This is a genomic window from Actinoplanes sp. NPDC048988, from assembly GCF_043197815.1.
Classification (GTDB): Bacteria; Actinomycetota; Actinomycetes; order Mycobacteriales; family Micromonosporaceae; genus Actinoplanes.
The window spans coordinates 55307-111802 of sequence record NZ_JBICTW010000007.1; the positions used below are offsets into that span (position 1 = coordinate 55307).

Below are 56496 nucleotides of genomic sequence, written 5' to 3' on the forward strand. Positions count from 1 at the left end.
TCAAACATGAACCTACTTTTCGGGAGGAACCCCACCATGGCGCCAGCGCTGTCGCTGCTCGACCTCGCGCCCATCTCCGCCGGTCAGACCGCGCGGGACAGCTTCGAGGCGAGCGTCGAGCTCGCCCGCGCCGCGGAGCGCAGCGGGTACCGCCGGGTCTGGTACGCCGAGCACCACAACATGCCGACGATCGCGTCGTCGGCCACCAGCGTGGTGATCGGCTACGTCGCCGCGCACACCTCGACGATCCGGCTCGGCGCCGGTGGGATCATGCTGCCCAATCATTCGCCGCTGGTCATCGCCGAGCAGTTCGGCACCCTGGCGACGCTGTTCCCGAGCCGGATCGACCTCGGCCTGGGACGCGCGCCGGGCAGCGACCAGAACACGATGCTGGCGCTGCGCCGCGACAACAGCTCGGCCGACTCGTTCCCGGCGGACGTGCAGGAACTTCAGGGATACCTGAACGGCCGCTCGCGGGTCCCGGGCGTGCAGGCGGTGCCGCGCGCCGACGAGGTCGTGCCGCTCTACATCCTCGGCTCGTCGCTGTTCGGCGCCAACCTGGCCGCGCAGCTGGGCCTGCCGTACGCGTTCGCCTCGCACTTCGCCCCGGACGCCCTGCACACCGCGGTGACCGTCTACCGCGAGAAGTTCCGCCCGTCCGACCAGCTCGACCAGCCGTACGTGATCGCCGGCATGAACGTCTTCGCGGCCGACGACCGGGCGACGGCCGAGGAGCAGAGGACGACCGCCTACCGGGCGCGGACGCGCTCGATGCTGACCCGGGGCGCGCGCGGCGCGAACTTCACCGACGCCGAGATCGACGCCTTCCTGGCCTCGCCGAACGGCGCGTCGCTGGCCGCGATGACCCGCTACACCGCCACCGGCACCGCCGACGAGGTGGCCGACCAGCTGAATGCCTTCGCCGCCTCGGTCGGCGCGGACGAGCTGATCGTGGCCCACCACGCCTCCGATCTGGCCGACCGTATCCATTCGATCGAGCTCACCGGCAAAAGCCGATAGCAGTGGCGATTGTCACTGTTGACTCTTTGTTTCGGTTGTTGAAACCCTGCGCTACGAACGCTCCGTCATTGTGATGCGGGCCTCTCGCAAATCGGGCCAAGACGCGCTTTAACGACAGTGTTCCCGGCCACTGAGCTGCGCACACTCAGGTAATTCAAAATCGAACGTCCTAAGATCGGTGGGTAACCGACGGGGCGAGGGGTGAAGCGAAGCTATGGTCGACCGACCGATCCGCGAATGGAACGGCCTGACCATTCCCGACCCGGGCGTCTATGTGCTCGACGAGGCCCACAAACGGCTCGGCTTCCTCGCCCAGCACATGATGGTCAGCCCGATCCGGGGTGAGTTCGCGCGGGGCACCGCCACGATTGTCATCGGTGAGGACCCGGCCCGCTCGTCGGTGACCGCGTCCATCGAGGCGGCCAGCATCACCACGCACAACCCGGACCGCGACACGCACCTGTCCAGCCCCGACTTCCTCGACGTCGAGAATTACCCGACGCTGGAGTACCGCAGCACCGGGGTGCAGTGGCCGGAGACCAACGACGCGATCTTCCAGTGGGCCCGGCTGCGCAACAACCCGCTGACCCGGCGGGCCGGCGCGTCCGAGATCCCGGCGGCGGCCAAGTCCAACGGCAAGTTCGTGGTCAACGGCCTGCTGACCATCCGCGACGTGACCCGCCCGGTCGACCTTCAGGTCGAGTACGGCGGGGCGCGCCGCGACCCGTACGGCCGCGACATCTTCGGCTTCAGCGCGACGGCGCAGTTCGAGCGCGAGGACTTCGGCCTGGTCTGGAACGTGGCCCTGGAGACCGGCGGTTTCCTGGTCGGCAAGACCGTGAAGATCGAGATCGCCGGCGAGGCGTTCGCCGAGGCTAACGCGTCCTGAACGCCCTCCGGTAGCTCTGCGGAGTAGTTCCGACGATCCGCTTGAAGCGGTCCCGGAACGCGGTCGGCGAGCCGAAGCCGACCTCGGCACCGATCCGGTCCACCGGCCGGACGGTCGTCTCCAGCAGGTGCTGCGCCCGGCGGATCCGGGCCCGGTGCAGCCACTGCAGCGGTGTCGTGCCGGTGTGCTCGCGGAAACGGCGGTTCAGCGTACGGGCGCTCAGGCCGGCCTTGGCCGCGATGTCGTCGAGCGTCAGATCGGCCGGCGCGTCCCGCTCCAGCCACAGCAGCAGCGGTTCCAGCGCCGAGCCGCGCGGGGCGGGCGGCCGCTCGGGCACGATGAACTGGGCCTGGCCGCCCTCGCGTTCCAGCGGCATCACCGACAGCCGGGCGGCGTCGGCCGCCACCGCCGAGCCATGGTCGCGGCGTACCAGATGCAGGCAGAGGTCGAGGCCGGCGGCGGCGCCGGCCGAGGTCAGGAACTGGCCCTCGTCGACGTAGAGGACGCCCGGGTCGAGGTCGACGGCGGGGAACATCGCCCGGAAGGTCTCGGTACCGGCCCAGTGGGTGGTCGCCCGCCGCCCGTCCAGCAGGCCGGTCGCGGCCAGGACGAAGGCTCCGGCGCAGATGGAGGCGATCCGGGTGCCGCGACTCGCGGCCGTCCGCAGCGCGGTCACCACTTGCGGGGGTACGGGGTGGGCGGGCTCGCTGACGCCCGGAACGATGATCGTGTCGGCGGTGTCCAGCGCGTCCAGGCCGTACGGGGCCGAGACCGTGAAGTAGCCCGCGCTGACCCGCGGCGAGGGCGCGCACACGCGTACGGCATAAGGGGTCGACCCATCGCCCAGCCGCACCCGGGCGAAGACCTCGAGCGGCGTCGCCAGGTCGAAGGGGATGACGTCGTCGAGGGCGAGAACCGCGATCCGGTGCATGGTTGGCGATTATCCGTTGAGGTGTGGCATTCCTGCCACTGTCACCGGCCCGGTCCCGCCCATACGGTCGATGATCGTGACAAAGCTCCTGCTCTCGCTCCACGTCCTGGCCGCCATCGTGGCCATCGGCCCGGTCACCGTGGCCGCCAGCATGTTCCCGGCGGCGCTGCGCCGCGACGACCACGCGCAACTGGCCACCCTGCACCGGATCTGCCGCGTCTACGCCGTACTCGGGCTGGCCGTCCCGGTCTTCGGTTTCGCGACGGCCAGCGCCCTGGGCGTGCTCGGCGACGCGTGGCTCCTGGTGTCGATCGCGCTGACCGCCGTCGCCGCCGCCGTGCTCGGCTTCGCGATCCTGCCCGCCCAGGCGGCCGCGGTCGCCGGCCGGCCCACCGTGCCGGCCCGCCTCGGCATGACCTCGGGCGTCTTCAACCTGCTGTGGGCGACGGTCGTGGTCCTGATGATCGTCCGCCCCGGCTCCACGACGGGAGCGTGACCCGTGCTGCTGCGCGCCGCCGCCCGCATCGAACTGATCACCCTGCTGCTGATGCTGCTCAACCTGGCCACCATCCACGCCCGGCCGGTCACGCAACTGCTGGGACCCCTCCACGGCTGCTCGTACCTGCTGGTCATCGGCGCGACGCTGGCCGCCACCCGCCGAGCGCGGCCCCGGCTGCTGGCCCTCGTCCCGGGAGTCGGCGGGCTGCTGGCCGCCCGGTTCTCCTCAACCGGCCCTCCGGCGGACCGATCGGAATCCCTGGGGCGGTGAGTGGCCGCCCGCGAGGGGAGGGCACGTGCTGCGTCGCGATCCCCTGCTGCGGGCCTACGCCGGGTGGACCGCGCTCGCTCTCGTGCTGTTCCTCCTGCTCGAGGGCCGGACCGGTTGGCAGGTGCGCGTCTTCTGGGCGTTCCAGCCGCCGTTGGATCTGGCGCTGGTCCTCTGCTCGTGGCGGGTGGCGCAGTTGGCCACCGGCCCGATCCGCCGTTTCTGGCGGGTCATGGTGGTCGTGGGCGCGCTGTTCGTCGTCGGCGACACGTGGCAGGCGGTCTCCACCTGGCGGCCCGGCGCGTGGTCGACCACGGGCGGCACCGTGCAGACGGTCTGCTTCGGCGTCGGCCTGACCGCGGTGGTGACGGCGATGCTCCGGCACCCGCAGCCCGGCCGCACCGGCCGCGAACGTCTGACATTCTGGCTCGACGCGGCCACGGTGCTGGTCGCCGGCGGCGTGGTCGGCTGGTGCGTGCTGGCCGTGCCCGGCCAGTACAGCCGCCCCGACGTGCTGGCGGTGCTGGCGGCGACCGGCGTGTGCGTCACGGCGGCGTTCTCGGCGGTCAAGATGATCCTCAGCGGCAACGCCCCCATGCACCGGCTCGCGGCGATCCCGATGGTCGGCTCGGCGGTGGTGATGAGCGCCGGCGCCTTCCTGGCGTCCGACTTCTACATCGTCCGTTTCCTGCCGACACTGCTCATCGCCATGGGCCCCCGCATCCAGCAGATCCTGGCCGGCGCCGACCGCACGGCCTTCGGCGAGAGACGGAAAAAGCCTTACAGCTTCTTGCCGTACGGCGCGATGGTCGTGGCCTTCGGCGCGCTGGTCTTCGCGTTGACGGACGGTGTGGGCCCCCGGTCGTGGGGTGTGGTGGCCGGCCTGGCCCTGATCTGCGGCCTGGTGGCGGTGCGGCAGCTGGCCGCCTTCCACGACAACGTGGAACTGATCGACCAGCTGCGCGAACACCAGGTGCGCCTGCACCGTCAGGCCCACTTCGACGGCTTGACCGGCTTGGCCAACCGCACCCACTTCCACGAGCGGCTGGCCGAGGCGCTGCCCGCGGACCAGTTGTCGGTGCTGCTGGTCGACCTGGACGGCTTCAAATCCGTGAACGACACCATGGGCCACGCCGCGGGCGACACCATGCTGCTGGCCGTGGCGGAGAAGCTTCAGGCCCAGATCCGCCGGTCCGACCTGGCCGCCCGCCTGGGCGGCGACGAGTTCGCGCTCCTCCTGCCCGACTGCACGGAAGCCGAGGCGGAGGCCACCGCGTCGCGAATCCTGGCCGCCTTGAAGACGCCGGTCCTGATCGACGGCACCCCGGTGACAGCGGCCGCCAGCATCGGCGTGGCAGGCGCTTCCCCCACCTCGACGGTGACGTCACTGCTCCACGACGCCGACCTGGCGATGTACGCGGCCAAGCGCCAGGGCAAGGGCACGTGGCAGCGCCACCCGGATAGCCCGCCGGTCAGAAGGTGACGACGATGGCGACGGCGGGCGGCCGCTTGATGCGGAAGAGCCGGCTGAACGCGGCGCCGATGCGCGCCGTGATGTAGCGGCCGGCCAGGAGCCGCCGCGCGCGCTCGGTTTCGGAGGGCGGCAGAACCACAGCGGTGGCCGCGACGGCCCGCGCGCCGGCCGGCACCTTGCCGCGAATGTCACAAGGCGTCACCTCGACGCGCGGATTGTTCCGAATGCGCTTGACTTTCCAGGCGTCCGCCAGCGACACCGTGGTCAGTGTGTCGCCCTCGGACACCTGCCACACCGCGGTGGCCACCGGAGTGCCATCCTTGCGGAAGGTGACCAGGCTGACCTGCTTGCTACGGGCGATCTCCGCCGGAACCTTCATGTCGCGCCTCCCCGCCATCCAACTCGGACGTCCCAGTCGCCGCCATCCTAGACGCCCGCCCCGCCCGCACGTGGTGGCCCGCCGCCACACCCACGGCAGCCGACCACTGCACCCCGCACGCACGCGCTTGGCGGCTGTCCCCCGCTGCGCCCGCGCGCTTGGCGGCTGGCCCACTAGCGCATGGCGGCTGGCCCGCCACGGCCCCACGAGCGCCTGCCGGCTGGCCACGCCGCGCATGGTGGCCAGCCCAATGCGCCCAGCGTTTGGTGGCTGGACCCCTCACGGGCATGGCGGCTGACCCGCCGCGGCTCCACGAGCGCCTGGTGGCTGGCCACGCCGCGCATGGTGGCTGGCCCGCTGCGCCCAGCGTTTGGCGGCTGGCCCTCTCTCGGGCGTGGCGGCTGACCCGTCACGGCTCCACGAGCGCGTGCTGGCTGGCCACTCCGCGCATGGTGGTCGGCCCGCTGCGCCCAGCGTTTGGCGGCTGGCCCTCTCTTAGGCATGGCGGCTGGGCCGCCGCGCCTCCACGAGCGCCTGGTGGCTAGCCCATCCACGCATGGCGGCTGGCCCGCAGCACCCCGCCCCGCATGATGGCTGGTCCGTTACGGCCCGCGCGTGTGGCGACCGGACCGCGCGTGTGGTGTCAGCGGCGGCTGAAAATAGCTCCCGGACGACGCGCGAGTTCCAGGTCGCCCGGGGGTCAGTTTTCACGCGTCGCCAACGTGTGGAGACGGGGCTGGGCGTGTGGCGATCAGCCCGCGCGCTCAGAGTGGTTGGCCGTTGCGCTCGTCCGACGGATGCCGACGGATCCGTTGCGCCCCGCGGGCCCGGCCGCTGGCCCGCTGCGCCTGCTGTGCGCGCTGCCCGTTGCGGTCCGCGCTTGGCGGCTCAGTCTCGTGCTCATGGCGGCTGGGAGCGGTGCGCGCGGAGGGCTGGAGCGATGCCGCGTGGATGACGGCTGTTCCGTTGCGGCCCGGGCGTAGGGCCGACTGGACCGCGGCGCCCCGCCCTCGATGTGGCGGGCGGGGCGACTGTTGCGCCGGTCGGGGCGTGACGGCAAGCCGCTGGCGCAGGTAATGCTGCGCGATCGAGCGGTGTGATGCCGCTAAGCGGTGTGACTTGGTGGAGCGGGCGGTGGGGCCGGACATGCCGCTGTGGTTGGTGGGGCTTGGGGCGGTAGGGCTTAAAGCGCCGGCGCTTGGGGCGGTGAGGCTGAGGCGGAGGGCTTCGGGCGGTGGGGCTTGAGGCGCCGGCGCTTGGGGCGGTGGGGCTTGGGGCGGTGGGGCTTGGGGCCGTGGGGCTTGAGGCGCCGGCGCCTGGGGCGGTGGGGCTTCGGGCGCCGGCGCTTGGAACGGTGGGGCTTGGGGCGGTGGGGCTTGGGGCGGTGGGGCTTGGGGCGGTGGGGTTTGGGGAGTGGAACGTCGTTGTGGCTCGGGGGAGTGGGGCGGTGTGTGGCCTGGGGAGGCGGTGGGTTGGGGTTACGCGTTGGCAGCGGCTGCTAGGGATTCGACGGTTTCGGGGGTGAAAGGGCTGCCGGGGAACATGCCCAGGCGGTTCAGGGGGAGGCCGCCCAGCAACTGGAGCATGGCGGGGTCGGCGGTCTGGGCGGCCAAGCCTGAAGTGGCGTTGGCGAAAGCCTTGCGGAGCAGGTCGGCGCCCTTGGGGTTGGCGAACCACTCGGCGATGGTGGAGTCGGCGGTCAAGGGCCACTGGGAGTCGGGGTCGGCGTCGATGGTGGCCAGGACGGCGCCGCGCAGGTCGCGGGAAGAGGCGCCGACGGCGAAGTGGTATTCGCCGCCCTCTACCACCCAGCGGGACAGGCGCTCGTCCCAGTAGGCCAGGTCGTCGCGGGGGACGGTCAGGGTCACCGTTTCCGTGGCGCCGGCGGCGATCGGGACGTTGGCGAAGGCCTTCAGCTCGCGCGGGGCGCGTCGCACCCGGGAGTGGGTGACCTCCATGTAGACCTGCACCACCTCGCGGCCGTCGCGGTCGCCGGTGTTCGTGACGTCGACGGTGATCTCGACGCGGTCGGCGGTCACGGTGGCGGACGGCATGCCGTACTCGAAAGTGGTGTAGGACAGGCCGAAGCCGAAGGGGTAGGCCACCTCCTGCTCGCGGGCGTCGAAGCCGCGGTAACCGACATGCAGGCCTTCGCCGTAGCGGACGTGGCCGGCCTCGCCCGGGAAGTCCAGGAAGGACGGGTGGTCGGCCAGTTTGAGCGGGATCGTCTCGGTGAGCCGGCCCGACGGGTTGACCCGGCCGAACAGCACGTCGGCGATGGCGCTGCCGCCGGCCTGGCCGAGCAGCCACGCCTCGATGATGCCGGGAACCGCTGTGTCCCACGGGGTGGTGCGGACGACCGCGCCGTTCGACAGGATGACGATCGTGCGCGGGTTGGCCGCGGCGACCTTCTCGACCAGCGCGCGGTGCGGGGCCGGCAGGTCGAGGCTGTCACGGTCGGAGCCCTCGGTCTCCTGCTTCGAACCGACGAAGACCAGCGCCACGTCGGCGCTCGCGGCGGCGGCGACGGCCTCGTCGAGCAGGGCCTCGTCGATCTGGTTCTCGTCGGCGCCGTAGCCGGGCGCGAACGTCACGGTGGCCGACGACGACGCGGTGATCTCGGTGAGGGCGTCGTCGAGGCGGGTCGGGGTGATCTGGGAGCTGCCGCCGCCCTGGAAGCGCGGGGTGCGGGCGTACTCACCCAGGACCGCGATGGACTGCCCCTCGGCGCGCAGCGGCAGCACGTCGCCGTCGTTCTTCAGCAGCACTATGCCCCGCGCGGCGATCTCGCGGGCCAGGGCGTGGTGGGCGTCGGCGTCGTACGGCCCAGTGGTGTCGAGCTTCGATTTCGCGACCAGGGCGGCCACCCGGTCGGCCGAGAGCTGGAGGTCGCCGGCCGCCAGCGTGCCGTCCTGGACCGCGGCGACCAGCGCGGCGTCGCCGGCCTCGTCGGGGCCGGGCATGGTCAGGTCGAGGCCGGCGTGCACGGCGGCCACCCGGTCGACCACGGCGCCCCAGTCGGAGACGACAAGGCCCTCGAAGCCCCACTCGCCGCGCAGCACGTCGGTGAGCAGCCAGCGGTTCTGCGAGGCGTGCACACCGTTGATCCGGTTGTACGAGCACATGACCGTCCACGGCTGCGATCGCGTCACCACCCGCTGGAAGGCGCGCAGGTAGATCTCGCGCAGCGTGCGCTCGTCGACGTCGGCGCTGATCGTCATGCGGTCGGTCTCCTGGCTGTTCACCGCGAAGTGCTTCAGCGACGCGCCGACACCGCGGCTCTGCAGGCCCAGCACCCACTCGGTGGCCATCACACCGCTGATCAGCGGGTCCTCGGAGAAGTACTCGAAGTTGCGGCCGCCCAGGGGAGTGCGCTTGATGTTGATGCCGGGGCCGAGCAGCACCTGCACGCCCATCGCCCGGCACTCGTCGCCCAGGGCCTCGCCCATCCGGCGCAGCAGCGACGGATCCCAGGTCGAGCCGGAGGTCACCGCCGGCGGGAAGGCCGTGGCCGGGCGGCCGGTGAGCATGTCCTCGGCGGAGCTCTGCATGCGTACGCCGTGCGGCCCGTCGGTGAGCGTGATCTGGGGGATCCCGCCGGCCTCGGCCGAGGTCCAGAAGGCGCTGCCGCTCGTCAGAGCGGCCTGGTCGGTGAGTTCCACGAGGATCCCCTTCGGTGGCCGATTTCCTGGTCAAGTCTCGCAAGGACCGGGCGGAGGCGCGGCTTACTGAGTACTTACTAGGTACAAGGTAGTCGTATGATCTTCGAAAGGAAAGAGGGAGACATGAGTCAGCCTTTTCGGCGCGACCGGGCGCGCCTGCCCGCCGCCGAGCGCCGCAAGCAGATCGTCGAGGTCACCAGCCGGCTGATCGCCGAGTACGGCTTCTGGGGCCTGTCGATGCAGGACGTGGCCGACGGCTGCGGCCTGACCGTCCCGGGCCTGCTGCATCACGTCGGCTCGAAGGAGGGGCTGCTGATAGCCGTCCTCGAGGAGCGCGACCGATCCGACATGACGGAGATGACGGGCCAGGATCTCAAGACCCTGTGTGCTTCCCTCGTGCGCCGTAACGCCCGCCAGCCTGAGATCGTCCGGCTCTTCGCCGTGCTCGACGCCGAATCGCTCGCGCCCGACCATCCGGCGCACGACTATTTCCGTACGAGGGAAAGAAGGGCGATCGCGTCGTTCACCGAGCTGGCCGGCGGCGACGAGGCGCTCGCGCGGCAGGTGGTCGCGATGATGGACGGCCTGCAGATCCAATGGCTGCGCGACCCGGCGGAAGCCGATCTCGTCAAGGCCTGGGACGACGCCGCCGAACGGCTGTTCAGCGAATAGGGCTCTTGACATCACGTCGTGAATAACGGCATCTAGGCGTAAGCCCCAGCGACATCGACGACGTGATCAAGGGGAGACGACCATGCGTATCAGCGACATTCTCCGAGTCAAAGGCGACCGTGTGGTGACGGTCGCTCCCGAGGCCGACGTGACCGAGCTGCTCACCGTCCTGGCCGAACACAAGATCGGCGCCGCGATCGTGTCGCCCGACGGGCGGGCCGTCCAGGGCATCGTCAGCGAGCGCGACGTGGTCCGGGCGCTCGCCGCGCGCGGCGCCGCGGTGCTCAGCGAGCCGGTGGCGGCGATCGCCACCACACAGGTACGCTCGGTCACCCGAACGGCCCTGCTGGAGGACGTCGAGCGGTTGATGACCGAGCGGCGGTTCCGGCACGTGCCGGTGATCGAGGACGGCGCGCTGCACGGCGTCGTCAGCATCGGCGACGTCGTGAAGCACCGGATCGACGAGCTCGAGACGGAGCGCAGCAGCCTCGCCGAGTACATCACCGGTGAACGCACCTGATCAGATTCGAAGAAGCGCGGAGCCCCCGGCCGCCACTACCGTGACGCCCATGGAGACGGAGATCCGATGAGCCCCGCGCGGCACGAAGCCGACAGCCACGACCTGATCCGGGTGACCGGAGCCCGCGTCAACAACCTCAAGGACGTCAGCACCGAGCTGCCCAAACGGCGGCTCACGGTGTTCACCGGCGTCTCCGGCTCCGGCAAGAGCTCGCTGGTGTTCGGCACGATCGCCGCCGAGTCCCGGCGGCTGATCAACGAGACGTACAGCTCCTTCATCCAGGGGTTCATGCCGTCGCAGGCGCGTCCCGACGTCGACGTGCTCGACGGCCTGACCACCGCGATCATCGTCGACCAGGAGCGGCTGGGCGCCGACCCCCGCTCCACGGTCGGCACGGCCACCGACGCCAACGCCATGCTGCGCATCCTGTTCAGCCGGCTCGGGAAACCGTACGTCGGCTCGCCTCAAGCCTTTTCCTTCAATGTCGCCTCGATCTCCGGCGGGGGCGCGGTCACCTTCGAAAAGGGTGGCCAGACGGTCAAGGAACGGCGCACGTTCAGCGTCACCGGCGGCATGTGCCCGCGCTGCGAAGGCCGCGGCGCGGTCAACGACATCGATCTCACCGCGCTGTACGACGAGGACAAGTCGATCAACGAGGGCGCCATCACGATCCCCGGCTACAGCTTGGAGGGCTGGTACGGCCGTATCTTCCGCGGCGTCGGCTATTTCGACCCCGACAAGCCGATCAAGAAATACACCAAGAAGGAACTGGCCGACCTCCTCCACAAAGAGCCGACAAAGGTCAAGATCGAGGGCATCAATCTGACGTACGCCGGTCTGATCCCCTCGATTCAGAAATCGTTCCTGTCCAAGGATGTCGACGCCCTCCAGCCGCACATCCGCGCCTTCGTCGAGCGGGCGGTCACATTCACCACCTGTCCCGAGTGCGGCGGCACGCGGCTCAGCGAGGCGGCCCGTTCCTCGAAAATCAAGGGGGTGAGCATCGCCGACGCCTGCGCCATGCAGATCAGCGACCTCGCCGAGTGGGTGCGCGGCCTCGACGAGCCGTCGGTCGCCCCGCTGCTCGACAAGCTCGGCCACACGCTCGACTCGTTCGTCGGCATCGGCCTGGGCTACCTGTCGCTCGAGCGCCCCTCGGGCACGCTGTCCGGCGGCGAGGCCCAGCGGACGAAGATGATCCGCCACCTCGGTTCGAGCCTCACCGACGTCACGTACGTCTTCGACGAGCCCACGATCGGCCTGCATCCGCACGACATCCAGCGCATGAACGAGCTGCTGATCCAGCTGCGCGACAAGGGCAACACCGTGCTGGTGGTCGAGCACAAACCCGAGACGATCGCCATCGCCGACCACGTCGTCGACCTCGGGCCCGGCGCCGGCTCGGCCGGTGGCGAGATCGTTTTCGAGGGTACGGTGGCCGGGCTGCGCAAGTCGGGCACGCTGACCGGCCGCCACCTGGACGACCGCTCGTCGCTCAAGGAAACGGTGCGCGTCTCCGAGGAATCCCTGCCGGTGCGCGGCGCTCGTCTGCACAACCTTCAGGACGTGGACGTCGACATCCCGCTCGGGGTGCTGGTCGTCGTGACCGGGGTGGCCGGCTCGGGCAAGAGCTCACTCATCCACGGCTCGGTGTCGCCGCGGGAGGGTGTCGTCTCGATCGACCAGGGCGCGATCCGCGGCTCCCGGCGGAGCAACCCGGCCACGTACACCGGTCTGCTGGAACCGATCCGCAAGGCCTTCGCCAAAGCCAACGGCGTCAAGCCGGCCCTGTTCAGCGCCAACTCCGAGGGTGCCTGCCCGAACTGCAAGGGCAACGGCGTCATCTACACCGATCTCGGCGTGATGGACACCGTGGCCACCCCGTGCGAGGTGTGCGAGGGCAAGCGGTTCGAGGCGTCGGTGCTCGACTACAAGCTCGGCGGCCGCGACATCAGCGAGGTGCTGACCATGTCGGTCGGCGAGGCCGAGCGGTTCTTCGCCGAGGGCGAGGCGCGGATCCCGGCCGCCCACAAGATCCTGGAACGGCTCGTGGACGTCGGCCTCGGCTATCTCAGCGTCGGCCAGCCGCTCACGACCCTGTCGGGCGGCGAGCGGCAGCGGCTGAAACTCGCCACCCACATGGGGGAGAAGGGCGACGTCTACATCCTCGACGAGCCGACCACGGGCCTGCACCTGGCCGACGTCGAACAGCTGCTGGGCCTGCTCGACCGCCTGGTCGACAGCGGCAAGTCGGTGATCGTGGTCGAGCACCACCAGGCCGTCATGGCCCACGCCGACTGGATCATCGACCTGGGTCCCGGCGCCGGTCACGACGGCGGCCGGATCGTCTTCGAGGGCACCCCCGCCGAGCTGGTGAAGGCGCGCTCGACGCTGACCGGCCGGCACCTAGCCGATTACGTGGGCGCCTAGCACGTCGTCGGCCGGGCAGCGGCCGCGCATCACGTAGCGTTCGGTGAACTCCGCGACGGCGTCGCGAAGGTCACGGTCAACACCATGACGGGCCAGGGCGCCGTACGCCTCGACGAAGCACGCCCGAGCGGCGGCGGCCAGAACGGGATCGGTGAGCGCGTCGCGCGCGGCGCGCTCCCACAGCCCCGGCTCGACGGCCAGGGTGGCGGTGGCCATCTCGGCGGCCGCGGCCGCCCGCGGGTCGTCGAGAAGCACACTGGTCACGGCGACGACCACCCGCCAGCCCGCACCGGGCTGCCGGTCGAAGACGTCGATCTCGAGGTGCCCCCGCGCGGCGACGGGCGGCCGCAACGAGTCGACATGCTCGACCAGATCGGCCAGGCGGGGCCGCTCGCCGGACCGCGCCCGCTCCCGGAACGTCCGGCCGTCCCGCCCCGGCGCGTCCAGAACAAAGCCGGCCCACCCCCGCCGGGCGTCGGCCTCGGTCGGCAGGACGGGAAGATCCCGGTTCCGGGCCTGCCGAACGCTGCGCCACCCGCTGGGCTCCCCGCCGAGCAGAGGAGAGTTGGCGAAGGCGGCGGCCAACACGGGAGCCAGCGTGTGGGCAAGCGCCCAGCGCCGCTCCAGCCCGAGCGGCCCACCCGCGTCCAGCCCGGCCTCCAGCGCGACCCGCACCCCACCGGCCCCGGCCGGCGCCTCGTCCGGCCGCAACCGGCTCTTGCCGGGCGGCCGCGGCTCGCCGCTGTAGGCGGGGTGCTCGCTGATCCGCCGGTCAGGCTGGACGGGGTCTCCGGCGCGTGGTGGCGTCTGAGCCGGGCCGGCGTGCGCTCGGGTTTTCTCAGCGCGTTCGCCGGACCCATCCGCGTAGCCCCGGGATTCGCCGGCGCGCGCTCGGGCGGCCCGGTGCGGCCGGAATTGGCCGTCGGCGTGGTGGGATTCGTCGGTGCGCGTTCGGGCGGGCGGGTGCGGCCGGGATTGGCCGTCGGGGTGGTGGGATTCGTCGGCGTGCCCTCGGTGCGGCCGGGATCGGTCGTCGAGGGGGCGCAGGTCGTCGGCACGCGGCCGGGTGGATCCGCCGGGGGTCTGACGTGCGATCGGGGTTGCGGGGGTGGGCCGGGCGAAGCCGGCGGCGGAGGCCGCGGCCAGGTCGTCGGACATCCGCGCCAGGCAGGCGGCCAGGCCCGGCGACGGTGGTCCGCTGACCACGGCGACCCGCGCCGAGCGGGCGTCGAGGAAGCCGTGCCGTAGCGGCACCCGGTGAGACGGCGCCGCCGCGACGGGCAACTCGAGTGACGCGCCCACGAACCCGGGCGTCGCCGGGTCGAAAGCGTGGGAGGCGAGGAGCAGCTCGGCCGCCCGCTCGGTCAGGGTCGTCACGTGGCCTCACTCCGTCGGGGACCGAGCGAGCATAGCATTCCTATCTGCGCGATAGGTATTGGGAGATGGGACACATTCGGGGGTCGAGGCGCGCCTGGGCATAAGCGAAGCGCGGTCGCAAAAGGACGTGCAGCGCGCGGATCGGGGAAGGGCTGAAAAGAAAGAGGAGGGTCGGGAGCGGCGGGAAGCGGCGGGCTGCGCGAAGCGCGGGAAGTCGGGAAGGTTCGGGAGCAGCCGGAATGGGCCGGACAGGGTCGGGCTGGGAAGGCCGGGCGGCGTGGGCCACGGGAAGGCCGCGCCGGAGGGCCACGGGAGGGCCGCAGGAAGGTCGGGCGGGAGGGCCACGGGAAGGTCGCGCGGGAGGGCCACGGGAAGGTCAAGGGGCCACAAGAAGGTCGGGGGGCCAGGAGAAGGTCGGGGCGGGAGGGGCCACAGGAGGGTCCGGAGGGTCCGGGAACGGCCGGAAGGAACGGGTGCGGCGGGCGGCAGAAGGGCAGGGTGGGCCGCGGAAAGGCCGGGTGACGTGTGCCGTCAAAGGGGCCAGGGCGTCGAAGCCGAGGCATGAAAAAGGGAGAGGCGAACCCCGCCCACTTCTAAGCTATAGCGGATGTGGGGGCTTGCCGCAAGGCCCGGTGGAACGCGCAGAATGCGTGCCGTGCCGGTGAAAGGGCGGGTTGCGGTGGGTGGCTTTGTGGTGGATCTGGCGGACGTCGACCGGGGGCGGGTCGGCGACGTAGGCGGCAAGGGGGCGCATCTCGGGGAGCTGCTGCGCGTCGACGGCGTACGGGTTCCCGAGGGTTTCTGTGTGACCACAGCGGCCTTCGAGTCCGTCGTCCGGGAGCGGCTGGACGCGGGGGACGAACTGAGGCGGGCGGTGCAGACGGCGGCGATGCCGGACGAGCTGGTCGCGGCGATCGCCGGGCGGGTCGAGGCCGGGCGGGCGTACGCGGTGCGGTCCAGTGCCACCTCCGAGGACTCGGCCGCTGCTTCCTTCGCGGGGCAGCACGACACGTACCTCAATGTTGTGGGTCTGGACGGGATTCTGGATCGGGTGAGGCGATGCTGGGGGTCGCTGTTCACCGAGCGGGCCGTCGCCTATCGGCTTCGGGCGGGGGCCGATCGTGACGTGCGGATGGCCGTCGTGGTGCAGCGGATGGTCGTTCCCCGGGCGGCGGGGATCATGTTCACCGCCGATCCGGTCAACGGGAACCGGCGGGTCGTGTCCATCGACGCCGGGTTCGGGCTGGGGGAGGCGCTTGTCTCGGGACTCGTGCACGCGGACGTCTACAAGGTGCGTGACGGGGTCGTCCTCAGCAAGACCATCGGGGCCAAGCGGCTCGCGATCCGGCCGCGGACCGGGGGCGGGACCGTCGAGGAGGAGATCTCGCCGGAACGGCGGAAGCTGCCTGCTCTGAGTGACGCCGAGATCGTGCGGCTGGCCGAGCTGGGGCGGCGGATCGAGGCGCACTTCGGGCGGCCGCAGGACATCGAGTGGTGCCTCGACGACGACGGGTTCGCGATCGTGCAGAGCCGGCCGATCACCACGCTCTTCCCGGTTCCGGTCGCTCCCGACGACGAGAACCGGGTGTACGTCTCGGTGGGGCACCAGCAGATGATGACCGAGGCGATGCGGCCGCTCGGGCTCTCGGTGTGGAAGCTGACCTCGCCGGGGAACATGGTCGACGCCGGCGGCCGGCTGTTCGTCGACGCCACCGCGCGGCTGGGCCCCGCTTTCGTCGCCGCCTTCGAGCGCTCCGACCCGTTGACGGGCGGGGCGCTGCGGGCCGTCGCCGAGCGGGACTTCGTCACCGTGGCGCCGGACGACAGCCCGCACGTCATCACCACCGCGCCGGAGCCGATCGACGCCGACCCGGCCATCGTGGCCGAGCTGATCGCGCAGCGGGAGGCGTCGCTGGCCACCTTGAAGGACGCCATCCGGGGCCGGACCGGGGCGGAGCTTCTCGATTTCGTCATCGCCGACGTGAAGGGGATCCGGCAGATCCTGTTCGACCCGCGGAACATGCCAGCGATCATGGCGGGCATGCGGGCCACCTGGTGGCTCGACGAGCGTTTCGAGAAGGGTGTGGCCGACACGCTGACGCTGGCCGCGCCGAACAACGTCACCTCGGAGATGGGCTTGGCGCTGCTGGACGTGGCCGACGTCGTCCGCGCCGACCCGCGGGCGGTGGCGTTGCTGGAGGAATCGCCGGACGACCTCGACCGGCTGCCCGAGGCGGCCCGCGAGGCGATCCGGGGCTATCTCGACGCGTACGGCATGCGGTGTGTGGGGGAGATCGACATCACCCGGCCGCGCTGGAGTGAGGACCCGGGCGCGATCGTGCCGATGATCCTGAGCAACGTCCGCAACGCCGCGCCCGGCGAGCACGCACGGCGCGTCGAGGAGGGCCGGCGCAAGGCTCGTGAGAAGGAGCGGGAGGTGCTGAGCGGCCTGCCCGAGGCCGAGGCCGCGGAGACCAAGCGGATGATCGACCAGCTCCGCACCTTCGCCGGCTATCGCGAATACCCGAAATATCACCTGGTCAGCCGCTACTTCGTCTACAAGAAGGCGCTGCTCGCCGAGGCCGCGCGCCTGGTCGCGGCCGGTGTGATCACGCGCTCGGACGACATCTACTACCTGAGTCTCGAGGAGCTTTCCGAGGTCGTACGGACGCAGCGGGCCGATCACGACCTCATCGGGCAGCGCCGGGCGGCGTTCGCCTCCTACCGGTCGCTCGTGGCGCCGCGCGTGCTCACCTCGGAGGGCGAGGCCGTCACCGGCTCCTACCGGACGGAGGGCCTGCCGCCGGGTGCGCTGGCCGGGCTACCGGTCTCGGCCGGCACGGTCGAGGGCCGGGCCCGGGTGGTGGCCGACATGGCCGGCGCCGACTTCGAGCCGGGCGACATCCTGGTCACCGCGTACACCGATCCCAGCTGGACGCCCGCCTTCGTGCAGATCGCCGGGCTGGTGACCGAGGTCGGCGGGCAGATGACACACGGCGCGGTGATCGCCCGGGAGTACGGCCTGCCCGCCGTGGTCGGCGTCGAGAACGCTACCCGGCTGATCGAAGACGGTCAGCGAATCCGGGTGCACGGCACCGACGGCTACGTCGAGATCGTCACACCGTGAAGCGGTCGACCGCCGACCGGAGCCGCTCGGCCAGGGTGTTCACCGCGCCGGCGGCCGAGGTCGCCTCGGCCACCGCGTCGCGGGAGGTGGCCGTGCTCTGGGCGACGCCGGAGATGCCGCGGGCGATGTCGTTGGCCCCGTCGGCGGCCTCGCTGACCCCGCGGTTCATCTCGGCCGTGGTGGCGCTCTGCTCCTCCACCGCCGAGGCGATCGTGGTCTGGTAGTCGCTGATCTGCTGGATGATCTGGCTGATGCCGTCGATGGCGGCCACCGCCTCGCCGGTGTCGGCCTGGATCGCGGTGATCCGCTGGGAGATCTCCTCGGTGGCCCGGGCGGTCTCCTGGGCCAGGTCCTTGACCTCCGAGGCGACCACGGCGAAGCCCTTGCCGAGCTCGCCGGCCCGGGCCGCCTCGATGGTCGCGTTCAGGGCGAGCAGGTTGGTCTGGGCGGCGATGGCCTGGATGGTGCCGATGACGCTGCCGATCTCGGCCGACGAGTCGCCCAGGCGGTTGATGGTGGCGCTGGTGTCGCGGGCCGCGCTCACCGCCGAGGAGGCCACCCCGGCCGCGTCGGCCGCGTTGCGGGAGATCTCCGAGATGGAGGCGCCCATCTGCTCGGCGCCCGCGGCCACCGTCTGCACGTTGCCGCTGACCCCGCCGGCCGTGCCGGCGACCACGTCGGCCTGCTCGTAGGCGGTGCGTACCGAGCTGTCGATCTGGTTGCTGACCCGGTACAGGGTGTCGGCCGCGGCCGCCAGTTCCCGGGCGTCGCCGCTGATGCTGGTGACGGTGTCGCGCAGCCCCTCGGCGGCGGCGTCGGCCGCGCGGGCCATGTCGCCCGCCTCGTCGCCGGCCGGGTCGGCCACCCGTACCGAGAGATCGCCCTTGGCCAGCGCGTGCAGCGCCTCCACGACGCGGCCCAGCGGGCCGGTCACGCTGCGGGTGACCATCAGGACCAGCAGCACCGCGGCGATCGCGGCCAGGACAAAGCCGATGATCATCACGGTACGGGCGTCGGCCGCCGAGTTCTGCGCGTCGGTGGCCGTCGTCTCGGCCCGCGCGGTCACCGCCGCGACCAGGCTGTCGGTGAGCTGGACGATCTTGAAGTAGATGTCGTAGCCGGCGCCCAGGATGATGGCGTTGCCGCCGGCCACGTCGTTCTTGGCGAACGCGGCCACGATCTTGTCGTCGGCCGCCCAGTAGGCGGTCCACTGGTCGGTGATCTGGTCGTAGATCGCCTTCTCGCCGCTGGACATCAGGCCGGTCGGCATCTGGTCCAGCGCCGTCTCGATCTTCTCCTTGTCGGCCAGGAAGCCCGCCCGGTTGTCGGACGTCGGCTTGACCGCCGTGGCGTAGCCGAGCCGGTAGACGTCCCACGCGTACGCGATCTGCCACCCGGAGATGTCGCCGTTGTAGAACTTCTGCTCGTCGACCTTGTGCACGAGGCCCTGCAGCTCACGCATCTTGTCGGCCGATTCGGACTGGCGGTGCAGCGCGACCACACCGATACCGACGACCACCCCGAGCAGCAGCAGCACCACGGTGAAACCCGCGGCGAGCCTGCTGCGCAACCGCAACCGGCGAACGAATGTCACGATCGTCCCTTCGGCAGGAAACGCAATCGCCTGAGCGCGCCGTTTTCGTCAAGTCGCGCCGAGTAGGGCCGATGGGTACTTGGTGATGACCAGCGCCGTCGAGCTCACCGGCCTCGAGGTCCGCGACGAGCTCGGCCGGGGCGCTTTCACCACGGTCCACCGGGCGGTGCGCGACGGCCGGGAGTACGCCGTGAAACGCCCGGCCCGGACGGCGCCCGACATGCTCGCCGGCTTCCGGCGCGAGGCGGCGCTGCTGGGCTGCGTCGACGACCCCTCGGTGACCCGGGTGCACGCCGTCGGACTGCTCGACGGCGACCCGGCCCTGGTGCTCGAGTACCTCCCGGGCCGTCCGCTGGCCGACGTGATCGCCACCGGGGCGCTGCCGGCCGCCCGCGCGGTCGGCATCGCGGCCGAGCTCGCCCGCGGCCTGGCCGCCGCCCACCGGGTCGGACTGGTGCACCGCGACGTCAAACCCGGCAACATCATCATGGCCCCCGGCCGCCCGGCCCGTCTGATCGATTTCGGCCTGGCCCAGCTCGGCCCGGAGGACGACCCGGGCGACCGCGCGGTCGGCACCTTCCTCTACGCCGCGCCGGAGCAGTCCGGGATGCTCAAGCGCCCGGTGGACGGCCGCTCCGACCTCTACTCGCTCGGCGTCGTGCTCTTCGAGTGCCTCACCGGCCGCCTGCCGTTCGAGGCGGCCGACGTCGGTGACCTGCTGCGCCTGCACCTGGTCGCCCCGGTACCCGACCTGGCCGCCACCGACGGCGTCCCCGCCGTGCTCGCGGCCGTGGTGTCCCGGCTGCTGGCCAAGGACCCCGACGACCGTTACCCGGACGCGGCGGCGCTCCTGGCCGACCTGCGGGCCTGCCCCGGCGGGGAGGCGGCCGGCAAACCCGCGGCCGGCCGCTGGCCGCTCTGCGGCCGCGAGGCCGAGCGGCAGGCCCTGGTCACCCGCTGGCAGCGGGCGCGGGACGGGCGCGGCGGCGTGGCGCTGATCCGCGGCGCCGCCGGCTCGGGCCGAAGCCGCCTGGCCGACGAGGCGGCCGTCGCCGCGGCCGGCTTCCCGGTGCTGCGGGCGGCCGGGCAGCGGGACGCGGCGACGCCGCTGTCCGCCCTGCGCGCGGCCGTCGACGGCTATCTCCAGGCGCTTCGGCGGCTGCCCGCGCCGGACCGGGCCACGGCCGAGGAGCACGTCCGGGCGGCCGCGGCCGCTTCCGGGGCGGCCCTGCTGTCCCGGCTCTCGCCGCGCCTGGCCGAGCTGATCGGCGGCGGCGCCGGCGGCGAGGAGGCCGGCATCGCGGCCGTGGTCGCGTTCCTGGCCGACCTGTCGCGCCGCTGCGGCGGGCTGATGGTCGTGCTCGACGACGCCCAGTGGCTCGACCCGGGCTCCCGTGAGGTGCTGGCCCGGCTCACCCCCGAACTGGCGGCGCTGCCGCTGCTGGTCGTGCTCACCGAGGTCGACCGCCGGTTCACCGAGGCCGATCTGGTGCTGACCTGCTCGCCGCTGGGGCCGGCGGCGGTTGACGAGCTGGTCGCGTCCCGCCTGCCCGGCGCGGCGGTCACGGCCGAACTGACCCGGCACGTGGCCGACCGGACGGGCGGCTCGCCGATGGCCGTCGTCGCGTACCTCTGGCAATTGATCGACGCCGGCCTGCTCAGCCCGCTGTGGGGCGCCTGGCGCCTGGACGAGGCCGGCGCGGCGGCGCTGCCGGCCGCCGACGACGTGCGCGCGCTGCTCGCGGCCCGGCTCGACGGCCTGCCCGAACCGGACCGCGAGGTACTGGTGGCGGCGGCGCTGGCCGGGCCCCGCTTCCGCACCGAGGCGATGCCGGGCGACGCCGACCGGGTGGTGGCGGCGGTCGCGGGCGCGGTCGAACGGCGCATCCTGCAGGTGGAGACCGGCGGCTGGTACAGCTTCATGCATCCGCTGCTGCGTGACGAGCTGCTGGGCGACGATGTGCTGGGCGACCGGCCCCGGGAAGAGCTGCACGCGGCCCTGGCCGAGAAGCTGGAGGAGCTGCCGGAGTCCCTGCGGGACAGCGATTACGTGTACGCGCTGGCGCGGCACCGCCGGGGCGCCGGCGACCTGGTGCCGGTCGAGAAGCGCCGGGCCTGCGCGCTGGCCGCCGGGCTGCGCGCGCTCGACGACCACGCGGCGGGCGACGCGATCGGCTATCTGGAGTACGCGGCCGACGGCACCCCGGCGGTGCTGCACCCCCTGGCCGTGGCCTATCTGCGGGCGGGCCGGTTCGCCGACGCGGGCGCCACCATCGACCGCGCCCTCGCGGTGGAGAAGGACCGGAACGCCCGGGTCCGGCTGCTCATCACCGAGGTCGAGCTGCACCACACGGTCTGGAACGACGACAAGGCCCTCGACGCCGCCGGGCGGGCCCTGGCCGAACTGGGCCGGCCGATGCCGCGCGTGGCGCGGGCGCTCGGCGTCGCGTTCGCGGGCGGGCTCGTCCGCCGTACCCGATGGGGATTCGGCACCGCCGAAGGACGACGGCGGGACGAACTCGCCCTGCTGGCCGCCACCCTCGACGCGGGCGGCTTCGCGGCGGCGGTCGGACTCCGGCTGCGCGAGGCCGGAATGCTGGGGATGCGGGCCCTGTACGCGGTCAACCGGCTCGGCGTCGGCGCGGAATACGTCCGTGTCTACGCGCTGCTGGGCTACGTCGCGTACGTGCTGCGGCTGTCCGGCCCGGCCGCGCGCTGCCTGGAGCGGGCGGCCCGGATGGCGGCCTCGCTCAACGACCCGGCGCTGATGGCCTACGTGGAATGGCTGCGCGGATGCGGGCTGCTCTTCGGCGCCCGCGACGACGGCAGCGCGTGGATGGCGACGATCGCGGCCAACCGGCGGTGGTACGGCCCGGCCCAGCTGCTGCCCGGGCACGCCACGCTCGGGCTGCGGCTGCTGCTGCGCGGGTACGTGCGGGAGGCGCGCGCCGAGTACGAGCGCGGGCTGGCGGTGCTGGCCGACCCGGCGACCGCCCGCGGCACGTCGTTCAGCATGCTCGGCGTGATGGTCCCGGCGATGGAGGGAAGGCCCGGAGAGGCGGCGACGGCGTTGGCGGATCTGCGGTCGGTTTCGGAGTACGCGCCGGTACAGCGGGCCAACATCCTGGTCGCGGCCGCCTGCGCGGCGGTCGAGGAGGGCGAGTTCGGCCCCGGCTTCGACGCCGTCATCGACGAGTTCAAGTCGCTCGGCCTGCGCGACCGCGACCTGATGACCCAGCACAAACTGATCTACGCCTTCCAGTCGCACGGCCGGATGGCCCAGCTGCGCCTCGACCCCGGGCCGGCGCGCCTCGAGGCGGCCCGGGCCGCGGTCGCCGACCTGCGCCGGGTCCGCAAGTTCTCGCCCATCCTCGAGTCCGGCTACCTGATCGGCGAGTCGGCCCTCGCGTTCTTCCAGGGCGAGCACACCCGGTCCATCGAGTGGAGCGACAAAGCGGAGAGAGTCGCCCGTACGGCCGACGCCCCGCTCGTGCACTTCGAGGTCGCCCGCTTCCGGGCGCGCGCCCTCCGCGCCCTGGGCCAGGCGAACGAGGCCGAACGGCAGGCGCGGCTCGCGCTCAGCCTGGCCACCCAGTACGGCTGGGAGCAGCGCCGCCGCCAGGCCCGCGCCGAGTTCGGCGTGGAGCGGGGAGGAACGGCCCGGGTGACGGTGGTCGACCATCGCGCCGGCGGCCGCCGCCTCGAGGTGCTCCAGCAGGTCGCGGCGGCCGCGGCGAACATCCTCGACCCGGTCCAACTGGCCCGCGTCACCCTCGACGAGCTGCTGCGCATCCTCGGCGCCGAACGGGCGCTGTTCTTCCTGCTCGACGAGCGGGGGGAACCGGTGCCGTACGCCGGGGAGGTCTCCTCGCCGTACGCCCGTTCGCTGGTCCACCGGGTCGCGGCCGACGGCGAGGCGATCGTGCTGACCGGCACCGAGGAGGGCGCGGCGCTGGGCTCACGCAGCGCGGTCCAGCATGGACTGCGCAGCGTGCTGGTGGTGCCGGTCCGCTTCAAGGGAACAACGCTCGGCGTGATCTACATGGACAGCCGGATGGCCCGCGGAGTGTTCACCGCCGACGACATCGAGGTGCTGACCGCGGTGAGCAGCCACCTGGCGGTGTCGCTGGAGACGGCCCGCTCGGCCCAACTGCACCTGGCCGTCCAGACGGCCCGCCGCCAGCAGGCGTTCGCCGAGACGTTGCGGGCGTCCCTGGCCGAACTGAGCGGCCTGCACGACCCGTCCCAGCTGCTCCGCCGCCTGTTCACCACCTTGCACACCCAGACCGGCGCCACGTCTTCCCGCCTGTACGTAGCCGGCGAGCTCATCGACATAGCCGGTACCGCCGACTGGCCCCCGCCCAGCGCCGCCCCGCCCACCGCGGCCTCGCCCTCTTCGGACATTTCCGGAATTTCGGTTCTGGCCAGCGGGGAGCTGGCGGTGCCGCTCGAATGCCGTACGGGGCGGGCCGCCGTGGTTCTGCTTGGTGGGGCCTCGTTCGACGAGTCGGCGGTTCAGCTGGTGTCGGCGCTGGCGACGCAGGGGATGACCGCGTACGACAATGCCTGGCTCTTCAGCCGCGTGCAGGAGCTGGCCACCACCGATGAGCTGACCGGGCAGCACAACCGGCGGCACTTCTACGCGCTGGCCGGCGCCCTCGTCGATGTCGCCTCTCGCGGGGATCGTCCGCTGGCCGCCGCGATGATTGACATCGACAAGTTCAAGAACGTCAACGACACGTACGGGCATGGGGTCGGCGACGAGGTGATCCGTACCGTGGCGGCGCGGGTCCGCGAGAGCATCCGTGTCTCCGATGTCCTCGGCCGGTACGGCGGTGAGGAGTTCGCCGTCGTGCTGCCCGACCACGCCGACGCGCCCGGGCTGGCCGAGCGCATGCGCCGCGCCGTGGCCGACACACCGGTGCCGACCTCCGCCGGTGCGCTGCCCGTCACCATCAGCGTCGGACTCACCCAGCTCGCCGCCGGTGAATCGCTCGACCAGCTTCTGGCCCGGGCCGACCATGCCCTCTACCGGGCCAAGGACACCGGCCGCAACCGGGTCGTGGTTTCCTGAACGAGTGACGCCGCCCAACGAGCGACGGAACGGCGACTCCGCGCGGCGACGGCGGGCCTCGCGGGAGCGGCCCGCCGCCGTACGGGAAAGCTCTCGCCGGGCGGCAGCCGCCGGTGATGTTCTCCGCCGATCCGGCGGCGGCTCAACGAGGTCTTCGCGCTTCCGCTGCGCGTCCTGGGTGTGCCGGCGGATGCGTGCGAACGCCCCGACGGCGTCTGGATGTCGGCGGCCTACCTGGTGACGGCCTCCTGATCGTGAGCGCGGGTGGGGCGCCAAGGGGCCAGGCACTGCTCGATCAGGGCGAGCTGCCGGGCCGGGTCCATCAACGGGGTGGCCATGACGGCGTGCACCTGCTGGCCGACGGCGATCGACAGCAGAAGGTCGACGATGCCGTCCACCGGCGTGCCGGCGGTCAGCTCGCCGTCGTCGACGGCCTCGCGCAGGTGGTGGCCGAGGCGGCCGCCCCAGTGGTCGCTCACGTCGGCCTCGGCCGCGGACAGCGTCTCGTTGGCGGCCAGGCGGCCCCAGAAACCGACGACCACCTGGGCCTCGTCCAGCGTCTCCTTCGCCAGCGGCAGTATCTCGCGCATCATCGCGTCCACCGCGGCCAGGCCCCGCAGTCCGGTGGAGGCGCCGGCTATCCGCTCGTTCGTGCGCTCGAAGACCCGCTGGTACGCCGCGGCGGTGACGGCGTCGAAGCCGTCGAAGTAGTGCCAGAGCGCGCCGGTGCCCACGCCGAGCTCGGTGGCGATGGCGCGGCTGGTCGCGGCGGGCAGGCCTTTGCGGGCGACCACGGACAGGAACGCCTCGACGATCTCGCTGCGGCGCTGGTCGTGGTCGACGATCTTGGGCAACGAACTTTCTCCTCATGTAGCGGCCGTTCGGGCCCGCATTCCCGAATCGGGTCAGGTTACACAGACGGCGTCGTGGTCGAGCGGGCGCTCAAAATAGCGCTCGCGTGTGGCACACTCAGCGCTCGACCCCTTCCCGCCCGGAGGACAGCCCGTGACGCGAGGCGCCGTGTGCACCGCCGGCCGGCTGGCGGCGGCGATCGGAGTGCTGGGCGCCGGGTGGCATGTCGCGCTGGCGGGGGAGCACGCCCGTCACGGGCTGGTCCTCACGGCCGGGCTGCTGTTGCTGTCGCTGGTTTGCGTACGGTGCGGCGTCCACTTGTGGCGGCGACCGGACGACGGGGCGGCGTGGCGCGATCTGATCGTGCTGGCCGCGGTGATGACGGCGATGCACGCGGCGGCGGGCGGCCTGACGACGGCGGCGCTGGTCGTACCGGCGGCGCAGGCCGGGCTCGCGGTGGCCGTGCTGGCCGGGCGCCGCCGCTCACCGGCCGACGGCTGAGGCCCCGCCCGGGAACAGGCGGTGCCGAATGACCAGCGGGACGACCCGTGGGGTCGAACGGCCGAACACCGGTGAACTGGAGGAGCGCATGGATCAGGGACGCGCCGAAACGGTTACGAAGGCCGATCAAGGGCGGGAGCGCAGGGCGGGGGCGATGAGGACGGTGGCGGCGCCGGCCAGGGCGATGGCCAAGGTGGGAGTGGTGGCCTCGGCGACCACTCCCAGCAGGAGCGGGCCCACGCCTTGCAGGGCCATCAAGCCGGTGGAGAACAGGGCGAAGAGCTGGCCACGGCGGTCGGCGGGCGCGGCGTCCAGAAAGGCCCGTTGGACACCGAGGCCGTACGCGTATCCGGTGCCGGCCACGGTCAGCAGCGCCACGACGATCGGGAAGGGCGGGGCGAGCAGCAGGGCGATCAGCGGGGCGCCCAGGACGACGACGAAGGCGCCGGCGAAACGCTCCCGGAGGCTGGGGCGCAGGAAGCGGCCCACGGCGAAGTTGCCCAGCAGCATGCCGACGGCCGGTGCGGCCATCAGGACGGCGCCGGCTCCGGGCGGGAAACCACGCTTGCCGCCGTACGAGACGAGCAGCGCCTCGGCGCCGGCGATCAGGGCCGAGGGCAGCCACTGCACCAGGAGCAACCGGCGGATCGTACGGTCGGAAAGCATCGCCTTGGCACCCACCCAGCTGTCGCGGACCGCTCCGCTCCGGCCGGAGGAGGGCGGGCGGGGTGGAGTCGCGGTGTCGGCGGGGAGGCCGAGGCGGGCGGCGGCCGCGGCGACGGCGAAGCACAGGGCGGCCACCAGCAGGGCCGGGCGGGCGCCGACGGCGGCGACCGCCACGCCGCCGCCGGCCAGGCCCAGGAGCTGGGCGGCCGAGGAGGACATGTTCGACACCGAACGGCCCAGGACGTACGCGTCGCCGGTCAGACGTTCGGCTATGACGCGGGCGGCGGCGCCGGCGAAGACAGGTGTACCGGTGGCGACCAGGGCCACCAGCAGCAGGCTCGCGGGCACCGGCAGGTGGGCCAGGCCGAGCAGGGCGGCCAGTGCCGCCTCGACCGCGTAGCCGATGGTGATCAGGCGGCGGGCCGGGAGGCGGTCGGTGAGGGAGCCGAGCAGCAGTCCGCCGGCGAACTGGGGCAGGAAGCCGGCGGCGAAGGCCAGCGCGCTCAGCAGCGGCGAACCCGTGCCCGCGTAGACCAGGACGGAGAGCGCGAAGATCTGCAGCGAGTTGGCGCCGATGGCGAGCGTCCGCGCGGCGAACAGGGCGCGGAACGTGGGCTCGGCGAACACCTCGCGGTAGGTGGCCGGTCGGTCGGCGACAGTCATGCGCTGAGCCTCGGCGGTCCGAACGGAGCGGGCGAATGTTTCGCCACCAGGCGTAAGGTCGTGGGGTGCAGCGGTTCGTCGTCGGGGCTGAAGACCTTTTGCGTACGCGGTTCGCACTGTCGCCGGTCTTCGAACTGCACCACCTGATCCACGCGGTGGCCAGCCCGGAACGGCAAGGGGTGCCGGAGGTGTGGCTGAAGCGGCTGCGGCCCCGGTTCGAGCCGATGCGGTCGCGGCCGGCCATGCAGGCGATCCTGGCGTTGCGGCTGCCGCGGTCGGGGGCGACGTTCCTGACCCCGCCGCCGCAGAGACACGGGCAGACGATCGAGGACGACCTGCGCGAGCTTCGGGGTGGGCCGCCTGACGCCGTACAGAAGGAAATCGACTTTTATCTGCGGCGGCAGCCGAACACGACGGCGGCCGCGCGGAGAGTCCTGGCGGCCCGCGACGTGCTGGACCGGCTGGCCGATCAGCTCGAGGAGGCGTGGCAGGCCCTGCTCGCCGACGACTGGCCCCGGCTGCGGCTGCTCTGCGAACGCGACGTCGTGCACCGCGGCGGAGAGCTGAGCCGCTCGGGATGGGAGGCGGCGCTGACCGGCCTGCACCCGAAGGTGCGCTGGCGCGACGGCGGAATCGACCTGATCGGACGGCACGGCGGAACCACCCACCTGAACGGCGAAGGCCTCCTGCTCGTCCCGTCGGTGTTCATCTGGCCCGAGATCGCGGTGTACGCGGACGCGCCCTGGCCCAAGGCGATCGTCTATCCGGCGCGCGGCGTGGCGACGTTGCTCGAACACGGCCCGCCGCGGGCACCGGACCACCTTGCGGCGCTGATCGGGCGTTCGCGCGCCCTGCTGCTGGTCACGCTGGCCGAGCCGGCCAGCACAAGCCAATTGGCGAGGGCGTACGGCATGACAATCGGCGCCGTCGGCGACCACCTGAAGGTGCTGCACCAGGCGGGCCTGGTGGAACGGGCCCGAGACGGCCGTTCGGTGCTGTACACCCGCACCGCCCTGGGCGACGCGCTGGCTCACTCTCCGGTGACGTATGGCGCGGCTTCAATATGGTGATCGCATGGACATGGAGTTCGCGGGGGAGATCTGGTTCTGGCGGGGGCCGGCGCCGTGGCACTTCGTCACCGTGCCCGAGGACGAGTGCCGGGAGATCGAGGCCGCGTCGTCGCTGGTGAGTTACGGGTGGGGGATGATCCCGGTGACGGCGCGGATCGGGGAGACCGGGTGGACGACCTCGCTGTGGCCCAAGGACGGGCGCTACATCGTGCCGATCAAGACCGATGTGCGGCGCAAGGAAGGGCTCGACGTGGGGGAGACCGTCACGGTGCGGTTGCGGATCGGGGCTTGACCGCCGGCACGCAGTCGCTGAGCAGGGCGATCACCTCGTCGCGGGTGAGCGGGTCGCCCAGCGGGGTGTTGCCTGAGCAGACGCGCAGGCCGTCGATGACCAGGCGCAGATAGCGTTCGTACGCCTGTGGGCCCGCCCCGCCGATGTCGCTGACCATCGTGAAGATGATGGGGACGTCGGTGGCCTCGAAGTCGGGGCGCAGCGTGCCCTCGGCCTTGGCCCGGGCGACCAGTTCGATGATGACGATCTCCATGCGGTCGCCGGCCTCGGGGAACCGCTTCTTCATGCCCAGGCTGAGCATGACGTCACGCAGGCCCCGGTCCTCGCTGTGCGTACGGCAGGCGGCCGTCATGAAGCGGGTCAGGCCGTCCCAGGCGCTCGGGTCGGCCAGGCACTCCTCGGCCAGGGCCACCATGGCCGCGATGCGCTCGCTGAAGATCGCCTCGACCAGCGCTTCCTTGGTGGGGAAGCGGCGGTAGACGGTGCCCACGCCGACACCCGCGTGATGGGCCACGTCGTCGAGCGTGGCGGCGAAGCCGCGCGTGGCGAACACCTCGCGCGCGGCCTCGATGATGCGCTCCCGGTTGCGCTGGGCGTCGCGGCGCAGCGGTCGGGAGGCGGTGGCTGGCATGTGGCCAAGCGTACATCTAAACGGAGGGAACTACTCAACTTCCGTTGCTACGCTGCGTTATGTGGAGGGGCAACCTCAACTTACGTTTCTGGAAGGCACTCGATGACCACCACTGTTGATCAACTCGAAACACGCGGGACGGGGACCACGGGGCGCTGGTGGGCGCTCGTGGTCCTCGCCCTCGCGCAGCTCATGGTGGTGCTCGACGCCACGATCGTGAACATCGCCCTGCCGACCGCCCAGGCCGACCTCGGCTTCAGCGACGCCGACCGGCAGTGGGTCGTCACCGCGTACGCCCTCGCCTTCGGCAGTCTCCTCCTGCTCGGCGGCCGGCTGGCCGACTTCGTCGGCCGCAAGCGCATGTTCCTCATCGGCCTGATCGGCTTCGCGCTGGCCTCCGCCCTCGGCGGCGCCGCGCAGAACCTCGAGCTGCTGATCGTCGCCCGCGCGCTGCAGGGCGCCTTCGGCGCCGCCCTCGCCCCGGCCGCGCTGTCGCTGCTCTCCACCACGTTCACCGAGCCCACCGAGCGGGGCAAGGCCTTCGGCATCTTCGGCGCCATCTCCGGCGCCGGCGGCGGCATCGGCCTGCTGCTGGGCGGGGTGCTGACCGAGTACGCGTCGTGGCGCTGGTGCCTCTACGTCAACCTCGTGATCGCCGCGCTGGCGGTCGTGGGCGCCTCGCTCAAGCTCAAGGACGAGCCCGTCGCCCGCCACGGGCGGATCGACGTCATCGGCTCGATCACGGCCGTGGTCGGCCTCGTCGCCCTGGTGTACGGCCTGGCCAACGCCGAGACGGACGGCTGGACAGGCGGCTGGACGCTCGGCCCGATCATCGTCGGCGTCATCGTCCTGATCGCCTTCGTGCTCGTGGAGCGCCGGGTCGCCAACCCGCTGCTGCCCCTGCGCGTGGTCCTCGACCGCAACCGCGGCGGCTCGTACGCGTCGATCGCCATCGCGGGCGCCGGCATGTTCGGCATTTTCCTGTTCCTGACGTACTACCTGGTCGCCGTGCTCGGCTTCACCCCGGTGAAGACCGGCCTGGCGTTCCTGCCGATGCTCGGCGCGATCATGCTGACCGCGACCACGGCCGGCTCGATCCTCACCCCGAAGATCGGCCCGCGCCCGCTGGTTCCGCTCGGCGCTTTCGTCGCGGCGGCCGGCATGGTCCTGCTGACCAGGCTCGACCTCGATTCGACGTACGCCTCGGGCGTGCTCCCCGGCCTGATCATCATCGGCCTGGGCCTGGGCCTGGTCTTCGCCCCCACGCAGAACGCCGCCACCAGCGGCGTCGAGCACCGCGACGCCGGCGTCGCCTCAGCAATGATCAACACCGTCCAGCAGATCGGCGGCTCGATCGGCACGGCCCTGCTGAGCTCCTTCGCCGCCACGGCCGCCACGAACTACGCGTCCTCGCACACCCCGTCCCCGACGCTGGCCGCCGAGGCCGCACTGCAGAGCTACACCACGGTCTTCTGGTGGTCGGCCGGCTTCTTCGTCCTGGCCGGCATCGTCGCCGCCCTCCTGTTCCGCACCGGCCCCCTGGACGTCGACCCCGACGCCCCGCCGGCGATGGCCCACTGACCCACGCACAAAAGATCCCCGGTCGCGGTTCGCGGCCGGGGATCTGTCATCGCGTCAGACAAAACTTAGGAACGTAGCTCCGCCAGGGTGGCGCCGGCGACGATGCGCGCGATGTTCCCCTCGTGGTCGCGGCCGGCCAGCCGCTGGGCGAGGTCGTCCAGGTCGGCGATGTCGCCATACCGCGCCCGCAGAAGCGCGCGCATCCCGTCGACGTGGCCCTGCTCCACGCCCTGCTCCCGGCCTTGCTCTCGGCCCTTTTCCAGGCCATGCTCGAGGTTTCGGCGAGCGATCTCGCGGCCGGACTCCGTCTGTTCGAGAACGTCGTTCATGCCCTTCCTCCGCAATGCTTCGAGAACCGCAACCGCCAGGGAACCTCCCACGAGCATACCCAGCTCGATGAGCACCAACTTCTCCTCGAGCGCCGCAGTCGCGGCGATCCGATCGACAACCTGCTCGACGACATCGTCCGGCGGTTGCTGTGACCACAACGCCAACGGCGCCAGAGGGCTGGCGAGAAGCAAGCCCGGATCCACGTCGCCGGGAATGTTCACCGATCGGTAGTTCAGCCGGGCCTGATCGCGCTCGAACCGGCCCGGATAACCCCCGCCGAGCGGCCAGAGCACCACCTGATGGATCCGGTGGGTCGACCGCCGATACTTCAGCGCCAGGCCCGCCCAGTAGTCCACCATTCGCTCCTCGAAGTCCTCGGTGCGTTGCACCTGGACCTCGACATGATAGATGTCGGTCGGGATTCCCTCGCCGTACTGAACCACATATGTCTTGTCACGCTGACTGCTGCGCTGCCGGGGCAATTCGGTCGGGCCATCGAGAATCACCGCCCTGTCGTCAAGGCGCGCACCGCACAAAACCTGCAGCGCCTCACGAGGGTGCGCGTCCAGCAACGCCTTGTACAGACCATCGAAGTCGCGGGCGGGCGCCGCCCGTGGCGACGCGACATCGGAGGCCACGCTTTTAGCCATTTGTCTCCCCCATTCCGCGCCTGGCGGCGGCGCGGAGGACAGCTTCCCGCACCTCGTGACTACTAGTCAAGAAGCATGTTGCGCTGCGCCTAGTTACCCGTCTCCGGCCTCAGCGGTGACCCGCGCCTCGCGTGACGGATCACCTCCGCAGACGCGGATCCCGGCCCGCAGCCGCGGCGATTCCAGGGGTTGCCCAGTGGGCGTATTGTCCGGTGCGGAGGGGAGTATCCCTGCGCATCGGTGTCGTCAACACGGAGGCCTTTACGGGCAGCCCGGCATCGGTGGCGTTTCACCTCACTCGAGCGCGGGAGAGACCTCCACCGGCCGACCTGACGCCTGAGGGAGCAGGCACATAGGCGAGAACAGTTGGCGGTGGCGCGTCGACACGCCCCTATAAGCCCCATTGCAGAAGGGCAGCCCGCACCATGAACAGTTACCGCTAGCGGGACGCAACCGTGGGAGACGCCGCTCGTCTGATCGCAGCGGTCGTTTCCCTCGTGATCTCGTTGGGTCTCCTCCTGGTGACGTTCGACCTTGTGAGGAAGGCGAGCAAGACCGGCGGAGCGTTCGAGATCTCCTGGCAGCCGTTTGCGTTCTTCATCAAATTCTGGGCGAAGGCTCCGAAGGAGCCCGTCGTCGAAGCGGCCGGCACGGAAGAAAAGCCGGCTGGTGCACTAACGAGTGAAAAAGCGCCGACATCAGCTGGTGAAGTCGACCCGCCGATGCCCCGACGCCCGGAGGGATCCGGCGCGAGCGGGGGTGATGGCGTCTGACATAGATCAGTCTTGTCGGCTTGGCGGGCTCGGTACACGTGGGCCTGCCAAGCTGAGTTCGGTGTGCGAGCCGGGCGGGGATCTGTCAGCGCGTCCAACTCGGCCTAGGAACGGAGCTCCGCCAAGGTGGCGCCGGCGACGATGCGCACGATGTTACTCCCGTGTCCGCGGCCAGTCAGCCGCCGGGCGAGGTTGTCCAGGTCGGCGACATCGCCGTATCGCGCTCGCAGAAGCGCGCGCATCCCGTCGACGTAGCCCTGCTCGAAGCCCTGCCTGAAGCCCTGCTCGAAGCCCTGCTCGAAGTTTCGGCGAGCGATCTCGCGGCCGGACTCCGTCTGTTCGAGAACGTCGTTCATGCCCTTCCTCCGCAATGCTTCGAGAACCGCAACGGCCAGGAAACCCCTCTCGGGCTGTCGACCACGCCGGCGGCGGCGAGGAGGACAGCTTCCCGCACTGATGACTACTGGTCAAGAGACATCTCGCCTCGCGCCTAGGCTTTTCGCGCCCCGCATGACGGCCTTCCAGTCGGTTCCGGGGGAGCGGGCGAGATTCAAGCCCAGCCATTTCGTACGGTCCTCGTGCTCCCGCTCCAAGGTGGCGAGGTCGAGTTCGATACCGGGGAGACCGCCCCGCTGCCGCAGCTCGTCGATCCGTTGCCGCATCGCGGTCATCAGCTCGCGGTCGAGCGTGCGCACGGCCTCGAGATAGTTGGCGGCCGGGACGCTGACCCGTACGGTCGGGCCGGCGGTGAAGCCGATCTCCCCGTCGTCCTCATGCCGCCAGTCGAGCGTCACCTCGTCGCGATCGCCGTCGACGGTTCGCCAGAGGCGCACACTCGGCGGGTTCCGTATGTAGCCGAAGTCCAGGTAGTGCTCGCTGTACCACTCGGCCGCCAGTTCCTCGTCGATGGACCACGGCAGATTCCCGCCTTTCCACTCCGAGGCGATGAACGGCTGCAACGTGCCGGGCACCACCTCCAGCACCGCCGGGGTCAGCACGTTCACGTCTTCCCAGAGCCGAGCCACGTAGTAGTCGACATACGGCGGGGACCCATCGGCGCGCGTGCGGCGCAGCAGTTCATGCCCGTTCACCTCGATCCAGTACCAGCCCTCGGTGAGCCCGAACCAGTGCAGCGCCGGCCGCTCCCCGCCCCAGGGCGACACCTCACCCAGCGGGTACAGCTCGAAGCGAAACTCGATCACCGTGAGATGGTCACATCCGCCAGGAGTCGACACGCCATCCGGTCTACCGCCGGGGCCGATGGTGATGGGGGTGACGCCGGTGCCGGTGAGGCTCCACGACTCGTAGTCGGGGTGGGGGGCGACGGACAGCTGGAAGCCTTCGCCGAAGGTGAGGTGGAGGGCTCCGTCGGCGCGGATGTCGACGGCGGTGACGGTTCGCTGGAAGAGGTCGAGGGCCGGGGCCAGGGCTGCTCCGGAGCCGGGATCCAGTTTGTGCCGGCGGCCGGCGCGGTCGCTGAGCAGGAACGGTGTCTCGATGACCAGTTCGGCGTCGACCCGGTGGTTCTGGGCCGGGCCGAGCGCCGACAGGCTCAGGCGGACCTGGTAGTCGAAGGTGGTCCGGTCCACCCGAATCTCCATAGTGTCCTGTCGGCTGTCAGGGGCGCCAGCCGGCCGGGGGGTCCTCGCCGACGCGGCCGTCGACGGACTCGCGCAGGAGGTCGGCGTGGCCTACGTGGCGGGCGTACTCCTCCAGGAGGTCGTAGGCGAAGCGGCGCAGGCTCGGGGTTCGCCCGTCGGGCCACGGGCGGGGGCAGAGGCGGTCCAGGCCGCCGTCGGCCAGGGCCTCGGTCAGGCGGGCTCGTCCTCGGGCCACGGCGGCGTCGTACAGGGCGTACAGGTCCTCGGGTTTGTCGTCGGCGGCCGAGGTGAAGTCCCAGTCGGGGGTGCTGTCCCAGTCGACCGTCGCCCACGGCGCGGGTAGGGGCTCGCCGAAGAACTTGCCGGTGATCTGATGGTCCTCGACCAGCGCCAGGTGTTTGAGCAGGCCGCCGAGGGTGAGCGTGGACGAGGGCAGCCGCTGGTTGAGGCCGTCCGACGTGAGGTCGCCGGCCTTCCAGCGGAACGTCCAGCGCATCCGGTCGAGCGCGCCGACCAGGTGTTCGGTTTCGGTGCCGGCGACGGGGGGCTCCCAGGGAATATCGCTCATGGGAGGCACCGTAGACCGGGTGCCGGACGATCGGCGTCCGGAATAGGGGACGGAGTCGCATCCAGCCGTGTTCGCGGCGTGACGCCGTTACAAGGTGGAGTGTGCCCTCGGCGGTTCCGCTGAGAGGGCCAGCAGCGGCCTCACCAGGCGGGCGAAGTCGTCGGGGCGTTCGAGCTGGGGCATGTGGCCGGTGTCGGCGAACAGGTGGGACTGGGCGTGGGGGAGGGCCGCGCGGGCGGCGGTCAGGTGCATGGCCGGGAGGATGAGGTCGCGGTCGCCCCACAGGATCAGGGTGGGCTTGGGGTTACGGACCACGCGGTTGAGCAGTTCGGCGCGCCAGCGGGGGGCGATGCCGCGGAAGCCGCCCAGGGCCCGCGCGATCTCCAGGTAGACGGCGGCGAAGTCGGGTTGCCGTCCGATGCGTACGGCCATCGCGATCCGCTCCCGGGTGACCAGGGCGCGGTCGGCGAACAGGGAGCGTTCCACCCGCTTGGCCACGCGCGGGTCGATGCGGCCGAGCAGGGGGCGGCCGAGGAACGGCACGGCCAGCATGCGCAGAGCGAATGTGACCTCCTTGCCGAAGCCGGCGCTGTTGACCAGGGTCAGGGTGGTGACGCGGGCGGGATCGTCGACCAGCATCTGCATCGCCACGGCGCCGCCGAGCGAATTGCCCATCAGGTGTACGGGGTCGGTGACGCCGAGCGCGTCCAGCGTGGCCCAGACGCCCTCGGCGAGCGAGGACAACGTCGTTCGGGCCGGCAGGCGCTGGGAGAGGCCGAAGCCGGGCATGTCCAGGCTGATCACGCGGTGTTCGGTGAGCCGGTCGTGCTGGGGGAGCCAGTCCTCCAGGCTGCGGCCGATGCCGTGCAGCAGCACCACGGCGGGGCCGTCGGCGGGGCCGGTCGCGTGGTAGCGGATGCGGCTGCCCTGGACCTCCACATAGTTCACTTGCGGGCCCCGATCTTGACGGAGGTGGTGGTCAGGAACTGCATGACGCGGGCGTGGCCGACCGGGAAGAGCCGGGCCAGCAGGTCGGGGGCCTTGGCGCTGAGCGCGATCAGCAGTCTCGGCCTGCGCTTGGCGACGGCCTCGATGATCTGCCGGGCGGCCTTCTCCGGCGGATAGGTGAGCAGCGCGTCGAAGAGTTTACGGTTGGGTTCGATCTCGGCGGTGGGGACGTGGGTGCCGACGATCGCGCTTTCGGCGATTCTCGTACGGATGCCGCCCGGATGCACCGTGGTGACGCCGACGCCGTTCTCGGCCAGTTCGGTGTGCAGGGCCTGGCTCAGGCCGCGCAGGGCGAACTTGCTGGCCGCGTACGCGCTCTGGCCGGCCGGGGCGATCAGCCCGAACAGGCTGGAGACGTTCACCAGGTGGCTGCCGGGGGCGGCGGTGAGCGCCGGCAGCAGGGCATGGGTGAGCAGCATCGGGGCCCGGAAGTTCACGTTCATGACGGTCTCGAACTCCTCGACCGTCACCTGGTCGAAGCGCCCGCCGAGGGCGATGCCGGCGTTGTTGATCAGCAGGCCGATCGCCGGATGGTCGGCGAGGACCTTGGTGGCGACGCCGTCGACCTGGGCGCGGTCGGCGAGGTCGGCCACGATCGTGTCGACGGTCAGGCCGGGATGGGACGCGCGGACGCGGTCGGCCACGGTCTTGAGGCGGGCCTCGTCGCGGTCGACGAGGACGAGATGGCTGCCGAGTTCACCGAGCTGGTAGGCCAGTTGCTCGCCGATCCCGCTCGCCGCACCGGTCAGGACGGCCGTGTGTCCGGCAAATCGGAAATGTCCGAGACGGGTCATGGGGCGAGGCCCTTCTGGGAGGCGACGGTGGGAGAGGCGACGGTGGGAGAGGCGACGGTGGGAGAGGCGACGGTGGGAGAGGCGACGGCGGGAGAGGCGACGGCGGGAGGGGCGGCGGCGCGAGGGGCGGAGGGGGCTCGGTGGGAAGCGGGGGTGGCGCGGCGGAAGCGCATGTCGCGGGTGACGTCGGCTCGGGGGGTGGTGATGACGTCGCGCAGGTAGTTCTGGCGGACGATCCACGGGGCCCGGACGCCCTGGCGGGGCCAGTCGTCGAGGGCGCGCTGCACATAGCCCGACGACAGGTCGAGCAGGGGCCGGCCGGAATCGCCCGGGGTGGTCGGGGTGGCCACGGCGAGGTGGTTGCGGTCCATGTGCCGCAGGAGCTTCATGACGTAGCGGTGCGAGAGGTCGGCCCGCAGCGTCCACGAGGCGTTCACGTATCCGATGCAGTAGGCCAGATTGGGTACGCCGCTCAGCATCACGCCGCGGTAGGCCGCCTGGTCGCCGAGCTGCACCGGCGTGCCGTCGACGCTGACCTCGACCCCGCCGATGGGCAGCAGGGACAGGCCGGTCGCCGAGACCACGACGTCCGCCTCGAGGACCTGGCCCGACTTCAGGCGGATGCCGTTCGGCGTGAAGGCGTCGATGTGGTCGGTCACCACCGAGGCCCGGCCGGCCTTGATCTCGGTGTACAGGTCGCCCTCGGGGATCACGCAGAGGCGCTGGTCCCACGGGTTGTAGGAGGGCTTGAAGTGCTCGTCCACGTACGCCTCGTCGCCGAGCCCCTTGACCGCGAGCGACCGCAGCACCTTGCGCACGCGGTCGGGCCGGCGCCGGGCCAGTTGGTAGAAGCCCTGCGTCATCACGATGTTCTTGGCGCGCGCGATCCGGCTCGCCGTGGCGCCGGGCAGCACGCGGAGCAGCGCTCGGGCCACGACGTCGTGTGAGGGCAGCGAGGTGAGGTACGAGGGGGAGCGCTGCAACATCGTCACGTGCGCCGCGTCCGGCGCCATCGCCGGCACCAGGGTCACCGCCGTGGCGCCGCTGCCGATCACGACGACCCGCTTGCCGCGGTAATCGAGGTCCTTCGGCCAGAACTGCGGGTGGACCAGCTGTCCCTCGTACTCGTCCAGGCCCGGGAAGTCCGGCTGGTAGCCGCGGTCGTAGTTGTAGTAACCGGAACACGCGTACAGGAAGGAACAGGTCATCGTCGAGCCGTCGGCGATGGTCAGGGTCCAGCGGGCGTCGTCGGAGGACCAGCCGGCCGCGACCACCTTGGTGTTGAAGCGGATGTGCCGGCTGATGCCGCCCTCGTCGGCGGTGTCCCGGATGTAGTCGCGGATCTTGTCGCCGGAGGCGAGCGACTGCGTGTCGCGCCAGGGCCGGAACGGGTAGCTCAGCGTGAACATGTCCGAGTCGGACCGGACGCCGGGGTAGCGGAACAGGTCCCAGGTCCCGCCGATCGCGTCCCGGGCTTCCAGGACGGCGTACGTCTTGCCGAGCCCCGACTCCTGCAACCGCCAGGCCGCGCCGATGCCGGAGAGCCCGGCCCCGATGATGATGACGTCGTAGTGGCTCACGCGCCGAACCTCCCGAACCAGGGCGGCGTTCCCGTGCCGGACAGGCGGACGCCGCCCCACGGGTCGGGCTCGCTCAGGCGTACCTCAACCGCTGTCGACCCGGGAAGCGCCAGCGACGCCTGCCGTAGGCCACCCGCGACGCGCTCCCGCAGCGTCTCGTCGGGCGCCGTGCGCCCGGCCCAGCGGAAGCGTCCCTCGACCGGCTCGAACCGGGCCGACAGCCGGATCTCGACCGGGTGGCCCGCCTCGCCGACGTGCAGCGTGGCCGGCCCCCGGTACTCCTCGTCGGGACCGCTGTACTCGTCGTCAAGATCGGCCAAAGCTCGTCTCCTCCCGGTACGCGGCGAGCCCGCCCGGCACGTCCGCCGCCTGCTGAAGTCCTGCCACGCCGCCCCACAGGAACGTCGTCAGATAGTCGCCGAGGGCTTCGCGGCTGATCGGCTGCTGCTGCCGCAGCCACCAGTCGCCGACGGCCTGGACATAACCCACCACGCCGTACGCCCAGGGGAGCGCCGCGCCGGAGTCGAGCCCCCGGGCCCGCAGCCGGTCGCCCAGGATCCGGGCCAGGCCGCTGGCCACCGTGTCGACCACGTCGGCCACGACGTCGCGGCCGCGCGCGATCTCGGGCTGGTGGACCACGAACTGGTAGAGGTTGGTGTCGGCCGCGATGTGCCCGAGGTAGGCGTCGATGGCCGCGCCGACCGCCGCCCGTTCCTCGCGGACCGCGGCCACGGCCGGGACGATCGCGTCGAGCACCATGCCGGCCGCCCGCTGACCGACCGCGAGCCACAGCTCGGACTTGTCGGCGAAGTAGCGGTAGAGCACCGGCTTGCTGACTTTCGCGTGCGCGGCGATGGCGTCCATGCCGACCTCGGGGCCGTGCCGGCGGATCGCCTCGATGGCCGCCTCGGTCAGCTCGGACCTTCGCTGCTCACGGTGGCCCGCCCAGCGGCCTTTCCGGCCGTCCGTATTGACCGGCGTCTCCTCCGTGTTCATAGTACTAGAAGTAACTGTTACCCGAGGTAACGTCAAGTACCTCACAGTCCGCGGGAGGGTTTTGATGGATCGCGATCGCACCGCCACCCGGCTTCTGAGGTCGTCCGCGGAACACTCGTACGACCCGGAAGTGGAGATCGACTGGGAGGCGCCGTTCGCCGACGGCAAGTACTTCGTGCCGCCGCACCGGTCGAGCCTCTACGGCACCGCGGTGTGGGACCGGCTCAGCGAACAGCAGCGGATCACCCTGACCCGGCACGAGGTGGCCAGCATCGCCGGGCTCGGCGTGTGGTTCGAGACGATCCTCATGCAGCTGCTGATCCGTGGTTACTACAAGCAGGACCCGACCGCCGCGCACGCGCAGTACGCGCTGACCGAGGTCGCCGACGAGTGCCGGCACTCGGTCATGTTCGGCAAGATGATCGCGACGCTGGGCACGCCGGTGTACCGGCCCGACGGCGTCAACGCGTGGCTCGGCAAGTGGATCGCGGCCACCGGCACCGGCCCGCGGATGTTCGCGGCCATCCTGATCTGCGAGGAGATCCTGGACACCCTGCAGCGCGAGGCGATGGCCGACGAGCAGGTGCAGCCGCTGGTCCGGATGGTTTCCCGGATCCACGTGGTCGAGGAGGCGCGGCACGTCCGGTACGCCCGCGAGGAGCTGGCCCGGCAGGTGCGCGAGGCCGGCCAGGGGCGGCTCACCTTCGACAAGGTGGTGATCGCCCGGGCCGCCTACCTCTGCGGAACGCGCCTGATCCACCCGGCCGTCTACCGCTCGATCGGGCTGTCGCCGGCCGAGGGCAAGCGGCTGGCCGACGCCAACCCGCACTTCCAGGAGACGCTCCGCTGGGCCGGGGAGCGCGTGGTGGCGTACCTCAAGGATCTTGACCTGGTCGATGGGCCGGGCCGCGCCCTGTGGCGGCGCTCGGGCCTGCTTCCTGCCGCTGCGTAATTGTTTCCCAACGCGCAGTAATTCAGCTGAACCGGCCCTTGACCTGCGACTTTAGGATTTTCGCCCGGCCGATTCAGCCGGTGGGCGGTGCTGTCGTCGCGTGGGAGATTGGATCGCGATGTCTGCGCTCGAGCGCGGCGACAAGCGTTCGGGGAGGACGTATGGACAGCGCTGACAGCGCCCTGCTGGCGTACGAGGACGGCCGGGCCGACGGGCTCGCCGGCCGGCGCAAGGACGAGACGCGCGCCGAGGACCCGGACTACCTGGTCGGTCTCGTCGACGGCCAGGTCTCCGCGTTCGAGGAGAACCTGCTGGCCGCGATCCGCCGCGCCCTGGACGGCAAGAACAACTGATGGACGACGCATTCCTGGCGTACGAGGCGGGTCGCGCCGACGGCATGGCCGCGCGCCGCGACCCGGTCCGCGCCCAGCATCCCGAGACGGGCCCCGACTACCGGATGGGCTTCCTCGACGGCCGCATCGAGGTGTTCAAGTTGCTCGCCACCGCCCGCAAGATCGTCGAAGAGGCGGACTGACACCCTCCGGAAAGTGATCACGCGTTATTCAGCCCGAAACAAAGGTTCGACGTCCCGGTAACGGATCGTGGACAGGCTGGCGTGAACTACTTCTGGGGGAGCCTGGATGACCGAGGGGGCGCTGACGGGATTCACCGTCGCGGTCACCGCCGAGCGGCGCCGTGACGAGATGACCGCGCTGCTCCAGCGGCGCGGAGCCCGTGTCGTCACCGCCTCGGCGATCAGCATCGTGCCCCTCATCGACGACGAGGCGCTGCACGCGGCCACCGCCGCCTGCATCGGGCTGGCGCCCGACCTGGTCGTGGCGACCACCGGCTTCGGCTTCCGTGGCTGGCTCGAAGCGGCCGAGGGCTGGGGGCTGGCCGATCAGCTGCGCGAGGTGCTGCGCGGCGCCCGGATCGTGGCCCGAGGGCCCAAGCCCTGCGGGGCCGTACGGGCGGCCGGGCTCACCGAGGAGTGGGCGGCCAAGACCGAGGCGACCGAGGAGATCCTGTCCCGGCTGCTCGAAGAGGGCATCGCCGGCCTGCGGATCGCGGTGCAGGAACACGGGGAGCCGCAGACCGAGTTCGTGGCGGCGCTGCGGGCGGCCGGCGCGGCGGTCGTCGAGGTGCCGGTCTACCGCTGGGTCCCGCCCTCCGACACCGGGCCGGTACGCCGCCTGGTCGAGCAGATCACGGCCGGGCAGATCGACGCGGTGACGTTCACGAGCGCGCCGGCGGTGAAGTCGTTCCTCCACCTGGCCGCGGACTCCCGCGCGGCGGTGCTCGACCGGTTCGCGGCCGGGACGTTGGCGGCGTGCGTGGGCCCGGTGACGGCGGCGCCGTTGATCGAGCTCGGCGTGCCGGTGGTGATGCCGGAACGGTTCCGGCTGGGCGCGCTGATCAAGACGGTGACCGACGAGCTGCCGAAAAGGTCGGTCAAGCTGAAGGTAGCCGGGTCGACGCTGGAGATGCGCGGGCACGCGGTGCTGATCGACGACGTGCCGCACTCGCTGGCGCCGGCGGCGATGGCGATACTGACGGCGCTGGCCGCCCGGCCGGGCGTGGTGGTGTCGAAGGATCAGCTGATCGCGGCCCTGCCCCGAGGCAACGACGGGCACGCGGTGGACGTGGCGGTGGCCCGGTTGCGGACCGCGCTCGGCTCCGGCCGCCACATCGAAACCGTGATCAAGCGCGGTTACCGGCTCCGCTTGGACGAGCCCGCCTGAGACGTTCGGTCAGGCCGCAACGGCGCGGTCCTTTTCTCGCGAAAGGCCTGATAAATGCCCGCTCTCATCGCCGTCGCCCACGGCACCCGCAGCCCGCACGGCCAAGCCCAGATCCGCGACCTGGTCGCCCGCGTGGCCGCCCGCCGGCCCGCCCTCGACGTGCGCCTCACCTACGTGGACGTCCAGGAGCCCAAAGTCGCCGACGTGGTCCCTCTGGTCGGTGACGCCGTCGTGGTCCCGCTTCTCCTGTCGGCCGGCTACCACGTCCGGGTCGACATCGCCGATGCCGTGAGCGGCCGTGACATCCCCGTCACGCGCCCCCTGGGCCCCGACGACGCCCTGCTCGACAGCATGGTCCGCCGCCTTCCGCGCGGCGCCGACGCCATCGTTCTCGCCGCCGCCGGCTCCTCCGATCCGGCCTGGCGGGCCGACATCGACGCCCTGGCCGCCCGTATCGGCGCCCATGTCGGCTATGTCGCCGGCCACGATCCGAAGGTCGCCGACGTCGTGGCCGATCTGCGCGACCGCGGCGCCAAGCGGATCGCCATCGCCTCCTACCTGCTGGCCGACGGCCTCTTCTACCGGAAACTGCACCAGGCCGGCGCCGACTGGGTCACCCCGCCGCTCTGCCTCGACCCGGTCACCACCGATCTGGTCGTCAGCCGCTACGAGTCCGCTCTTCTCACAACCGCGGAAAGCCGCTTGTAGGTTTTTCCGTACGTCGCGGCAACGGCGGAGGACTCGGCGGTAAACAATCGCCCACGAGCATTGAACGCGTGACGGCAACCGATACGCATTGCCCCTACTGCGCCCTGCAGTGCGGCATGACCTTGACCCCGGGTATTCCCGTGGTGAAGCTCGAGCCGCGCGAATTCCCGGTCAACAAGGGCGGCCTCTGCGCCAAGGGTTTCACCGCCGCTGACCTGCTGGATCACCGGGATCGGCTGCTGACTCCGCTGGTTCGGAAAACGCCCGGAGATCGCACCAGCCCGTTGCGGGAGGCGACCTGGGACGAGGCGCTCGGCCTAATCGCCGACGCTATTGTGACGAGCCAGGAAACGTACGGGCGGGACAGCGTCGGCGCGTTCGGCGGCGGCGGGCTGACCAATGAGAAGGCGTACGCGCTCGGCAAGTTCGTGCGGGTGGCGCTGCGATCGGCGTCGATCGACTACAACGGCCGGTTCTGCATGTCGTCGGCGGCGACGGCGGCCAACCGCGCGCTCGGCGTGGACCGCGGGCTGCCGTTTCCGCTGGAGGATGTGGCCGAGGCGCGGACCGTGCTGCTGGTCGGCGCGAACCCGGCCGACGCCATGCCGCCGTCCATGCAGTATCTGGACACGGGGCGGGCGGCCGGCGCCAAGCATATCGTCGTCGACCCGCGTCGCACGGCCACCGCCAACGGCGCCCACCTGCACCTTCAGCCGCTGCCGGGCACGGATCTGGCGCTCGCGAACGGCATGCTGCACATCGCGATCCGCGAGGGCTACGTCGACGAGGCGTACATCGCGGAGCGGACCACCGGCTTCGAGGCCGTGAAGGCGGCCACCAACGCGTACTGGCCCGAGCGGGTCGAGCGGATGACCGGCGTACCGGAAACCAAGATCCGCGAGACCGTACGCCTGCTCGCCACCAACGGGCCGGCGATGATCCTCACGGCGCGCGGGGCCGAGCAGCACAGCAACGGCACCGACACCGCGCAGGCCTGGCTGAACCTGGCGCTCGCGCTGGGGCTGGTCGGCAAGCCGTACTCGGGCTACGGCACCATCACCGGGCAGGGCAACGGGCAGGGCGGCCGCGAGCACGGCCAGAAGGCCGACCAGCTGCCCGGATACCGCAAGCTCGACGACCCCGCGGCCCGGGCTCACGTCGCCGCGGTGTGGGGGATCGACCCGGACGAGCTCCCCAAGCCGGGTCTGTCCGCGTACGAAATGCTCGATCGTCTCGGCACCGACGGCGGCGTCCGGGTGCTGATGGTGCTGGCCAGCAACATCGCCGTCTCGGCCCCGCACAGCAACCGCGTCCTGGAACGGCTTCGGGCACTCGATTTCCTGGTTGTTTCCGACATCTTCCGGTCCGAGACGGCCGAGCTGGCCGACGTCGTCCTCCCGACCGCCCAATGGGCCGAGGAGGAGGGCACGATGACCAACCTCGAGGGCCGGGTGCTGCGCCGCAAGCGGGCCCTGCCCCCGCCGCCGGACGTGAAGACGGACCTGGAGGTGCTGACCGAACTGGCCGAGCGCCTCGGCCGCGGGAAGTTCTTCAGCAGCGATCCGCGTGCGGTCTTCGAGGAGCTGCGCCGGGCCAGCGCCGGCGGCATCGCCGACTACAGCGGCATCACGTACGAGCGCATCGAGAACGAGGACGGCGTCTTCTGGCCGTGCCCGTCCGAGGACCACCCGGGAACACCGAGGTTGTTCGCCGACGGCTTCCCGATCGGCCGGGCCCGCTTCATCAAAGTCGATCACCGGGATCCGGCGGAGATGCCGGACAAGCATTTCCCGTACGTCCTGACGACCGGCCGCAACATGCAGCAGTACCAGAGCGGCAACCAGACCCGCCGGGTGAAGGCGCTCGCCGTCGCGCTGCCCGAACCCCGCGCGGAGATCCACCCCGACCTGGCCCGCCGCCACGGCATCGCCGACGGCGACCTGGTCGAGTTGCGCACCCGCCGCGGCGCCGCGGTGCTGCGCGCCCGGCTCAGCGACGGGATCAGGCTGGACACGGTCTTCGCCCCGTTCCACTGGCCCGGCGCGAACGCGCTGACCAACCCGGCTCTCGACCCGCATTCACGGATGCCCGCCTTCAAGGCGTGCGCGGTCGCGATCCGAACGTTCGAGGAAGGAACCGATTAGCCGTGCACTCCACGCCACGATTCCTGCAAGGCGTCTTCACGTTCGAGGGCAAGGGCCTGGACCAGCCGACGCCCATCGCCCCCGCGCTGTCCTACGTGGTGCCCGACGGCGTCACCACGCAGGCCGTCTACTTCCGGGGCGGCAACGCGGCCGCCGACCTCGTCACCGTCGTGCTCACGCGCGACGGCAAGCCGATGCGGTACTTCCCGATCGGCGCCAAGGGTGACGTGCACGTGCCGCTGCGGGTCGTCGAGGACCTGCTGTCCGGAACCGTGATCGAGCTCTGGCTCGGCGCGCCGGCCGGTGTCTCCGGCTCGGTCGTCGTCGACCTCGGACTGGTGGAGATCTGACATGCGCCAACGACTGGTGGTCATCGGCAACGGCATGGCCGGCGCCCGGACCGTCGAGGAGATCCTCGCCCGCGGCGGGGACTTCGACATCACGATGTTCGGCGACGAGCCGTACGGCAACTACAACCGGATCATGCTCTCCAACGTCCTGGCCGGCGTGGAGGACGAGTCCGGCATCTTCCTCAACGACCTTTCCTGGTACGCGGACAACGGCATCACCCTGCACGCGGGCTCCCGGATCGAGCGCATCGACCGGCACGCCAAGCGGGTGTACGCCGAGGACGGCACCGAGACCCCGTACGACAAGCTGATCATCGCCACCGGCAGCCGGGCCTTCGTGCCGCCGATTCCCGGCGCGCACCGCCCCGGCCGCGGCTATCACCAGGGCGTCTTCGCCTTCCGGACGCTCGACGACACCCGGGCGATGATCCGGTACGCCAAGGAGCACGAGCGGGCGGTCGTCATCGGCGGCGGCCTGCTCGGCCTGGAAGCGGCGCGCGGCCTGCAGAACCACCTGCCGCACGTCACCCTCGTCCACGCCGCCGGGCACCTGATGAACACCCAGCTCAACGAGCAGGCCGGCCGGCAGCTCAAGGAGACCATCGAGGCCAAGCTGGGCATCGAGGTCGTGGTCGACGGCATGACCACCGAGATCCTCGGCAAGCACGCCGTGACCGGCGTCAAGCTCGCCGACGGCCGGGTCATCGGCTGCGACGTCATCGTGGTGGCCGCCGGTATCCGGGCCAACGCCGAGATGGCCGCGGCCAGCGGGCTGGTGGTCGAGCGCGGCATCGTCGTCGACGACCAGATGCGGGTGCAGGACGAGGACGACATCTACGCCGTGGGCGAGTGCGCTCAGCACCGCGGCGAGGTCTACGGCCTGGTCGCTCCGCTGTGGGACCAGGCCAAGGTGCTGGCCGACCACCTGACCGGCGTCAACCCGCTGGCCGAGTACCACGGCTCGCAGGTCGCCACCAAGCTCAAGGTGGCCGGCGTCGACGTGGCCGCCATGGGGCTCAAGGAGCCCGAGCACGAGAACGACGAGGTGCTCACCTTCGCCGAGCCGAAGAAGGGCGTCTACAAGAACGTCATCATCCGCGACGGCCGCCTGGTCGGCGCGACACTGGTCGGCGACGTCAAGAAGGTCGCCTTCCTCATGCAGGCGTTCGACCGGGGCCTGGCCCTGCCCGAGGAGCGGGCCGAGCTCATGTTCGACCTGGGCGGCCCGGCCGGCGAGGTCAAGGTCGAGGACATGGCCGACGACGAGCAGGTCTGCAACTGCAACGGCGTCAGCAAGGGAACCATCTGCTCGACCGTGCAGAGCGGCTGCAAGACCGTCTCCGGGGTGATGGACAAGACCCGGGCCGGCAAGGGCTGCGGAACCTGCAAGAGCGTGGTGCAGCGGATCGTCGAGTGGGCCGCCGGCGGCGAGGTCGAGGAGGACCCGGCCGCGTCCTACTACGTGCCCGGCATCCCGATGCCGAAGCCGGAGCTGATGAACGCGATCCGGCTGCATTCACTTCGCAGCGTGTCGTCGGTGTTCGCCAAGCTCGGCGGCGACGAGGACGCCAAGAGCAAGATGGGGCTGGCCTCGCTGCTGAAGATGATGTGGGGCGGCGAGTACGTCGACGAGCGCGACGCCCGGTTCATCAACGACCGGGTGCACGCCAACATCCAGCGCGACGGCACGTTCTCGGTGGTGCCGCAGATGAAGGGCGGCGTCACCACACCGGCCCAGCTCAAGCGGATCGCCGAGGTGGCCGAGAAGCACGAGGTGCCGATGGTCAAGCTGACCGGCGGTCAGCGCATCGACCTGCTCGGCATCCCCAAGGAGAAACTGCCCGAGGTCTGGGCCGATCTCGACATGCCGTCCGGATACGCGTACGGCAAGAGTTTCCGCACCGTGAAGACCTGCGTCGGCTCCGACTTCTGCCGCTTCGGGGTCGGCGACTCGACCGCGCTGGGCATCGCGCTGGAGGAGCGCTACCAGGGCATCGAGGGCCCCGGGAAGATGAAACTGGCGGTGACCGGCTGCCCGCGGAACTGTGCCGAGGCGTACGTCAAGGACCTGGGTGTCGTCGCCATCGACGGCGGCAAGTGGGAGATCTACGTGGGCGGCGCCGCCGGAGCCCACATCCGCAAGGGTGACCTGCTGACGACCGTGAGCAGCCCCGCGGAAGTCATCACGCTGACCGGCCGGTTCCTGCAGTACTACCGGGAGAACGCGAACTGGCTGGAGCGGACGTACGCCTTCGTCCCGCGCGTCGGCATCGAAAAGGTCCGCGCCGTGGTCGTGGACGACAGCGAGGGCATCGCCGCCGACCTGGACGCCGCGATGGAAGCGTCGGTCGCCGCCTACCGCGATCCGTGGAAGGACCGCGACGAACCGGCCACGCCCGGCCAGTTCCGAACCTCCCTGCCCCTGATCGTCCTTCCCCAGGTTCCGGTGCGCGCATGAGGCCCATCGCTTCCGTCCACGAGATCCCGCTCGGCGAGGGCCGGACCTTCGCCGTCGACGGCGAGATGATCGCCGTCTTCCGGCTGCGCGACGGCTCGGTCCGCGCCACCTCCGCGACGTGCCCGCACAAGGGCGGCCCCCTCGCGGACGGCCAGATCGACCTCAAGCAGGTCATCTGCCCGATGCACCTGAACGCCTGGGACCTGCGCACCGGCTGCTCGCTCAGCGGCCAGCCGGACGTCGCGGTCTACCCCGTGTCCATCGACGACGACAAGATCATGCTGGGGGACTGAGATGACCGCTGTTCTGGACAGGCCGGCCGCTTCATCGGTTCGGGGCCATTGGATCGACGACTGGCGCCCGGAAGACCCGATCTTCTGGGAGGCCGGCGGCAAGCGGATCGCCCGCCGCAACCTGATCTTCTCGATCACTTCGGAGCACATCGGTTTCTCGGTCTGGTCACTGTGGTCGGTGCTCGTCCTTTTCCTCGGCCCCGAGTACGGCATCGACCCGGCCGGCAAGTTCCTCCTGACCGCGGTGCCGACGCTGTTCGGCGCGGCCCTGCGCATCCCGTACAGCTTCGCCGTGGCCCGCTTCGGCGGCCGCAACTGGACGGTCTTCAGCGCCACACTGCTGCTCGTTCCGGCGATCGCGGCCGCCTTCCTGATCCGTCCCGGCGTCGACTACTCGACGCTGGTGATCCTGGCCGCGCTGGCCGGCGTCGGCGGCGGCAACTTCGCCTCGTCGATGACGAACATCAACGCGTACTACCCGGACCGGCTCAAAGGCTGGGCGCTGGGTATCAACGCGGGTGGCGGCAACCTGGGCGTGGCCGCGGTGCAGCTGGTCGGCCTGTTCGTGCTGGCCGTGTTCGGCGCCGGCCACCCCGGCATCGTGGCCGGCATCTACATCCCGCTGATCGTGCTGGCGGCGCTCGGCTCGGCCCTCTACATGGACAACCTGTCGCAGGTGCGCAACGAGAAGCGGGGCATGCGCGACGCCTTCCGCGAACCGCACACCTGGATCATGTCGCTGCTCTACATCGGAACCTTCGGTTCCTTCATCGGCTTCGGCTTCGCCTTCGGCCAGGTGCTTCAGGTCCAGTTCCACACCGAGTTCAGTACGCCCGTGAAGGCGGCCTACCTGACCTTCCTGGGCCCCCTGCTCGGCTCCCTGATCCGCCCGGTCGGCGGCGCGCTGGCCGACCGCCTGGGCGGCGCACGGGTCACATTCGTCAACTTCATCGCGATGGCGGTCGGCGCCGGCATCGTCCTGCTGGCCGCCCAGCAGAAGTCGCTGCCGCTGTACATCGCCGGTTTCGTCCTGCTGTTCGTCCTGACCGGCATCGGCAACGGCTCCACGTACAAGATGATCCCGGCCATCTTCCGCAAAAAGCACCCCACCGACGACCACGAGGCCCGCCGCCTCTCCAACGCCGTCATCGGCATCGCCGGCGCCATCGGCGCCTTCGGCGGCGTCCTGGTCAACCTGGCCTTCCGCCAGTCCTTCCTGTCGACGAAGGAGGCCGACGCCGCGTACATCGCCTTCATCGCCTTCTACGCCGTCTGTGTCCTGGTCACCTGGGCCGTCTACCTGCGCCCCAAAACCCGGGTCTGAACCAGCGCGAGGGGGTCGCCGGCGCACGGTCACCCGGCGACCCCCACCGCGCGTCGCGGCTAGGATGGCTCCCGATGAGTTCAATCGACGGGTGGACCCCCGAGGAAGAAGCCCTGCGCCTGCTGACCGGGGCCCCCATCGACCTCGGCGCAGCCGTCAAGGGGCTCAGCCGCAGCAGCGGTGTCTACGCGTGGTGGGCGGCCCCCGCTGTGTTCCCCGACCTACCCGGCCCGCAGAACGAAAAGGTCCCGTCGCTACGGCTGCTGTACCTCGGCCGGGCCACCAACCTCCGCGGCCGCATCCTCCGCAACCACCTGAGGCGCTCCGGCAGTTCCACGCTGCGCCGCACGTTGGCCGGGCTGATGCTCCACGAGGGTTACCGAACCCACTGGACCGACCGCGTCGTCCTGATCCCCGAGGACGAGACCCGCCTGACCCGCTGGATGCACACCCACCTGCGCTTGACCTGGGCCGAGGAACCCGACCCGATCCCCGTCGAGGCCGAACTCGTCCGCCGCCTGCACCCCCCACTGAACGTGCACGGCGTAGCCCCCGAACACCTGCAGGCAGCCGTCGTCGCCGCCAAGAACGCCTACAACGACTCCAGCACCCCACCGAACTGACTTCCCTCATTGCGGACCTGGCCGATCTCCATCGCCGCCCTCTCTGATCGCGAGCCGGCGATCCCATTGATGGCACTGAACGCACCGGGGGATCGTCCGGGGCTGTGCGAGGTTTCGACGGTGGCTACGTTGGGGTGGTGACGCGGGAACAGGATCGGGCGGCTCGGGTCGAGGACGTGCATGAGCTGGCGCTGGGGATGCCGTACGTGACCGTCGAGGGTGGTTCGGGGGGGCAACCCCGTCTATCAGGTCGGTGGGAAGTCGTTCGTGTTCTTTCGGAATCCGCGACCGGATGCTGTGGATCCCGAGACGGGGGAGCGTTACGCCGACGTCATCGTCTTCTGGGTCGAGTCGGAGGCGGACAAGCAAGCGCTCGTTCAGGACGAGGGGTCGCCGTTCTTCACCACCGGGCACTTCGACGGGCATCCGTCGGTGCTGGTGCGGGCCGGGCGGATCGGGGAGCTGACGCGGGGTGAGCTGGCCGAGCTGGTTCAGGACGCCTGGCTGTCGCGGGCCTCGGCTCGGCGGGCGGCGGCCTGGCTGAGCGCGCACCCGCCGCGCGACGGGTCTTGATATCGTCGCGTGTCCACGATGGACGAGCGAAGGGCACCCGATGGACGAAACGCAGGCCCGGACCGCGAATCTCGACACGAGCGTGGCGCATCCCGCGCGGCGGTACAACTACTGGCTGGGGGGCAAGGACAACTTCGCCGCGGATCGGGAGTCGGGGGATCTGCTGGAGAAGGCGGTGCCGACCATCCGGCTGCTCGCCGTCGAGAACCGGAAGTTCCTGCAGCGGGCCGTGCGGTTCCTGGCCGGCGAGGCCGGGATCGACCAGTTCCTCGACATCGGGACGGGGCTGCCGACCGCCGACAACACGCACGAGGTGGCGCAGCGGCTCAACCCGGCCAGCCGCGTCGTGTACGTCGACAACGACCCGATGGTGATGACGCACGCGCGGGCCCTGCTCACCAGCACGCCCGAGGGGCGGTCGAGCTACATCGAGGAAGACCTCCGCAACCCGGAGCGGATCCTGAGCAACCCGGTCGTGGCCGACACGCTCGACCTCGGGCGGCCGGTGGGGCTCATGCTGATCGCCGTCCTGCACTTCGTCGAGGACTACGACGAGGCCCGCGGTGTTGTCCGGCGCCTCATGGAGGCCCTTCCCCCGGGCAGCTACCTGGCCGCCACCAACATCACGTACGACTTTCTCACCCCGGCGGACCTGGCGGCCGGCGCGGCCCTGTTCGGCGATCGCAAGCCGGACGCGTTCGCCCGTACGAAGGGAGAGTTCGAAGGTTTCTTCGACGGTCTTCAATTGGTCGAGCCGGGCGTGTCGGCGGTCAGCGAGTGGCGGTCCGATCTGCCCGCGGCCGAGCGGGTCAGCCGGCGCGCGGCCGGAATGTACGCTGCCGTGGCGGTCAAACCGTAGGCATACTGCAAGGCATGGCCGATCCGCTGGACGATCCGGGACTTGCCGCCGCCCTCGACCGCGTCCGGGCCGCGGCGGGGGACTATCTCGACTCGCTCGGCGCGCGGCCCGTGCAGGACCGGGCGGCGCTCAAGCTGCTCGACGACCTCGACGGTGTACTGCCCGACACCGGGCCCGGGGCGGACGCCGTGATCGAGCGGCTGCTGCGGATCGGCACGGCGACCGCGACCGCCTCGTCCGGGCCGCGGTTCTTCCACTTCGTGACCGGGGGCGTGACGCCGGCGGCGCTGGCCGCCGACTGGACCGCGTCGCTGCTCGACCAGAACTCGTTCTCCCGGGTGTCGTCGCCGTTCGCGCACGAGGCCGAGACGGTCGCCATCGGCTGGCTGCGCGACCTGTTCAACCTGCCGGCCTCGTGGGGCGGGGCGCTGGTCGCCAGCGCCACGTTCGCCAACTTCACGTCGCTGGCCTGCGCCACCCACTGGTGGGCCGGCAAGCACGGGGCCGACGTGGCCCGCGACGGGCTGACCGGGCTGCCGCGGATGCCGGTGCTCTCCGGCGGCTACGTGCACGCGAGCGCCCGCAAGGCGCTGCAGATGCTCGGGCACGGCCGCGACCGCGTCGAGGTCTACGCCGCCGACGCGGTGGGACGGGCCGACCTGCCGGCGATCCGGCGGCGGCTCGGCGAGATCGACGGGCCGGCCGTGCTGATCGCCAACGCGGGTGAGGTCAACGCCGGCGACTTCGACCCGATCGCCGAACTGGCCGAGCTGGCCGGGGAGTACGGGGCCTGGCTGCACGTGGACGGGGCGTTCGGCCTGTTCGCGGCGCTGTCTCCGCGGACCGAGCATCTCGTACGGGGTGTGGAGCGGGCCGACTCGATCGCCGCCGACGGGCACAAGTGGCTCAACGTCCCGTACGAAAGCGGCTTCGCTCTGATCAAGGATCCGGCCCGGCTCGGCGCGGCGTTCGGCATGCCGGGCGCGCCCTACCTGCCGGGACCGGGTGATCCGAACAGTGGCTTCGCCCTGCTCGGCCCGGAGTCGTCGCGGCGGGCGCGGTCGCTGCCGATCTGGGCGTCGCTGGCCGCGTACGGCCGGGACGGTTACCGCGCGATGGTGGAGCGCCACCTGGACCTCGCGCGGTACCTGGGCCGCCGGATCGACGAGGCGCCGGAGCTCGAACGGCTCGCCGACGTGCAGCTCTCGATCGTGTGCTTCCGGGCGGTCGGCGACGACGCCCTCAACCGCGCCCTGGGCGCCGCGATCATCGCCGACGGCCGGGTGTACGCGGGTACCACCGTCTACGGCGGCCAGGTGGCCCTGCGCCCGGCGATCGTCAACTGGCGTACCACCGAAGCCGATATCGACTTCTTCGTCGACGTGGTCAGACAGCTGACCGCTTCGACGCGATCTTCGCCCGGATCCGGGCCAGCTTGATCGCCTTCTCCAGCGTCTCCACGTCGTACGACCCGTAGTGCCTCTGGCCGTTGACGAAGAACGTCGGGGTGCCGGCGACGCCGCTGAGGTCGGCCGACTCGACGTTCGCGGTGATCCGGTCGGTGCACTCGTCGCGCATCATGTCGGTGTGGAAGCGGTCCTGGTCGAGGCCGAGCTCGCCCGCGTACCCGATCAGGTCGGCGATGCGCAGATGGTCCTGGCGGCTGAGCAACAGGTCGTGCATCTCCCAGAACTTGCCCTGCAGGCCGGCCGCCTCGGCCGCCTGCGCCGCGATCTGCGCCTGCGGGTGGACGTCGGTCAACGGCAGGTGCCGCCACACGTACCGCAGATCGTCGTCGGTCATCAGCTCCCGCACGATCGGCTCGGCCTGACCGCAGTACGGGCACTGGAAGTCGCCGTACTCCACCAACGTGACCGTCGCGCCGGCCGGCCCGCGAATGTGGTCGCGGTCGGGGTCGACCTCCGGGATCAGGTCGATGATGTCGTCGGAGTCGCCGAGCAGCAGCACCGCCCGGCGCGGACGCGACTGCATGCTCGTGATCCGGAAGACCAGCCAGGTGACGATCGTCGAGCCGACCCCGGCCAGCAGCACGCCCAGCTTGGCCTCGGCCAGCTCGTCGCCCTCGAAGGCCAGGTTGGCGATCAGGAACGACACGGTGAAGCCGATCCCGGCGATGGTGCCGGTGCCCAGCACGGACGACCAGCCGACCGACGGCCTGACGGCGCCCTTGGTGAGCCAGGTGATCAGCGCCGACACGCCGGTGATGGCGACCGGCTTGCCCACGACGTACGCCACGATGACGCCGAGCGTGATCGGCGAGGTGAGCGCCCGCCCCAGAAAGCCCGCGTCGATCGCGATGCCCGCGTTGGCCAGGCCGAACAGCGGGACGATCAGGTAGTTGGTCCAGCCCGACCAGGTGCGCTGCAGGCGATCGTTCCAGGACAGCGTGCTGACCAGCCCGAACCGCGCATACCGGGCCAGCTCCGGCGTCGGCTGCTCACGGAACGAGCGGAACAGGTCGCTGGCCTCCTGCAAAGCTTCACGGGCCGGGGTGTACGCGGCCGCGGTGAGACCCAGGATCAGGCCGGAGACCACCGGGTCGATGCCGCTCTCGAGCATGGCCACCCAGAAGGCCACACCGAACGGGACGTACGCGAAACCGCTCCTGATCTTCAGCCGCACCAGCAGGAAGGTGAACGAATAGAAGATCGCCGCGAAGACCAGCGGCATCCACCGGATGTCGTCGCTGTAGGCGACGGCGATGACGATGAGCGCCACCACGTCGTCGACCACGGCCACTGTCACCAGGAACAACCGAGCCTGCACGGGCACATTGCGCCCGACCAGCGCGAGAAGGCCCAGTGCGAGCGCGGTGTCGGTGGACATCGCGACGCCCCAGCCGCCGGCGGTGTGCTCGCCCGCGTTGAAGGCCAGGAAGATGCCGACCGGCAGGGCCATGCCGATGATGCCGGCCGCCGCGGGCAGGATGAACCGGCGCCGGTCCCGCAGGTCGCCCAGGTCGAACTCGCGCCGCGCCTCCAGCCCGACGACCAGGAAGAAGATCGTCATGAGGCCGCTGTTGACCCACTCGCGCAGGGTCAGATGAACCCCGTCGCCGCCGAGGTCGATGCTCAGATCGGTCGCCCAGAACCGCTCGTAGCTGCCGTCGGCGACATTGGCCCAGATCAACGCGACGGCGATGGCGGCCAGGAGCACGCCGGCGCTGCCGGCCTCGGTGCGCAGGAACTCCCGCAGCGGGGTCGCAACCCGCCGTTTCCACGGCGTGCTGGCGGTTTCGTCGCTCACGGGATAGACCCAATCATGGACCGGCCCCGGTCGCCACGATCTGTGATCAGCGCCGTACCGGCAGGCTTAGTTCCCGCGGCGGTCCGCGCCGCGGCTCGTGGCGGCTGTGACTCAGCCGGGCGGCGTGGTGGCGGTGGGTGACGGCTCGTCGCGGCTGTGGTGGGGGTGGGCGAGGGTCGCGGTCGGTGGGAAGACGCTGCTGGCGGCGTCGTGAGGAGGCGGGTTCGGGGGGATCGATAGACTGCCTCGATCTCGGCCGGTATTGCGATCTTCGGAGTGGTTTAGGCATGTCCCTCTACAGCACCCAGCGCCTGCACGCGTTCCGCATGATCGTTACTGGTGGTGGTACGGGTGGGCACACCTATCCGGCGCTGACCACCGTCAACACGCTTCAGGCGCGCCTCGCCGAGACCGGCACCTCGCCCGAGCTGCTCTGGGTCGGCGTGGCCGACGGGCTTGAGGCCACCATTGCCGTACGGAACGGGATTCCCTTCAAGGCTGTCACCACCGGCAAGGTGCGCCGGTCGTTCAGCCCCCGCGATCTGGCGCGGAACTTTGTCGACCTCTTCCGGATCCCGCTCGGGATCGCGCAGGCGGCGCTCACCGTGGCGCGGGTGCGGCCGTCGGTGGTGTTCAGCACCGGCGGGTTCGTGTCTGTGCCGATCGGGCTGGCCGCCGCCCTGTTCCGGGTGCCCCTGGTCATGCACGAGCAGACGCTGAGCCTGGGGCTGGCCAACCGGCTGCTCGCCCGGGTCGCCACGCGCGTGCTGCTCAGCCACGAGGCCTCCCTCGAACACCTGCCGGCCCGGGCGCGCGGGCGGGCCGTGGTCACCGGCAATCCGATTCGGCCCGCGGTGCTCAACGGCAACCCCGAGAAGGGAATTGCGGCGTACGGGCTCGACCCCGCCCTTCCTCTCGTCCTGGTGACCGGCGGCGCGACCGGGGCCCGGCAGATCAACCAGATGCTGACCGGAGCGCTGCCCCGGCTCCTGGAGCACTGCCAGATCATCCACCAGTGCGGCAGCCACGGCCTCGAGGAGATGCGGCAGGTCGCGGCCGGACTGCCCGAGTGGATGGCCCACCGCTACCGCGTCGTCGACTTCATCCACGACGAGCTGCCCGACCTGCTCGCCGCCGCCGCGGTCGTCGTCGCGCGCAGTGGGGCCGGGACCGTCGCCGAGCTCACCGCGCTCGGCAAGGCCAGTGTGCTCGTGCCCTACCCGTACGCGGCGGCCGACGAGCAGCGGGTCACCGCCCGTCATCTCGCCCAGGCCGGCGCCGCCGTCATGCTCGACGGCGACGACGTCAACCCGGAAAGCCTGCACGCCGCCCTGGCCGGGCTGCTGGCCGACCCGTACCGCCGCAATGCCATGGCGCAGGCCGCGGCCGCGAACGGCCGGCCTGACGCCGGTGCCCGTGTCGTCACCGAGATCCTGTCGACCGCCGCCGCCGGCTGACGCGTGAAAGACTCGCCGTATGACCATCCGGCCCGCCGTGCACCTGGCCATTCCCGTCGACGACCTGGCCGCCGCCCGCGCCTTCTACGGCACGGTGCTCGGCCTGCCCGAGGGGCGCTCGTCCGGCCACTGGATCGACTGGGACCTGCACGGCCACCAGCTGGTCACCCATGTCGTGCCCGGCCCGGTGCGCCCGGCCGGTGACAGCGAGGTCGACGGCCACGACGTGCCCATCCCGCACTTCGGGCTGCTGCTGGGCGCCGACGAGTTCCACGCCCTGGCCGACCGGCTGCGCGCGGCCGGCACGGAATTCCTGATCGAGCCCTACCTGCGCTTCCCGGGGCGGCCCGGCGAGCAGTGGACCATGTTCTTCCGCGACCCGGCCGGCAACGCCCTGGAGTTCAAGTCCTTCCGTGACGAGTCGCAGGTCTTCGCCCGCTGACGAGGCGGTTCCTCACGGGGCGTCGAGGCTGGCGATCCGGCGTTTCCCGGCGGTCAGGCGGTAGCTGGCGTCCAGGAGCTCGGCGATCTCGGCCCAGTCGGTGCGCGGGGTCAGGTCGATGCCGATCCAGCCGGACGGGCCCAGGTACGCCGGTACGTAGGCGTCCGGGTTCTCGAGCAGCGCCTCGCGTTCCCCGGGCTCGGTCAGGACTATCAGGGAGTGCGGGTGGGTGACGTACTCGCCATCGACCTTGATTGATCCGCCGTAGTAGGCGAAGACCTTTGTGGTGTAGAAGGCCGGGTGGCCGTGGGAGATTTTCTCGGCGGCGTCGGGGAAGGCCAGCGCCACCGCTCGGATGCGGGCCAGCAGCGGGTCCGCGTCGTCGAACATGATGGGATGCGCCATCCTGACAGTTGAGCACAGGTCGGGCCGGCGGGCGATTCAGCCGTTAAGATCTCAGACTCGGGCGGCGGCCGTGGCGGGGCCTAGGAGGCGGGTGTTGACCAGCATCGAGGACCTGTCGTCGCAGCTGTCCGATGCTCTGGCCCAGCTCGAGGGTCTGCGGACGTTGCACGAGGTCAGCAAGGCGGTGCACGCCAGCCTCGATCTGACCCGCACGATGGACGCGGTGGTGCACGGCGTCACCCGGGCCTCCGGGTTCGAGGTGGCGGTGGTCAACCTGGTGCAGCTCGACGGGGACTTCGCCGTCGTGTCCGTGGAGGGCAGCGAGGAGATCCGGCGGGAGCTGATCGGCACGACGTCGACGCTGGAGCAGTGGCAGGAGCTGTTCGCCCAGGGCGAGCAGTGGGGATCGCTGTTCTTCATCGACCACA

At 71.2% G+C, this 56496-nt stretch carries 51 protein-coding genes (1 of these 51 running past the window's edge); 32 read left to right on the forward strand and 19 right to left on the reverse strand.

What is annotated here, in order from left to right; translation table 11 throughout:
• The first annotated feature begins 36 nt into the window (after nt 1-36).
• Both ACGFJ7_RS23145 and ACGFJ7_RS23150 read left to right on the forward strand, forming a co-directional pair.
• Nucleotides 37-1020 carry an LLM class flavin-dependent oxidoreductase gene (locus tag ACGFJ7_RS23145; RefSeq protein WP_392643700.1) on the forward strand — a complete coding sequence of 328 codons (984 nt, stop codon included), beginning with the start codon at nt 37-39 and terminating at the stop codon, nt 1018-1020.
• A 214-nt stretch (nt 1021-1234) separates the two neighbouring features.
• A complete protein-coding gene (locus tag ACGFJ7_RS23150; RefSeq protein ID WP_360255963.1) occupies nt 1235-1909 on the forward strand; it encodes a YceI family protein in 675 nt (224 codons plus the stop codon).
• Here the strand turns inward: ACGFJ7_RS23150 and ACGFJ7_RS23155 are convergent.
• Nucleotides 1896-2840, reverse strand: a complete 945-nt coding sequence (locus tag ACGFJ7_RS23155) for a helix-turn-helix domain-containing protein (protein ID WP_360255961.1) — start codon at nt 2838-2840, stop codon at nt 1896-1898. The genes ACGFJ7_RS23150 and ACGFJ7_RS23155 overlap by 14 nt on opposite strands.
• A gap of 76 nt (nt 2841-2916) precedes the next feature.
• On the opposite strand from ACGFJ7_RS23155, the gene ACGFJ7_RS23160 reads away from it, so the two are divergent.
• Genes ACGFJ7_RS23160 through ACGFJ7_RS23170 form a run of 3 tightly spaced genes read left to right on the forward strand, consistent with a single transcriptional unit; the run spans nt 2917 to nt 5089 of the window.
• Nucleotides 2917-3336: a hypothetical protein gene (locus ACGFJ7_RS23160; RefSeq protein WP_392643703.1), complete on the forward strand. Its 420-nt coding sequence runs from the start codon at nt 2917-2919 to the stop codon at nt 3334-3336.
• A gap of 51 nt (nt 3337-3387) precedes the next feature.
• Nucleotides 3388-3609: a DUF3817 domain-containing protein gene (locus ACGFJ7_RS23165; RefSeq protein ID WP_360256098.1), complete on the forward strand. Its 222-nt coding sequence runs from the start codon at nt 3388-3390 to the stop codon at nt 3607-3609.
• A gap of 25 nt (nt 3610-3634) precedes the next feature.
• Nucleotides 3635-5089 (forward strand): diguanylate cyclase domain-containing protein, encoded by a 1455-nt coding sequence (locus ACGFJ7_RS23170; protein ID WP_392643705.1) that lies wholly within the window; start codon nt 3635-3637, stop codon nt 5087-5089.
• Here ACGFJ7_RS23170 and ACGFJ7_RS23175 read toward each other — a convergent pair.
• Nucleotides 5079-5459, reverse strand: coding sequence for a PPOX class F420-dependent oxidoreductase (locus tag ACGFJ7_RS23175; RefSeq protein ID WP_360255954.1), 381 nt, complete (start codon nt 5457-5459; stop codon nt 5079-5081). The genes ACGFJ7_RS23170 and ACGFJ7_RS23175 overlap by 11 nt on opposite strands.
• A 1478-nt stretch (nt 5460-6937) precedes the next feature.
• Nucleotides 6938-9121, reverse strand: coding sequence for a glycoside hydrolase family 3 C-terminal domain-containing protein (locus ACGFJ7_RS23180; RefSeq protein ID WP_392643707.1), 2184 nt, complete (start codon nt 9119-9121; stop codon nt 6938-6940).
• A 123-nt stretch (nt 9122-9244) separates the two neighbouring features.
• Between ACGFJ7_RS23180 and ACGFJ7_RS23185 the strand changes: the two genes are divergently transcribed.
• From ACGFJ7_RS23185 to ACGFJ7_RS23195, 3 genes are all read left to right on the forward strand, one after another.
• Nucleotides 9245-9793 (forward strand): TetR/AcrR family transcriptional regulator, encoded by a 549-nt coding sequence (locus ACGFJ7_RS23185; RefSeq protein WP_360255950.1) that lies wholly within the window; start codon nt 9245-9247, stop codon nt 9791-9793.
• An 82-nt stretch (nt 9794-9875) separates the two neighbouring features.
• On the forward strand, nt 9876-10313 hold the full coding sequence (locus tag ACGFJ7_RS23190; protein WP_360255948.1) for a CBS domain-containing protein: 438 nt from the start codon (nt 9876-9878) through the stop codon (nt 10311-10313).
• A gap of 66 nt (nt 10314-10379) precedes the next feature.
• Entirely contained in the window at nt 10380-12743 is a 2364-nt protein-coding gene (locus tag ACGFJ7_RS23195) for an excinuclease ABC subunit UvrA (protein ID WP_360255946.1), read from the forward strand.
• Here ACGFJ7_RS23195 and ACGFJ7_RS23200 read toward each other — a convergent pair.
• Nucleotides 12720-14120: a glutamate-cysteine ligase family protein gene (locus tag ACGFJ7_RS23200; RefSeq protein WP_392643710.1), complete on the reverse strand. Its 1401-nt coding sequence runs from the start codon at nt 14118-14120 to the stop codon at nt 12720-12722. The genes ACGFJ7_RS23195 and ACGFJ7_RS23200 overlap by 24 nt on opposite strands.
• Nucleotides 14121-14811: 691 nt before the next feature.
• Here ACGFJ7_RS23200 and rph point away from each other — a divergent pair.
• The gene (gene rph, locus ACGFJ7_RS23205) at nt 14812-17247 is read left to right on the forward strand and encodes a rifamycin-inactivating phosphotransferase (protein ID WP_392643712.1); all 2436 of its coding nucleotides are present in this window, start codon (nt 14812-14814) and stop codon (nt 17245-17247) included.
• On the opposite strand, the gene ACGFJ7_RS23210 is transcribed toward rph, so the two are convergent.
• The gene (locus ACGFJ7_RS23210; protein WP_360255938.1) at nt 17237-18841 is read right to left on the reverse strand and encodes a methyl-accepting chemotaxis protein; all 1605 of its coding nucleotides are present in this window, start codon (nt 18839-18841) and stop codon (nt 17237-17239) included. The genes rph and ACGFJ7_RS23210 overlap by 11 nt on opposite strands.
• An 85-nt stretch (nt 18842-18926) precedes the next feature.
• Between ACGFJ7_RS23210 and ACGFJ7_RS23215 the strand changes: the two genes are divergently transcribed.
• Nucleotides 18927-23915: a diguanylate cyclase gene (locus tag ACGFJ7_RS23215; RefSeq protein ID WP_392643714.1), complete on the forward strand. Its 4989-nt coding sequence runs from the start codon at nt 18927-18929 to the stop codon at nt 23913-23915.
• Between the two features lie 230 nt (nt 23916-24145).
• On the opposite strand, the gene ACGFJ7_RS23220 is transcribed toward ACGFJ7_RS23215, so the two are convergent.
• Nucleotides 24146-24769 (reverse strand): TetR family transcriptional regulator C-terminal domain-containing protein, encoded by a 624-nt coding sequence (locus tag ACGFJ7_RS23220; RefSeq protein WP_360255934.1) that lies wholly within the window; start codon nt 24767-24769, stop codon nt 24146-24148.
• A gap of 151 nt (nt 24770-24920) precedes the next feature.
• Here ACGFJ7_RS23220 and ACGFJ7_RS23225 point away from each other — a divergent pair, with 151 nt between their 5' ends.
• The gene (locus tag ACGFJ7_RS23225; protein WP_360255931.1) at nt 24921-25268 is read left to right on the forward strand and encodes a hypothetical protein; all 348 of its coding nucleotides are present in this window, start codon (nt 24921-24923) and stop codon (nt 25266-25268) included.
• 126 nt (nt 25269-25394) lie between these two features.
• On the opposite strand, the gene ACGFJ7_RS23230 is transcribed toward ACGFJ7_RS23225, so the two are convergent.
• Nucleotides 25395-26597: an MFS transporter gene (locus ACGFJ7_RS23230; RefSeq protein WP_392643716.1), complete on the reverse strand. Its 1203-nt coding sequence runs from the start codon at nt 26595-26597 to the stop codon at nt 25395-25397.
• 65 nt (nt 26598-26662) lie between these two features.
• Here ACGFJ7_RS23230 and ACGFJ7_RS23235 point away from each other — a divergent pair, with 65 nt between their 5' ends.
• Together ACGFJ7_RS23235 and ACGFJ7_RS23240 are read left to right on the forward strand one after the other, a co-directional pair.
• The gene (locus ACGFJ7_RS23235; RefSeq protein ID WP_360255927.1) at nt 26663-27667 is read left to right on the forward strand and encodes a DUF5937 family protein; all 1005 of its coding nucleotides are present in this window, start codon (nt 26663-26665) and stop codon (nt 27665-27667) included.
• A 4-nt stretch (nt 27668-27671) separates the two neighbouring features.
• A complete protein-coding gene (locus tag ACGFJ7_RS23240; protein WP_360255924.1) occupies nt 27672-27959 on the forward strand; it encodes a DUF1905 domain-containing protein in 288 nt (95 codons plus the stop codon).
• Here ACGFJ7_RS23240 and ACGFJ7_RS23245 read toward each other — a convergent pair.
• A complete protein-coding gene (locus ACGFJ7_RS23245) occupies nt 27931-28590 on the reverse strand; it encodes a TetR/AcrR family transcriptional regulator (RefSeq protein WP_392643718.1) in 660 nt (219 codons plus the stop codon). The genes ACGFJ7_RS23240 and ACGFJ7_RS23245 overlap by 29 nt on opposite strands.
• A gap of 102 nt (nt 28591-28692) precedes the next feature.
• Between ACGFJ7_RS23245 and ACGFJ7_RS23250 the strand changes: the two genes are divergently transcribed.
• Nucleotides 28693-30171, forward strand: a complete 1479-nt coding sequence (locus ACGFJ7_RS23250; protein WP_360255920.1) for a DHA2 family efflux MFS transporter permease subunit — start codon at nt 28693-28695, stop codon at nt 30169-30171.
• A gap of 65 nt (nt 30172-30236) precedes the next feature.
• On the opposite strand, the gene ACGFJ7_RS23255 is transcribed toward ACGFJ7_RS23250, so the two are convergent.
• Nucleotides 30237-31151 (reverse strand): hypothetical protein, encoded by a 915-nt coding sequence (locus tag ACGFJ7_RS23255; protein ID WP_392643720.1) that lies wholly within the window; start codon nt 31149-31151, stop codon nt 30237-30239.
• Between the two features lie 455 nt (nt 31152-31606).
• Between ACGFJ7_RS23255 and ACGFJ7_RS23260 the strand changes: the two genes are divergently transcribed.
• A complete protein-coding gene (locus tag ACGFJ7_RS23260) occupies nt 31607-31924 on the forward strand; it encodes a hypothetical protein (protein WP_392643721.1) in 318 nt (105 codons plus the stop codon).
• Between the two features lie 104 nt (nt 31925-32028).
• On the opposite strand, the gene ACGFJ7_RS23265 is transcribed toward ACGFJ7_RS23260, so the two are convergent.
• The 8 genes from ACGFJ7_RS23265 to ACGFJ7_RS23300 form a co-directional block, all read right to left on the reverse strand.
• Nucleotides 32029-32280, reverse strand: coding sequence for a hypothetical protein (locus ACGFJ7_RS23265; protein ID WP_360255911.1), 252 nt, complete (start codon nt 32278-32280; stop codon nt 32029-32031).
• A gap of 111 nt (nt 32281-32391) precedes the next feature.
• Nucleotides 32392-33513 (reverse strand): DUF5984 family protein, encoded by a 1122-nt coding sequence (locus ACGFJ7_RS23270; protein WP_392643723.1) that lies wholly within the window; start codon nt 33511-33513, stop codon nt 32392-32394.
• Nucleotides 33514-33541: 28 nt separating this feature from the next.
• Complete coding sequence (locus ACGFJ7_RS23275) at nt 33542-34093, reverse strand: DUF664 domain-containing protein (protein WP_392643724.1); 552 nt, start codon at nt 34091-34093, stop codon at nt 33542-33544.
• An 87-nt stretch (nt 34094-34180) separates the two neighbouring features.
• The gene (locus tag ACGFJ7_RS23280) at nt 34181-35041 is read right to left on the reverse strand and encodes an alpha/beta fold hydrolase (RefSeq protein WP_360255904.1); all 861 of its coding nucleotides are present in this window, start codon (nt 35039-35041) and stop codon (nt 34181-34183) included.
• The gene (locus ACGFJ7_RS23285) at nt 35038-35895 is read right to left on the reverse strand and encodes an SDR family NAD(P)-dependent oxidoreductase (RefSeq protein ID WP_360255902.1); all 858 of its coding nucleotides are present in this window, start codon (nt 35893-35895) and stop codon (nt 35038-35040) included. The genes ACGFJ7_RS23280 and ACGFJ7_RS23285 overlap by 4 nt, the downstream gene beginning before the upstream one ends.
• On the reverse strand, nt 35892-37475 hold the full coding sequence (locus ACGFJ7_RS23290) for a flavin-containing monooxygenase (protein WP_392643727.1): 1584 nt from the start codon (nt 37473-37475) through the stop codon (nt 35892-35894). Before ACGFJ7_RS23290 ends, ACGFJ7_RS23285 begins: the two co-directional genes overlap by 4 nt.
• On the reverse strand, nt 37472-37795 hold the full coding sequence (locus ACGFJ7_RS23295; protein WP_360255898.1) for a DUF4873 domain-containing protein: 324 nt from the start codon (nt 37793-37795) through the stop codon (nt 37472-37474). Before ACGFJ7_RS23295 ends, ACGFJ7_RS23290 begins: the two co-directional genes overlap by 4 nt.
• On the reverse strand, nt 37782-38471 hold the full coding sequence (locus tag ACGFJ7_RS23300; protein ID WP_360255895.1) for a TetR/AcrR family transcriptional regulator: 690 nt from the start codon (nt 38469-38471) through the stop codon (nt 37782-37784). Before ACGFJ7_RS23300 ends, ACGFJ7_RS23295 begins: the two co-directional genes overlap by 14 nt.
• A 64-nt stretch (nt 38472-38535) precedes the next feature.
• On the opposite strand from ACGFJ7_RS23300, the gene ACGFJ7_RS23305 reads away from it, so the two are divergent.
• The 14 genes from ACGFJ7_RS23305 to ACGFJ7_RS23370 all read left to right on the forward strand — a co-directional run bounded on the left by ACGFJ7_RS23305 (nt 38536) and on the right by ACGFJ7_RS23370 (nt 51936).
• Nucleotides 38536-39423, forward strand: coding sequence for a diiron oxygenase (locus tag ACGFJ7_RS23305; protein ID WP_360255893.1), 888 nt, complete (start codon nt 38536-38538; stop codon nt 39421-39423).
• A 161-nt stretch (nt 39424-39584) separates the two neighbouring features.
• Complete coding sequence (locus ACGFJ7_RS23310; protein WP_360255890.1) at nt 39585-39776, forward strand: hypothetical protein; 192 nt, start codon at nt 39585-39587, stop codon at nt 39774-39776.
• Nucleotides 39776-39958, forward strand: a complete 183-nt coding sequence (locus ACGFJ7_RS23315; RefSeq protein ID WP_360255888.1) for a hypothetical protein — start codon at nt 39776-39778, stop codon at nt 39956-39958. Before ACGFJ7_RS23310 ends, ACGFJ7_RS23315 begins: the two co-directional genes overlap by 1 nt.
• Nucleotides 39959-40064: 106 nt before the next feature.
• Nucleotides 40065-41165 (forward strand): uroporphyrinogen-III synthase, encoded by a 1101-nt coding sequence (locus ACGFJ7_RS23320; protein WP_360255885.1) that lies wholly within the window; start codon nt 40065-40067, stop codon nt 41163-41165.
• A gap of 54 nt (nt 41166-41219) precedes the next feature.
• Nucleotides 41220-41873 carry a sirohydrochlorin chelatase gene (locus ACGFJ7_RS23325; RefSeq protein WP_360255883.1) on the forward strand — a complete coding sequence of 218 codons (654 nt, stop codon included), beginning with the start codon at nt 41220-41222 and terminating at the stop codon, nt 41871-41873.
• A 68-nt stretch (nt 41874-41941) separates the two neighbouring features.
• Nucleotides 41942-44017, forward strand: a complete 2076-nt coding sequence (locus ACGFJ7_RS23330) for a molybdopterin oxidoreductase family protein (protein WP_392643730.1) — start codon at nt 41942-41944, stop codon at nt 44015-44017.
• A 2-nt stretch (nt 44018-44019) separates the two neighbouring features.
• Nucleotides 44020-44367, forward strand: coding sequence for a molybdopterin oxidoreductase (locus tag ACGFJ7_RS23335; RefSeq protein WP_392643732.1), 348 nt, complete (start codon nt 44020-44022; stop codon nt 44365-44367).
• Between the two features lies 1 nt (nt 44368).
• Nucleotides 44369-46825 (forward strand): nitrite reductase large subunit NirB, encoded by a 2457-nt coding sequence (nirB, locus tag ACGFJ7_RS23340; protein ID WP_392643734.1) that lies wholly within the window; start codon nt 44369-44371, stop codon nt 46823-46825.
• A complete protein-coding gene (locus ACGFJ7_RS23345) occupies nt 46822-47118 on the forward strand; it encodes a Rieske 2Fe-2S domain-containing protein (RefSeq protein ID WP_360255875.1) in 297 nt (98 codons plus the stop codon). Before nirB ends, ACGFJ7_RS23345 begins: the two co-directional genes overlap by 4 nt.
• Before the next feature lies 1 nt (nt 47119).
• Entirely contained in the window at nt 47120-48442 is a 1323-nt protein-coding gene (locus ACGFJ7_RS23350) for a nitrate/nitrite transporter (protein ID WP_392643736.1), read from the forward strand.
• Between the two features lie 74 nt (nt 48443-48516).
• A complete protein-coding gene (locus ACGFJ7_RS23355; RefSeq protein ID WP_392643738.1) occupies nt 48517-49065 on the forward strand; it encodes a GIY-YIG nuclease family protein in 549 nt (182 codons plus the stop codon).
• A gap of 267 nt (nt 49066-49332) precedes the next feature.
• The gene (locus ACGFJ7_RS23360) at nt 49333-49638 is read left to right on the forward strand and encodes a hypothetical protein (protein WP_392643740.1); all 306 of its coding nucleotides are present in this window, start codon (nt 49333-49335) and stop codon (nt 49636-49638) included.
• A gap of 40 nt (nt 49639-49678) precedes the next feature.
• Nucleotides 49679-50497: an SAM-dependent methyltransferase gene (locus ACGFJ7_RS23365; RefSeq protein ID WP_392643742.1), complete on the forward strand. Its 819-nt coding sequence runs from the start codon at nt 49679-49681 to the stop codon at nt 50495-50497.
• A 14-nt stretch (nt 50498-50511) separates the two neighbouring features.
• Nucleotides 50512-51936 (forward strand): pyridoxal-dependent decarboxylase, encoded by a 1425-nt coding sequence (locus ACGFJ7_RS23370; RefSeq protein WP_360255865.1) that lies wholly within the window; start codon nt 50512-50514, stop codon nt 51934-51936.
• Here the strand turns inward: ACGFJ7_RS23370 and ACGFJ7_RS23375 are convergent.
• A complete protein-coding gene (locus tag ACGFJ7_RS23375) occupies nt 51884-53764 on the reverse strand; it encodes a Na+/H+ antiporter NhaA (protein ID WP_392643744.1) in 1881 nt (626 codons plus the stop codon). The two genes, ACGFJ7_RS23370 and ACGFJ7_RS23375, sit on opposite strands and share 53 nt — an antisense overlap.
• A 287-nt stretch (nt 53765-54051) precedes the next feature.
• Between ACGFJ7_RS23375 and ACGFJ7_RS23380 the strand changes: the two genes are divergently transcribed.
• Together ACGFJ7_RS23380 and ACGFJ7_RS23385 are read left to right on the forward strand one after the other, a co-directional pair.
• Nucleotides 54052-55221 (forward strand): UDP-N-acetylglucosamine--N-acetylmuramyl-(pentapeptide) pyrophosphoryl-undecaprenol N-acetylglucosamine transferase, encoded by a 1170-nt coding sequence (locus tag ACGFJ7_RS23380; protein ID WP_360255861.1) that lies wholly within the window; start codon nt 54052-54054, stop codon nt 55219-55221.
• Nucleotides 55222-55240: 19 nt separating this feature from the next.
• Nucleotides 55241-55663 (forward strand): VOC family protein, encoded by a 423-nt coding sequence (locus ACGFJ7_RS23385; RefSeq protein ID WP_392643746.1) that lies wholly within the window; start codon nt 55241-55243, stop codon nt 55661-55663.
• 12 nt (nt 55664-55675) lie between these two features.
• On the opposite strand, the gene ACGFJ7_RS23390 is transcribed toward ACGFJ7_RS23385, so the two are convergent.
• Nucleotides 55676-56068 (reverse strand): MmcQ/YjbR family DNA-binding protein, encoded by a 393-nt coding sequence (locus ACGFJ7_RS23390; RefSeq protein ID WP_360255856.1) that lies wholly within the window; start codon nt 56066-56068, stop codon nt 55676-55678.
• 94 nt (nt 56069-56162) lie between these two features.
• Between ACGFJ7_RS23390 and ACGFJ7_RS23395 the strand changes: the two genes are divergently transcribed.
• Nucleotides 56163-56496, forward strand: the start of a protein-coding gene (locus ACGFJ7_RS23395) for a diguanylate cyclase domain-containing protein (RefSeq protein WP_360255854.1). The gene runs 749 nt beyond the window's last position; only the first 334 of its 1083 coding nucleotides appear in the window; the start codon lies at nt 56163-56165; the stop codon falls past the right edge of the window.

Coding starts and splice junctions, on each gene's coding strand:
- ACGFJ7_RS23275 (WP_392643724.1), bottom strand. CDS start 34,093: ATGAGCGATATTCCCTGGGAGCCCCCCGTCGCCGGCACCGAAACCGAA.
- ACGFJ7_RS23305 (WP_360255893.1), top strand. CDS start 38,536: ATGGATCGCGATCGCACCGCCACCCGGCTTCTGAGGTCGTCCGCGGAA.
- ACGFJ7_RS23250 (WP_360255920.1), top strand. CDS start 28,693: ATGACCACCACTGTTGATCAACTCGAAACACGCGGGACGGGGACCACG.
- ACGFJ7_RS23380 (WP_360255861.1), top strand. CDS start 54,052: ATGTCCCTCTACAGCACCCAGCGCCTGCACGCGTTCCGCATGATCGTT.
- ACGFJ7_RS23145 (WP_392643700.1), top strand. CDS start 37: ATGGCGCCAGCGCTGTCGCTGCTCGACCTCGCGCCCATCTCCGCCGGT.
- ACGFJ7_RS23355 (WP_392643738.1), top strand. CDS start 48,517: ATGAGTTCAATCGACGGGTGGACCCCCGAGGAAGAAGCCCTGCGCCTG.
- ACGFJ7_RS23385 (WP_392643746.1), top strand. CDS start 55,241: ATGACCATCCGGCCCGCCGTGCACCTGGCCATTCCCGTCGACGACCTG.
- ACGFJ7_RS23390 (WP_360255856.1), bottom strand. CDS start 56,068: ATGGCGCATCCCATCATGTTCGACGACGCGGACCCGCTGCTGGCCCGC.
- ACGFJ7_RS23245 (WP_392643718.1), bottom strand. CDS start 28,590: ATGCCAGCCACCGCCTCCCGACCGCTGCGCCGCGACGCCCAGCGCAAC.
- nirB (WP_392643734.1), top strand. CDS start 44,369: ATGCGCCAACGACTGGTGGTCATCGGCAACGGCATGGCCGGCGCCCGG.
- ACGFJ7_RS23300 (WP_360255895.1), bottom strand. CDS start 38,471: ATGAACACGGAGGAGACGCCGGTCAATACGGACGGCCGGAAAGGCCGC.
- ACGFJ7_RS23320 (WP_360255885.1), top strand. CDS start 40,065: ATGACCGAGGGGGCGCTGACGGGATTCACCGTCGCGGTCACCGCCGAG.
- ACGFJ7_RS23310 (WP_360255890.1), top strand. CDS start 39,585: ATGGACAGCGCTGACAGCGCCCTGCTGGCGTACGAGGACGGCCGGGCC.
- ACGFJ7_RS23370 (WP_360255865.1), top strand. CDS start 50,512: ATGGCCGATCCGCTGGACGATCCGGGACTTGCCGCCGCCCTCGACCGC.
- ACGFJ7_RS23190 (WP_360255948.1), top strand. CDS start 9,876: ATGCGTATCAGCGACATTCTCCGAGTCAAAGGCGACCGTGTGGTGACG.
- ACGFJ7_RS23150 (WP_360255963.1), top strand. CDS start 1,235: ATGGTCGACCGACCGATCCGCGAATGGAACGGCCTGACCATTCCCGAC.
- ACGFJ7_RS23255 (WP_392643720.1), bottom strand. CDS start 31,151: ATGGCTAAAAGCGTGGCCTCCGATGTCGCGTCGCCACGGGCGGCGCCC.
- ACGFJ7_RS23175 (WP_360255954.1), bottom strand. CDS start 5,459: ATGAAGGTTCCGGCGGAGATCGCCCGTAGCAAGCAGGTCAGCCTGGTC.
- ACGFJ7_RS23365 (WP_392643742.1), top strand. CDS start 49,679: ATGGACGAAACGCAGGCCCGGACCGCGAATCTCGACACGAGCGTGGCG.
- ACGFJ7_RS23215 (WP_392643714.1), top strand. CDS start 18,927: ATGACCAGCGCCGTCGAGCTCACCGGCCTCGAGGTCCGCGACGAGCTC.
- ACGFJ7_RS23195 (WP_360255946.1), top strand. CDS start 10,380: ATGAGCCCCGCGCGGCACGAAGCCGACAGCCACGACCTGATCCGGGTG.
- ACGFJ7_RS23185 (WP_360255950.1), top strand. CDS start 9,245: ATGAGTCAGCCTTTTCGGCGCGACCGGGCGCGCCTGCCCGCCGCCGAG.
- ACGFJ7_RS23240 (WP_360255924.1), top strand. CDS start 27,672: ATGGACATGGAGTTCGCGGGGGAGATCTGGTTCTGGCGGGGGCCGGCG.
- ACGFJ7_RS23345 (WP_360255875.1), top strand. CDS start 46,822: ATGAGGCCCATCGCTTCCGTCCACGAGATCCCGCTCGGCGAGGGCCGG.
- ACGFJ7_RS23315 (WP_360255888.1), top strand. CDS start 39,776: ATGGACGACGCATTCCTGGCGTACGAGGCGGGTCGCGCCGACGGCATG.
- ACGFJ7_RS23230 (WP_392643716.1), bottom strand. CDS start 26,597: ATGACTGTCGCCGACCGACCGGCCACCTACCGCGAGGTGTTCGCCGAG.
- ACGFJ7_RS23325 (WP_360255883.1), top strand. CDS start 41,220: ATGCCCGCTCTCATCGCCGTCGCCCACGGCACCCGCAGCCCGCACGGC.
- ACGFJ7_RS23285 (WP_360255902.1), bottom strand. CDS start 35,895: ATGACCCGTCTCGGACATTTCCGATTTGCCGGACACACGGCCGTCCTG.
- ACGFJ7_RS23350 (WP_392643736.1), top strand. CDS start 47,120: ATGACCGCTGTTCTGGACAGGCCGGCCGCTTCATCGGTTCGGGGCCAT.
- ACGFJ7_RS23155 (WP_360255961.1), bottom strand. CDS start 2,840: ATGCACCGGATCGCGGTTCTCGCCCTCGACGACGTCATCCCCTTCGAC.
- ACGFJ7_RS23265 (WP_360255911.1), bottom strand. CDS start 32,280: ATGAACGACGTTCTCGAACAGACGGAGTCCGGCCGCGAGATCGCTCGC.
- ACGFJ7_RS23165 (WP_360256098.1), top strand. CDS start 3,388: ATGCTGCTCAACCTGGCCACCATCCACGCCCGGCCGGTCACGCAACTG.